At 71.1% G+C, this 56,735-nt stretch carries 47 protein-coding genes, 1 tRNA gene and 3 pseudogenes (1 of these 51 cut by a window edge); 24 read left to right on the top strand and 27 right to left on the bottom strand.

Going from position 1 to position 56,735, the window contains the following annotated elements; genetic code table 11:
- Positions 1–314: 314 nt before the first annotated feature.
- Entirely contained in the window at positions 315–2,144 is a 1,830-nt protein-coding gene (locus tag N8I84_RS21215) for an NHL domain-containing thioredoxin family protein (RefSeq protein WP_263230969.1), read from the bottom strand.
- A gap of 149 nt (positions 2,145–2,293) precedes the next feature.
- Between N8I84_RS21215 and N8I84_RS21210 the strand changes: the two genes are divergently transcribed.
- Complete coding sequence (locus N8I84_RS21210; protein ID WP_263230968.1) at positions 2,294–2,527, top strand: hypothetical protein; 234 nt, start codon at positions 2,294–2,296, stop codon at positions 2,525–2,527.
- A 118-nt stretch (positions 2,528–2,645) separates the two neighbouring features.
- On the opposite strand, the gene N8I84_RS21205 is transcribed toward N8I84_RS21210, so the two are convergent.
- Positions 2,646–3,041: a cupin domain-containing protein gene (locus N8I84_RS21205; RefSeq protein WP_263230967.1), complete on the bottom strand. Its 396-nt coding sequence runs from the start codon at positions 3,039–3,041 to the stop codon at positions 2,646–2,648.
- 51 nt (positions 3,042–3,092) lie between these two features.
- Here N8I84_RS21205 and N8I84_RS21200 point away from each other — a divergent pair, with 51 nt between their 5' ends.
- Positions 3,093–4,091 (top strand): GlxA family transcriptional regulator, encoded by a 999-nt coding sequence (locus tag N8I84_RS21200; protein WP_263230966.1) that lies wholly within the window; start codon positions 3,093–3,095, stop codon positions 4,089–4,091.
- Complete coding sequence (locus tag N8I84_RS21195; protein WP_263230965.1) at positions 4,088–4,582, top strand: LURP-one-related/scramblase family protein; 495 nt, start codon at positions 4,088–4,090, stop codon at positions 4,580–4,582. The genes N8I84_RS21200 and N8I84_RS21195 overlap by 4 nt, the downstream gene beginning before the upstream one ends.
- Positions 4,583–4,629: 47 nt before the next feature.
- Here N8I84_RS21195 and N8I84_RS21190 read toward each other — a convergent pair whose 3' ends face one another.
- Positions 4,630–5,454, bottom strand: coding sequence for a maleylpyruvate isomerase family mycothiol-dependent enzyme (locus N8I84_RS21190; RefSeq protein WP_263230964.1), 825 nt, complete (start codon positions 5,452–5,454; stop codon positions 4,630–4,632).
- Positions 5,455–5,645: 191 nt separating this feature from the next.
- Between N8I84_RS21190 and N8I84_RS21185 the strand changes: the two genes are divergently transcribed.
- Positions 5,646–6,446, top strand: coding sequence for a carbon-nitrogen family hydrolase (locus N8I84_RS21185; RefSeq protein WP_263230963.1), 801 nt, complete (start codon positions 5,646–5,648; stop codon positions 6,444–6,446).
- A gap of 8 nt (positions 6,447–6,454) precedes the next feature.
- On the opposite strand, the gene N8I84_RS21180 is transcribed toward N8I84_RS21185, so the two are convergent.
- Together N8I84_RS21180 and N8I84_RS21175 are read right to left on the bottom strand one after the other, a co-directional pair.
- Positions 6,455–7,756 (bottom strand): MFS transporter, encoded by a 1,302-nt coding sequence (locus N8I84_RS21180; protein ID WP_263230962.1) that lies wholly within the window; start codon positions 7,754–7,756, stop codon positions 6,455–6,457.
- A gap of 11 nt (positions 7,757–7,767) precedes the next feature.
- A complete protein-coding gene (locus N8I84_RS21175) occupies positions 7,768–8,451 on the bottom strand; it encodes a GntR family transcriptional regulator (protein ID WP_263230961.1) in 684 nt (227 codons plus the stop codon).
- 208 nt (positions 8,452–8,659) lie between these two features.
- Here N8I84_RS21175 and N8I84_RS21170 point away from each other — a divergent pair, with 208 nt between their 5' ends.
- Positions 8,660–9,562 (top strand): D-alanyl-D-alanine carboxypeptidase family protein, encoded by a 903-nt coding sequence (locus N8I84_RS21170; protein ID WP_263230960.1) that lies wholly within the window; start codon positions 8,660–8,662, stop codon positions 9,560–9,562.
- A 77-nt stretch (positions 9,563–9,639) separates the two neighbouring features.
- On the opposite strand, the gene N8I84_RS21165 is transcribed toward N8I84_RS21170, so the two are convergent.
- The 4 genes from N8I84_RS21165 to N8I84_RS21150 form a co-directional block, all read right to left on the bottom strand.
- The gene (locus tag N8I84_RS21165; protein ID WP_263230959.1) at positions 9,640–11,037 is read right to left on the bottom strand and encodes a dihydrolipoamide acetyltransferase family protein; all 1,398 of its coding nucleotides are present in this window, start codon (positions 11,035–11,037) and stop codon (positions 9,640–9,642) included.
- A gap of 10 nt (positions 11,038–11,047) precedes the next feature.
- Positions 11,048–12,025 carry an alpha-ketoacid dehydrogenase subunit beta gene (locus N8I84_RS21160; protein ID WP_263230958.1) on the bottom strand — a complete coding sequence of 326 codons (978 nt, stop codon included), beginning with the start codon at positions 12,023–12,025 and terminating at the stop codon, positions 11,048–11,050.
- A 1-nt stretch (position 12,026) separates the two neighbouring features.
- Positions 12,027–13,217 (bottom strand): pyruvate dehydrogenase (acetyl-transferring) E1 component subunit alpha, encoded by a 1,191-nt coding sequence (gene pdhA / locus N8I84_RS21155; protein ID WP_263230957.1) that lies wholly within the window; start codon positions 13,215–13,217, stop codon positions 12,027–12,029.
- 561 nt (positions 13,218–13,778) lie between these two features.
- On the bottom strand, positions 13,779–15,350 hold the full coding sequence (locus N8I84_RS21150; protein ID WP_263230956.1) for a protein kinase domain-containing protein: 1,572 nt from the start codon (positions 15,348–15,350) through the stop codon (positions 13,779–13,781).
- Between the two features lie 378 nt (positions 15,351–15,728).
- Here N8I84_RS21150 and N8I84_RS21145 point away from each other — a divergent pair, with 378 nt between their 5' ends.
- Complete coding sequence (locus tag N8I84_RS21145) at positions 15,729–17,345, top strand: protein kinase domain-containing protein (protein WP_263230955.1); 1,617 nt, start codon at positions 15,729–15,731, stop codon at positions 17,343–17,345.
- Positions 17,346–17,411: 66 nt separating this feature from the next.
- Here N8I84_RS21145 and N8I84_RS21140 read toward each other — a convergent pair whose 3' ends face one another.
- Entirely contained in the window at positions 17,412–17,957 is a 546-nt protein-coding gene (locus N8I84_RS21140) for a bacterial proteasome activator family protein (RefSeq protein WP_263230954.1), read from the bottom strand.
- Positions 17,958–18,190: 233 nt separating this feature from the next.
- On the opposite strand from N8I84_RS21140, the gene N8I84_RS21135 reads away from it, so the two are divergent.
- Positions 18,191–19,357: a hypothetical protein gene (locus N8I84_RS21135; RefSeq protein ID WP_263230953.1), complete on the top strand. Its 1,167-nt coding sequence runs from the start codon at positions 18,191–18,193 to the stop codon at positions 19,355–19,357.
- Between the two features lie 70 nt (positions 19,358–19,427).
- Here the strand turns inward: N8I84_RS21135 and N8I84_RS21130 are convergent, their stop codons facing one another.
- The 6 genes and pseudogenes from N8I84_RS21130 to pdhA (N8I84_RS21105) form a co-directional block, all read right to left on the bottom strand.
- Positions 19,428–20,408 (bottom strand): NAD(P)H-quinone oxidoreductase, encoded by a 981-nt coding sequence (locus tag N8I84_RS21130; protein ID WP_263230952.1) that lies wholly within the window; start codon positions 20,406–20,408, stop codon positions 19,428–19,430.
- 135 nt (positions 20,409–20,543) lie between these two features.
- A pseudogene (locus N8I84_RS21125) lies at positions 20,544–22,045 on the bottom strand (molybdopterin molybdotransferase MoeA).
- On the bottom strand, positions 22,042–22,929 hold the full coding sequence (locus N8I84_RS21120; protein ID WP_263230951.1) for a molybdenum cofactor guanylyltransferase: 888 nt from the start codon (positions 22,927–22,929) through the stop codon (positions 22,042–22,044). The pseudogene N8I84_RS21125 and the gene N8I84_RS21120 overlap by 4 nt, the downstream one beginning before the upstream one ends.
- A gap of 152 nt (positions 22,930–23,081) precedes the next feature.
- A complete protein-coding gene (locus tag N8I84_RS21115; RefSeq protein ID WP_263230950.1) occupies positions 23,082–24,476 on the bottom strand; it encodes a dihydrolipoamide acetyltransferase family protein in 1,395 nt (464 codons plus the stop codon).
- Positions 24,476–25,480 carry an alpha-ketoacid dehydrogenase subunit beta gene (locus N8I84_RS21110; protein ID WP_263230949.1) on the bottom strand — a complete coding sequence of 335 codons (1,005 nt, stop codon included), beginning with the start codon at positions 25,478–25,480 and terminating at the stop codon, positions 24,476–24,478. The genes N8I84_RS21115 and N8I84_RS21110 overlap by 1 nt, the downstream gene beginning before the upstream one ends.
- Positions 25,477–26,622 (bottom strand): pyruvate dehydrogenase (acetyl-transferring) E1 component subunit alpha, encoded by a 1,146-nt coding sequence (pdhA, locus tag N8I84_RS21105; protein WP_263230948.1) that lies wholly within the window; start codon positions 26,620–26,622, stop codon positions 25,477–25,479. Before pdhA (N8I84_RS21105) ends, N8I84_RS21110 begins: the two co-directional genes overlap by 4 nt.
- A 189-nt stretch (positions 26,623–26,811) precedes the next feature.
- Here pdhA (N8I84_RS21105) and N8I84_RS21100 point away from each other — a divergent pair, with 189 nt between their 5' ends.
- On the top strand, positions 26,812–27,297 hold the full coding sequence (locus tag N8I84_RS21100; protein WP_263234840.1) for an Lrp/AsnC family transcriptional regulator: 486 nt from the start codon (positions 26,812–26,814) through the stop codon (positions 27,295–27,297).
- A gap of 46 nt (positions 27,298–27,343) precedes the next feature.
- Here the strand turns inward: N8I84_RS21100 and N8I84_RS21095 are convergent, their stop codons facing one another.
- Together N8I84_RS21095 and N8I84_RS21090 are read right to left on the bottom strand one after the other, a co-directional pair.
- Positions 27,344–27,934, bottom strand: a complete 591-nt coding sequence (locus N8I84_RS21095) for a TetR/AcrR family transcriptional regulator (RefSeq protein WP_263230947.1) — start codon at positions 27,932–27,934, stop codon at positions 27,344–27,346.
- Complete coding sequence (locus N8I84_RS21090) at positions 27,931–29,445, bottom strand: 3-hydroxyacyl-CoA dehydrogenase (protein ID WP_263230946.1); 1,515 nt, start codon at positions 29,443–29,445, stop codon at positions 27,931–27,933. The genes N8I84_RS21095 and N8I84_RS21090 overlap by 4 nt, the downstream gene beginning before the upstream one ends.
- Before the next feature lie 173 nt (positions 29,446–29,618).
- On the opposite strand from N8I84_RS21090, the gene paaN reads away from it, so the two are divergent.
- Positions 29,619–31,310, top strand: coding sequence for a phenylacetic acid degradation protein PaaN (gene paaN, locus N8I84_RS21085; protein ID WP_263230945.1), 1,692 nt, complete (start codon positions 29,619–29,621; stop codon positions 31,308–31,310).
- Positions 31,311–31,324: 14 nt separating this feature from the next.
- Here the strand turns inward: paaN and N8I84_RS21080 are convergent, their stop codons facing one another.
- The 3 genes from N8I84_RS21080 to N8I84_RS21070 are packed head-to-tail and all read right to left on the bottom strand — an operon-like array spanning position 31,325 to position 34,209.
- Positions 31,325–32,095, bottom strand: a complete 771-nt coding sequence (locus N8I84_RS21080) for a TrmH family RNA methyltransferase (protein ID WP_263230944.1) — start codon at positions 32,093–32,095, stop codon at positions 31,325–31,327.
- Between the two features lie 21 nt (positions 32,096–32,116).
- The gene (locus N8I84_RS21075; protein ID WP_263230943.1) at positions 32,117–33,340 is read right to left on the bottom strand and encodes an HTTM domain-containing protein; all 1,224 of its coding nucleotides are present in this window, start codon (positions 33,338–33,340) and stop codon (positions 32,117–32,119) included.
- Entirely contained in the window at positions 33,340–34,209 is an 870-nt protein-coding gene (locus N8I84_RS21070; RefSeq protein WP_263230942.1) for a DUF5819 family protein, read from the bottom strand. The genes N8I84_RS21075 and N8I84_RS21070 overlap by 1 nt, the downstream gene beginning before the upstream one ends.
- 296 nt (positions 34,210–34,505) lie before the next feature.
- On the opposite strand from N8I84_RS21070, the gene paaA reads away from it, so the two are divergent.
- The 6 genes from paaA to N8I84_RS21040 all read left to right on the top strand — a co-directional run bounded on the left by paaA (position 34,506) and on the right by N8I84_RS21040 (position 39,364).
- Positions 34,506–35,501, top strand: coding sequence for a 1,2-phenylacetyl-CoA epoxidase subunit PaaA (gene paaA, locus N8I84_RS21065; protein ID WP_263230941.1), 996 nt, complete (start codon positions 34,506–34,508; stop codon positions 35,499–35,501).
- On the top strand, positions 35,498–35,785 hold the full coding sequence (gene paaB, locus N8I84_RS21060) for a 1,2-phenylacetyl-CoA epoxidase subunit PaaB (RefSeq protein ID WP_037614825.1): 288 nt from the start codon (positions 35,498–35,500) through the stop codon (positions 35,783–35,785). Before paaA ends, paaB begins: the two co-directional genes overlap by 4 nt.
- Entirely contained in the window at positions 35,782–36,501 is a 720-nt protein-coding gene (gene paaC, locus N8I84_RS21055; RefSeq protein WP_263230940.1) for a 1,2-phenylacetyl-CoA epoxidase subunit PaaC, read from the top strand. Before paaB ends, paaC begins: the two co-directional genes overlap by 4 nt.
- Positions 36,495–37,037, top strand: coding sequence for a 1,2-phenylacetyl-CoA epoxidase subunit PaaD (gene paaD / locus N8I84_RS21050; protein ID WP_263230939.1), 543 nt, complete (start codon positions 36,495–36,497; stop codon positions 37,035–37,037). The genes paaC and paaD overlap by 7 nt, the downstream gene beginning before the upstream one ends.
- Entirely contained in the window at positions 37,037–38,101 is a 1,065-nt protein-coding gene (locus N8I84_RS21045) for a 2Fe-2S iron-sulfur cluster-binding protein (protein ID WP_263230938.1), read from the top strand. Before paaD ends, N8I84_RS21045 begins: the two co-directional genes overlap by 1 nt.
- Before the next feature lie 126 nt (positions 38,102–38,227).
- Positions 38,228–39,364 carry an acyl-CoA dehydrogenase family protein gene (locus N8I84_RS21040; protein WP_263230937.1) on the top strand — a complete coding sequence of 379 codons (1,137 nt, stop codon included), beginning with the start codon at positions 38,228–38,230 and terminating at the stop codon, positions 39,362–39,364.
- Positions 39,365–39,478: 114 nt separating this feature from the next.
- On the opposite strand, the gene N8I84_RS21035 is transcribed toward N8I84_RS21040, so the two are convergent.
- The 3 genes from N8I84_RS21035 to N8I84_RS21025 form a co-directional block, all read right to left on the bottom strand.
- Positions 39,479–39,808, bottom strand: coding sequence for a rhodanese-like domain-containing protein (locus tag N8I84_RS21035; RefSeq protein WP_103837348.1), 330 nt, complete (start codon positions 39,806–39,808; stop codon positions 39,479–39,481).
- 79 nt (positions 39,809–39,887) lie between these two features.
- Positions 39,888–40,757 carry a J domain-containing protein gene (locus N8I84_RS21030; protein ID WP_263230936.1) on the bottom strand — a complete coding sequence of 290 codons (870 nt, stop codon included), beginning with the start codon at positions 40,755–40,757 and terminating at the stop codon, positions 39,888–39,890.
- A gap of 125 nt (positions 40,758–40,882) precedes the next feature.
- Positions 40,883–42,313 (bottom strand): DUF2252 domain-containing protein, encoded by a 1,431-nt coding sequence (locus tag N8I84_RS21025; RefSeq protein ID WP_263230935.1) that lies wholly within the window; start codon positions 42,311–42,313, stop codon positions 40,883–40,885.
- A 211-nt stretch (positions 42,314–42,524) separates the two neighbouring features.
- Between N8I84_RS21025 and N8I84_RS21020 the strand changes: the two genes are divergently transcribed.
- Positions 42,525–43,520 (top strand): Dyp-type peroxidase, encoded by a 996-nt coding sequence (locus N8I84_RS21020; RefSeq protein WP_263230934.1) that lies wholly within the window; start codon positions 42,525–42,527, stop codon positions 43,518–43,520.
- A gap of 195 nt (positions 43,521–43,715) precedes the next feature.
- Here the strand turns inward: N8I84_RS21020 and N8I84_RS21015 are convergent, their stop codons facing one another.
- Together N8I84_RS21015 and N8I84_RS21010 are read right to left on the bottom strand one after the other, a co-directional pair.
- A complete protein-coding gene (locus N8I84_RS21015) occupies positions 43,716–44,297 on the bottom strand; it encodes a sigma-70 family RNA polymerase sigma factor (protein WP_263230933.1) in 582 nt (193 codons plus the stop codon).
- A gap of 166 nt (positions 44,298–44,463) precedes the next feature.
- Positions 44,464–45,012, bottom strand: coding sequence for a DUF4232 domain-containing protein (locus tag N8I84_RS21010; protein ID WP_263230932.1), 549 nt, complete (start codon positions 45,010–45,012; stop codon positions 44,464–44,466).
- A 302-nt stretch (positions 45,013–45,314) separates the two neighbouring features.
- On the opposite strand from N8I84_RS21010, the gene N8I84_RS21005 reads away from it, so the two are divergent.
- Together N8I84_RS21005 and N8I84_RS21000 are read left to right on the top strand one after the other, a co-directional pair.
- On the top strand, positions 45,315–46,757 hold the full coding sequence (locus tag N8I84_RS21005; protein ID WP_263230931.1) for a helix-turn-helix domain-containing protein: 1,443 nt from the start codon (positions 45,315–45,317) through the stop codon (positions 46,755–46,757).
- A 313-nt stretch (positions 46,758–47,070) separates the two neighbouring features.
- Positions 47,071–47,787, top strand: coding sequence for a DUF4232 domain-containing protein (locus N8I84_RS21000; protein ID WP_263230930.1), 717 nt, complete (start codon positions 47,071–47,073; stop codon positions 47,785–47,787).
- 532 nt (positions 47,788–48,319) lie between these two features.
- On the opposite strand, the gene N8I84_RS20995 is transcribed toward N8I84_RS21000, so the two are convergent.
- Positions 48,320–48,403 (bottom strand) — tRNA-Leu (locus tag N8I84_RS20995).
- A gap of 669 nt (positions 48,404–49,072) precedes the next feature.
- On the opposite strand from N8I84_RS20995, the gene N8I84_RS20990 reads away from it, so the two are divergent.
- The 6 genes and pseudogenes from N8I84_RS20990 to pknB all read left to right on the top strand — a co-directional run.
- The gene (locus N8I84_RS20990) at positions 49,073–49,918 is read left to right on the top strand and encodes an FhaA domain-containing protein (protein WP_263230929.1); all 846 of its coding nucleotides are present in this window, start codon (positions 49,073–49,075) and stop codon (positions 49,916–49,918) included.
- A gap of 10 nt (positions 49,919–49,928) precedes the next feature.
- Positions 49,929–50,440: pseudogene (locus N8I84_RS20985) on the top strand (FHA domain-containing protein FhaB/FipA).
- Positions 50,441–50,560: 120 nt separating this feature from the next.
- Positions 50,561–52,071, top strand: a pseudogene (locus N8I84_RS20980) (Stp1/IreP family PP2C-type Ser/Thr phosphatase).
- Positions 52,072–52,097: 26 nt separating this feature from the next.
- On the top strand, positions 52,098–53,534 hold the full coding sequence (locus N8I84_RS20975) for an FtsW/RodA/SpoVE family cell cycle protein (RefSeq protein ID WP_263230928.1): 1,437 nt from the start codon (positions 52,098–52,100) through the stop codon (positions 53,532–53,534).
- On the top strand, positions 53,531–55,018 hold the full coding sequence (locus N8I84_RS20970) for a peptidoglycan D,D-transpeptidase FtsI family protein (protein WP_263230927.1): 1,488 nt from the start codon (positions 53,531–53,533) through the stop codon (positions 55,016–55,018). Before N8I84_RS20975 ends, N8I84_RS20970 begins: the two co-directional genes overlap by 4 nt.
- Before the next feature lie 170 nt (positions 55,019–55,188).
- Positions 55,189–56,735, top strand: the 5' portion of a protein-coding gene (pknB, locus tag N8I84_RS20965) for a Stk1 family PASTA domain-containing Ser/Thr kinase (RefSeq protein ID WP_263230926.1). 442 nt of this gene lie beyond the right edge of the window; only the first 1,547 of its 1,989 coding nucleotides appear in the window; it begins with the start codon at positions 55,189–55,191; its stop codon lies beyond the right edge, outside the window.

Genomic DNA, 56,735 nt, shown 5'->3' with positions numbered 1-56,735 from the left:
CCCGAAGACGCTCGGCCCGGGGACGCTCAGGTGCCGGGGACGCTCCGGCCCGAAGACGCTCGGCCCGGGAACGCTCAGGTGCCGGGGACGCTCCGGCCCGAAGACGCTCGGCCCGGGAACGCTCAGGTGCCGGGGACGCTCCGGCCCGAAGACGCTCGGCCCGGGAACGCTCAGGTGCCGGGGACGCTCCGGCCCGAAGACGCTCGGCCCGGGAACGCTCAGGTGCCGGGGACGCTCCGGCCCGAAGACGCTCGGCCCGGGGACGCTCAGGTGCCGGGACTCCCGCGCCCGGGGGACGCTCGGGCGGCCCCCGGCTACCGGTTGTCGTCCATCCCCGCCAGGACCAGCGGCAGCCGGTCCGTCCCGCCCTCGGTGAGGCGGACCGGGACGCCCCAGTCCTGCTGGTGGACATGGCACGCCGGGTATTCGTTGGCCGGGTCGTCGTCGCAGGACGCCGCCATCGCCGAGACGTGCAGGACGCCCTCGGATATCGCCGGGTTCAGCTCCAGCTCGCGAGCGAGGTCCGTGCCGGCGCCCTCGCCCTTCAGCAACAGCTCCGGCGGGGTGGAGGAGACCAGCAGGCGGGTCGACGGTCCGTAGCGCGTGTCCAGCTTCTGGCCGGCCGGGGCCTGGAAGATCACGTCGAGTCGGAGCCTCCCGGGCGTCACCTCGGTCGCCGCGCGCTGCGTGCGGTGCGCGACCGCGGCGACCTGCACCGCCTCCTCCGGCAGCCGCAGCCGCGTCAGCCGGTGCCGGGCCGACTCCACCACCACGATGTCCTCGCCGACGAGCACCGCGTCCGACGGCTCCCGCAGATCCGTCGCCAGCGTGCTCACCTCACCCGTCGCCGGGTCGTAACGCCGCAGCGCGTGGTTGTAGGTGTCGCTGACCGCCACCGAGCCGTCCGGCAGCGCCGTCACCCCCAGGGGGTGCTGGAGAAGTGCCTGTTCGGCCGCGCCGTCCCGGTGCCCGAAGTCGAACAGTCCCGTCCCGACCGCCGTGTGCACCGCGCCGTTCCGGTCCACCCAGCGCAGGGCGCTCGTCTCGGAGTCCGCCAGCCACAGCCGCTCCCCGTCGGGCGACACCGCGAGCCCCGACGGCTGCGCGAACCAGGCCTCGGCGCCCGGGCCGTCCACCAGCCCCTCGTTCGTGGTGCCGGCCGCCACCGCGACCGTGGCCGTGGCGGGGTCGTACGTCCACAGCTGGTGCACGCCCGCCATGGCGATCCACACCCGGCCGCCGAAGACCGCCACGTCCCACGGCGAGGAGAGGTCCACCTCCCGGGCCGGGCCCGACGTCGGCGAGCCCTGCCACCACTGCTTGCCGGTGCCCGCCAGCGTGCTGACATCGCCGGTCGCCAGGTCCAGGCGGCGCAGCGCGTGGTTCACGGTGTCCGCGACGACCACCGCTCCCTCATCGAGCAGCGCCAGGCCCTGCGGCTCGCTGAAGCTCGCCGCCCGAGCCGGACCGTCCGCGAAGCCCCGTACACCGGAACCGATGCGCCGCACCACCGTCTCCCCGTCCGCCGCCAGCTCCACCAGCTGGTGCCGGGTGGTGTCGCTGACCAGGAAGGAGCCGGACGGCAGCAGGAGCGCCTTGCCGGGGAAGCGGAGCGTCGTGGGCTCGGGCTCCGGTGCCACGTACGGGCCGTCGCCCCGGCGCAGCGTGCCCTTGGCCGCGTGCTCCTCCTCCAGTTCCTCGACGAGCCGGGCGATCGCATGGGCGTGGCCCTCACCCGCGTGCTGGGCGACCACGTACCCCTCGGGGTCGATGACGACCAGTGTGGGCCAGGCCCGGACGGCGTACTGCTTCCAGGTGGCGAGCTCCGGGTCGTCGAGGACCGGGTGCTCCACCCCGTAGCGCTCCACCGCGTCCATCACCGCCTGGTGCTCCGCCTCGTGGACGAACTTCGGAGAGTGCACGCCGATGATCACCACGGTGTCGCGGTGCTTCTCCTCCAGCTCGCGCAGCTCGTCCAGGACGTGCAGGCAGTTGATGCAGCAGAACGTCCAGAAGTCGAGGATGACGATGCGTCCTCGCAGGTCGGTAAGGCTGTACTGCTCTCCGCCCGTGTTCAGCCAGCCGCCCTTGCCGATCAGCTCGGGGGCACGGACACGGACGCGACGCGAAGTGGAGTCGTTCATGGGTCAAGGGTGCCATCCGGCTTCGTCATGCCGCGGGGCCTGTGGACAACTCGGTGACTGTGCGTACAAGCTCTCCTACGGGATGCGCACATGGCGTGACGGAGAGATGCTCGTCTCACACAGGGGGGTCAGTGCAAGGGAGCAGTTCCATGCCTCGTGACATCGACGACCAGATGCGCCGCCCGAACCGCGACCGCGAGCGCGGTGAGACGAGCGGCGAGGAGATCCGCGACCGGAAGCGCCGCGACCCCGACATGAGCGGCTCCGACTTCTCGGACCAGGACCTGGACAGGTCCGCCGCGCGGAGTGACCGCGAGGACCGGCGCTCCTCCTGGGACGAGGACGAGCTCGACGAGCAGGACAGGCGGGAGGGCTACCGGTAGACCGGTCGGTGGACCGGTCCACCCCTGCGCGGTCCCTCGCGGCCGTCCACGAGTCCCCCGCCGCGCGTGCGGGGGACTCGTCCGTGTCCCGGGCGGCGGATGCCGGGACGGGTCGGGCTCAGGCCAGGGTGTGCCCGGTCGTCGCGTCCACGTGGTCGGGGACCTCTTCATGCCGGTCGCCGACCGTCATCGTGCCGGTGGGTTCGAACATGAGGATCGATGCCCCGCCGGGCGCGGACGGCTTGTGCTCCGTGCCCCGCGGAACCGTGAAGACCGAGCCCTTGGCAAGGGTGACCGTGCGCTCGCCGGCCGGCTCACGCAGCGCGATGTGCAGTTCACCGTCGAGGACGAGGAAGAACTCGTCGGTGTGGTCGTGCGTGTGCCACAGGTGCTCGCCCTCGACCTTCGCGACGCGGACGTCGTAGTCGTTGACGGTGGTGACGATGCGCGGGCTCCACAGTTCGGCGAAGGAGGCGAGGGCCGCGGTGAGGGAGACGGGTTCCTTGGGTTCCATGCCGTCATCGTGCGGGGTGACCTGCCGCCGAACGAGTGCTAGAAATCGCATATGCCGCAAGGATCCTCTCAGGCGTCGCGCCCGCACCGGGTCGTGCTCGTCGTGGACGAGAACTCGAACCCCTTCGAGATGAGCTGCGCCATCGAGGTGTTCGGCCTACCGCGGCCGGAACTCGGCCGTGAGCTGTACGACTTCCGGTTGTGCGCGGTCGGGCCCAGGATCCGGATGCGGGACGGCTTCTTCACGCTCACCGACGTCGCAGGGCTCGAGGCAGCGGACGACGCGGACACGCTGATCGTGCCGAACAGGCCCGACACCGACACCCCGCGCTCCCCGAAGGTCCTGGACGCAGTACGTCGGGCGCACGAGCGGGGCGCACGGTTGGTCGGCTTCTGCTCCGGCGCGTTCACCATCGCGGAGGCCGGGCTGCTGGACGGCCGGCGAGCGGCCTGCCACTGGATGTGGGCGGACTCCTTCCGGGCGCGGTTTCCGCAGGTCAGGCTGGAACCGGACGTACTGTTCGTGGACGATGGCGACATCCTGACCGCCTCCGGCAGCGCTTCCGCACTCGATCTCGGCCTGCATGTCGTACGCCGCGACCACGGCGCCGAGATCGCGAACGCGGTCTCCCGCCGGCTGGTCTTCGCCGCGCACCGCGACGGGGGACAGCGGCAGTTCGTGGAGCGGCCCGTGCCGGACATACCGGGCGAGTCGCTGGCCCCGGTGCTGGCCTGGGCCCAGGAGCGACTGGACGAACCGCTCACCGTCGGCGACCTCGCCACCCGCGCCGCGGTCAGCCCCGCCACCCTGCACCGCCGCTTCCGCGCCCAGCTCGGCACCACACCACTGGCTTGGCTGACGGGGGAGCGAGTAGCCCTGGCCTGCCGGCTGATCGAGCGCGGGGAGGAGCGGCTGGACGTGGTCGCCGCGCGCAGCGGCCTCGGCACGGCCGCCAACCTGCGGACCCGGCTCCGGGCTGAGACCGGGCTCAGTCCGTCGGCCTACCGGCGGCGTTTCGGGCCCGCCCCCGGGGAAGCTCTGACCGTATGAGACTTTTTGTGCGCGACCGGCTCCTCGGCATCGGCGAGGACTACTGGATCGAGGACCAGCACGGCACCAAGGTCTTCCTGGTCGACGGCAAGGCGATGCGGCTGAGGGACACCTTCGAGCTGAAGGACCCGCAGGGGCGCGTCCTGGTCGACATCCACCAGAAGATGTTCGCCCTGCGTGACACGATGATCATCGAACGCGACGGCGAGCGGCTGGCCACGATCAAGCGCAAGCGGCTTTCCCTGCTGCGCAACCACTACCGCGTCTCGCTGGCGGACGGCACGGAGCTCGACGTCAGCGGCAAGATCTTCGACCGCGAGTTCGCCATCGAGTACGACGGCGAGCTGCTCGCCCAGATCTCCCGGCGCTGGCTGCACGTCCGTGAGACGTACGGCGTCGACATCGTGCGCGAGGACGCGGATCCGGCACTGCTGATCGCGGTGGCCGTGTGCGTGATCCACCTGGCGGACAAGGAGCGGGAGGAGGACTGAGCCGGCCCCGAGGGGTGCCAGGACGCTCGAGGGTCCGTCCGCGTCGTCTACTTCGTCACCGCGAACGAGCGCAGGATCGCCGCCGTCAGCTCCGGGTCGCCCTCCGCCTTGATGCGGTCGGCCACGGCGTCCGCGCTCACCCGACCGCAGGCCAGGCGGACGTACGTCTCCCAGTCGAGCGTCAGCGTCACCGCCGGGCCCAGCGAGGGCGTGCCGTCGATCGAGCCGCGACCCTCCGCGTCCACCCGGACCGTGCGCAGGAACTCCACGGGGCCGTGCACGTCGATGACGACCGCCGAGCCGGGCGGCGCGCCGGCGCCCTTGGCGACCACGTCCGGCAGGGCGGCCAGCAGCTGGTCCCGGGTGATGTGCGCGCCCGGGGAGTCGAGGTTCCCCGGCCGGCCGAGCGCCGTGCGCAGATCCTGCTCGTGCACCCAGATGTCGAACGCGCGGTACCGCATGGCCTCTTCGAGGGTCTGCTCGACGCCGAGCGGGCCGCGTACCTTGGTGCCCGGGTCCCGCGACTCGTTCCGCAGCTGGCGGTTGCGGCGGATGATCGTGTACTCCAGTTCGGAGGTCATCTCCGGGGCGGTGTGGTGGCGCCGGACGTCGACCTGCATCTCCATGTAGCGCTGGTGGTCGTTGGTGACGTGGAACAGGTCGCGCGGGAGCGTGTGGATGGGGCGCGGATCGCCGAGCATTTCGCAGTCCATGCCGATGACGTGCGAGACCACGTCGCGCACCGACCAGGCGGGGCACGGTGTGCGCCGGTTCCACTCGCCCTCCACGAGCGGCTGCACCAGCTCGGATATCGCTTCGACGGAGTGGGTCCAGGCATCGGCGTAGGGCTGGAGAGTGGGATGCAGACTCACGGAACGGGACCCCTCGGGCGGTCGGTGCACGGTCGTTGGTCGACGGCTCTGTCGGTGGCTGTACTGCGGGAGGTGGCTGTCGGCGGATGTCCTGGGACGTTAAGTTACGCTGCTGCGAGGCACCCCGGCAGTGCTTTGGTGTGACGATCGTAGGCCCGTTGAGAAGGCTCGATTACCAGGACGGTGGTAGTGTGCGCGCCTCCCTGATCCAGATGCGGGTGGACGAGGACGAATCGGTCGATTCGCGTCGGCGGAGAGCCGCCTCGCTGGTACGAGATCAAGCCGGAGCCGACCTCGTGGTGCTGCCCGAGCTGTGGACCACCGGGGCGTTCGCCTACGAGCGGTTCGGCACCGAGGCCGAGCCGCTTCAAGGGCCGACCCACGAGGCGATGGCGAAGGCGGCGGCCGACGCGGGCGTGTGGCTGCATGCCGGATCGATCCCCGAGCGCGCCCCCGAGGGCACCCTCTACAACACGTCTCTCCTCTTCTCCCCCTCCGGTGAACCGGCCGCGTCCTACCGCAAGATCCACCGCTTCGGCTTCGACAAGGGCGAGGCCGTGCTGATGGGTGCGGGGACCGAGCCGGTGACGGTGCGGCTGCCGGGGACGACCGTCGGCGTGGCGACCTGTTACGACCTCCGCTTCCCCGAGCTGTTCCGCTCGCTCGTGGACGCGGGGGCCGAGACGCTCGTGATCCCGGCGGGCTGGCCGGAGCGCCGCCGGTCCCACTGGACGCTGCTGGCCAAGGCACGGGCGGTCGAGAACCAGGCGTACGTCCTGGCCTGTGGAACGGCCGGAACGCATGCGGGAGTTCCACAAGCGGGTCACTCGATCGTGGTGGATCCGTGGGGGGAGGTACTCGCCGAGGCGGGCGCGGAGGAGGAGATCCTCACCGTGGAGTTCGACCCGGCGAGGGTGGCGACGACGAGGGAGCAGTTCCCGGCGCTGAAGGACCGGGTCCTGGGTCTGGCACCCCCGCGTCGTCCGCTCTAGACGGCACATCACGCAGGGACGTGCACCGTCTCCACCCGGCTGGCGACGAGCCGCTCCCGCTCCCTGCGAGCCGCCCGCTTCCGGAGCCGCAGTATCTGGCTGAGCCCCACCGCCTGGAGCACGAACACGGCGCAGAACGCCACGGTGTAGTCGTCGCCCGTCGCGTCCAGCAGCACGCCGATCGCCAGCAGCGTCGTCATGGAGGCGACGAAACCGCCCATGTTGGTGATCCCGGATGCCGTCCCCTGACGCTCCGGCGGATTCGCCGGCCGGGCGAAGTCGAAGCCGATCATCGAGGCCGGACCGCACGCCCCGAGCACCGTGCACAGCACGACCAGCAGCCACATCGGCGCATGTGCGGCCGGGTAGGCGAGCGTGGCCGCCCACACCGCCGCCGTCGCCCCGACCGTGCCGAGGGCCAGCGGCAGCCGCGCAGCATGATGCCGGGCGACGATCTGGCCGTACACCAGTCCGACCAGCATGTTCGACAGCACGACGAGCGTGAGGAGTTCACCGGCCGCGGCCCGGGACAGGCCCTGCGCCTGCACCAGGAACGGCAGGCCCCACAGCAGCAGGAACACCATCGCCGGGAACTGCGTCGTGAAGTGCACCCACATGCCGAGCCGCGTCCCGGGCTCCTTCCACGACGCCACGATCTGCCGTCGCACGTACGCCGACCCGCGGTGCGGGAACGGCTCCGGCTCGTACCCCTCCGGATGGTCCTTCAGGAAGAGCAGCAGCAGGACGAGGACGATCACCCCGGCGACCGCGCTGCCGCCGAACGCCGCCGTCCAGCCCACTCCGTGCAGCAGCCGGGCGAGCACGAGCGTGGAGACCAGGTTGCCCGCCATGCCCACCAGACCGGCGAGCTGCGCGACCAGCGGACTGCGGCGGGCCGGGAACCAGCGCGTGCCGAGCCGCAGCACACTGATGAACGTCATCGCGTCACCGCAGCCCAGCAGCGCGCGCGAGGCCAGCGCGGTCCCGTACGACGGGGAGAACGCGAACCCCAGCTGACCGGCCGTGAACAGGACGACCCCGAGGGCCAGCACCTTCTTGGTGCCGAGCCGGTCCACGAGCAGGCCGACGGGTATCTGCATGCCCGCGTACACGAGCAGCTGGAGGATGGAGAAGGTGGACAGGGCGGACGCGTTCACATGGAAGCGGTCCGCCGCGTCCAGTCCGGCCACGCCCAGCGACGTACGGAAGATGACGGCGACGAAGTAGACCGAGACACCGATGGCCCACACGGCGACGGCACGCCGGCCGCCCGGCGGATCACCGGGCAGGGACACGGTACGGGAGCCCACCGACCCCGACCTCATCGCACCTCACCCCGCGCAAGGTGGGAGAACCAGCTGACGTGCCGGTGCACGATGTCCACGGCCGCCTCGGCGTCGCCGGACCGCAGCGCCTGGAGGATCTCTTCGTGTTCGGTGAGGGTCTTGGCGATGCGGTCGGGGTGCGAGTGCATGACGGCGACGCCCATCCGCAGCTGGCGGTCGCGGAGTTGGTCGTACAGGCGGGAGAGGATCTCGTTGCCGCCGCTGCGCACGATCTCGGCGTGGAAGGTGCGGTCGGTGAGGGCCGCACCGGCCAGGTCACCGGCGGCGGCCTGCTCCTTCTGGCGGGTGAGCAGTTCCTCGAGCCGCTCGATCAGCCGCGGCGGGGCGGGGACGGCCTTGCGGGCCGCGTGTTCCTCGACGAGCTGGCGCGTCTCGATCACATCCGCGATCTCCTGGGCGGAGACGGCCAGGACGAGAGCGCCCTTCTTCGGGTAGAGCTTGATCAGCCCTTCGACCTCCAGCCGCAGCAGCGCCTCGCGCACCGGCGTCCGCGAGACGCCGACCTCCTCGGCCAGCTCACCTTCGGTCAGCAGCGTCCCGCCCTGGTAACGGCGCTCCAGAACACCCTGTTTGACGTGCGTGTAGACCCGGTCGGCGGCGGGGGGTTGCTTGAGGGGCATCTTCTCGGGGACGTGGGCGACGGACGGTGCTGCAGGCATGAGCACATCATAGATACAACACGTACGCATGCCGATGACCGTCCACCATGTGGACCCGGCACACGGGTCTCGCATTTCACCCGGGCAGCCGCACATCCTTTTGTGCCACCTACGAGTCTCACGAGAAGGCGGCCTCGTCATCTGGCCGCACTCCAGGGGCATTTGGATGCATTCAGAGGCATCAGAGACGCAATCGGAGCGTTCAACTTTGACTACCGGCATTAAGGGCACGCGAGTTCGCAGGGCAGTCGCGGCAGTGGTCACCACCGGAGCCGTGCTCACCACCGGAGCCCTCACCGCGGTGCCCGCTCAGGCCGTCACCACGCCCTCGATCGTGGCCGCGGGCGGCTACGCGATGAACAACGCGAACGGCGCGACGCTGTACACGAAGGCCGCGGACACCAGGCGTTCCACCGGATCCACCACCAAGATCATGACCGCGAAGGTGGTGCTCGCACAGCCGAACCTCAACCTCGACGCCAAGGTGACGATCCAGAAGGCGTACAGCGACTACGTGGTCGCCAACAACGCCTCCCAGGCGCACCTGATCGTCGGCGACAAGGTCACCGTCCGTCAGCTGCTGTACGGGCTGATGCTCCCCTCCGGCTGTGACGCGGCCTACGCGCTCGCCGACAAGTTCGGTTCCGGCACGACGCGTGCGGCGCGCGTGAAGTCGTTCATCGGCAAGATGAACAGCGCCGCCACGAGCCTCGGCCTAAGGAACACGCACTTCGATTCGTTCGACGGCATCGGCAACGGCAACAACTACTCGACGCCGCGCGATCTGACGAAGATCGCGAGCAGCGCGATGAAGAACTCCACGTTCCGCACGATCGTGAAGACCAAGTCGTACACGGCGAAGACCATCACCAAGTACGGCACCGTCCGCACCATGGCGCCGTGGACCAACACCAACACGCTGCTCAGCAGCTACAGCGGCGCGATCGGCGTGAAGACCGGCTCCGGCCCCGAGGCCAAGTACTGCCTCGTCTTCGCCGCCACCCGCAACGGCAAGACGGTCATCGGCACGGTCCTCGCCTCGTCCTCGATCAACCAGCGCGCCACCGACGCCACGAAGCTGCTGAACTACGGCTTCGCCAGGCTCGGCTGACACCCGCCACACGCCGAGGGGGTCTGCCGCTGCTGGTCAGCGGCAGACCCCCTTCGCCATGGGCATGTCGTCCTGCGCTACGCCCAGGTGATCAGCCGCTTCGGCTGTTCCAGGATCGCGGCGACGTCCGCGAGGACCTTCGAGCCCAGTTCGCCGTCGACCAGGCGGTGGTCGAAGCTCAGGGCCAGGGTGGTGACCTGGCGGGGCTTGACCTTGCCCTTGTGGACCCACGGCTGGAGCTTGATCGCGCCGACCGCGAGGATCGCGGACTCGCCCGGGTTGAGGATCGGCGTGCCGGTGTCGACGCCGAAGACGCCGACGTTCGTGATCGTCATCGTGCCGCCCTGCATTGCCGCGGGACTCGTCCTGCCCTCCCGGGCCGTGGCCACCAGCTCGCCCAGGGCCTCGGCCAGTTGGGGGAGGGTCTTGTCGTGCGCGTCCTTGATGTTCGGCACGATCAGACCGCGCGGGGTGGCCGCGGCGATGCCCAGGTTCACGTAGTGCTTGCGCACGATCTCCTGGTTGGCCTCGTCCCAGGACGCGTTGATGTCCGGGTTCCGCTTGATGGCGACCAGCAGGGCTTTGGCGATCAGCAGCAGGGGATTGACACGCAGACCCTGGAAGTCCTTGTCCTGCTTGAGCTCCTCGACCAGCTTCATCGTGCGGGTGACGTCGACGGTCACGAACTCCGTGACGTGCGGGGCGGTGAACGCCGAGCCGACCATCGCCTGCGCGGTGGCCTTGCGGACGCCCTTGACCGGGATACGGGTCTCCCGCCCGCTGTCGTACGTCACCACCGGCGCCGGCGCCTCGACGCGTGCGGGCGTCACCGGGACCACCGGGGCCGCAGGGGCCTCGGGGACCGGTGCGGAGGCCACCGCCGCCTGCACGTCCTCGCGCGTGATGATCCCGTCCGGGCCCGACGGCCGTACCGTCGCCAGGTCGACGCCCAGGTCCTTCGCCAGCTTGCGCACCGGCGGCTTCGCCAGCGGACGGGCCTGCTTGCCGTGCCCGTTCAGGTCGCCCTGGACCACGGAGACGGTCTCCTCGACCGCCGCCGCGGGCGCCTTGCGGGGGCGGCGCCGGGTGGAGGACTCGGCGACGCCGTAACCGACGAGGACCGGCTTGCGGCCCTCCTGCCGGTTCTCCTTCGCCGCGGGCTTCTCCTCCGCCGCCTTCTCGACGGGCGCCTGCGCCTCCTCGGCGGGAGCGCCGCCCGTCACGTCCACCGCGATGATCGGCGTGCCTACGTCCACCGTGGTGCCCTCGGGGAAGTGCAGCTCGCGGACCACCCCGTCGTACGGGATCGGCAGCTCCACGGCCGCCTTCGCCGTCTCAACCTCGCACACGACCTGCCCGTCGGTGACCGTGTCACCCGGCTGGACGTACCACTTGAGGATCTCTGCCTCGGTGAGCCCCTCGCCCACGTCGGGCATCTTGAACTCGCGCACGGACGCGTCTGTCATCGTCGTCACGACCCTCTCCTCAGTACGCCAGGGCGCGGTCGACGGCGTCCAGCACCCGGTCAAGGCCCGGCAGGTACTCCTCCTCCAGCCGCGCCGGCGGATACGGCGCGTGGTAGCCGCCGACCCTCAGCACGGGCGCCTCCAGGTGGTAGAAGCACCGCTCCGTGATGCGAGCGGCGATCTCCGCGCCCGAACCGAAGAACACCGGCGCCTCGTGCACCACGACCAGACGGCGGGTCTTCTCCACCGACGTCTGGATGGAGTCGAAGTCGAGCGGGGAGACCGACCGGAGGTCCAGCACCTCCAGCGACCTGCCCTCCTCCTGCGCGGCCGCGGCGGCCTCCTGGCACACCTTCACCATCGGGCCGTAGGCGGCCAGGGTCAGGTCCGTGCCCTCGCGCACCACGCGCGCCTTGTGCAGCGGACCCGGGATCGCCTCCGTGTTGACCTCGGACTTGTCCCAGTAGCGCCGCTTCGGCTCGAAGAAGATCACCGGGTCGTCGCTCTGGATCGCCTGCTGCATCATCCAGTACGCGTCCGAGGCGCTGGACGGAGAGACGACCTTCAGGCCCGCCACGTGCGCGAACAGCGCCTCCGGGGACTCGCTGTGGTGCTCCACCGCCCCGATGCCGCCGCCGTAGGGGATGCGGATGACGACCGGCAGCTTGACCTTGCCCAGCGAGCGGGCGTGCATCTTCGCCAGCTGGGTGACGATCTGGTCGTAGGCCGGGAAGACGAACCCGTCGAACTGGATCTCCGCCACCGGCCGGTACCCGCGCAGCGCGAGACCGATCGCCGTGCCGACGATGCCCGACTCCGCGAGCGGGGTGTCGATCACCCGCTCCTCGCCGAAGTCCTTCTGCAGGCCGTCCGTCACACGGAAGACACCGCCGAGCTTGCCGACGTCCTCGCCCATCACCAGGACCTTGGGGTCCGACTCCAGGGCCTTGCGCAGCGACTCGTTGATCGCCTTGGCGATCGCCATCTTCTCGGCCATGTCACCGTCCCCCTTCTACGTCCGCGAACGACGCCTGATAGGCGGCGAACTGGGCCCGCTCCTCGTCGACGAGCGCATGCCCGTCCGCGTACGCGTGCTCGAAGATGGCGAAGTGGTCCGGATCCGGCATGGCACGGACCGCTTCACGCACCCGCCTTCCCAACGTCTCGCTCTCCGCCTCGAGTTCCGCGAAGAACCCCTCGTCCGCGTGGTTCGATGCCTCGAGGTAGGCGCGCAGACGGGCGATCGGGTCCTTCGCCTCCCAGGCGGCCCGCTCGTCGTCGAGGCGGTAGCGGGTCGGGTCGTCGGAGGTGGTGTGGGCACCCATGCGGTAGGTGAACGCCTCCACCAGGGTCGGGCCCTCGCCGTTGCGCGCCCGCTCCAGCGCCCACTTGGTCACCGCGAGGCAGCCCAGCACGTCGTTGCCGTCCACCCGCACCCCGGGGAAGCCGAAACCCTGCGCACGCTGGTACAGCGGCACCCGGGTCTGCTTCTCGGTGGGCTCGGAGATCGCCCACTGGTTGTTCTGGCAGAAGAACACCACCGGGGCGTTGTAGACCGCCGCGAACGTGAACGACTCCGCCACGTCGCCCTGGCTGGAGGCGCCGTCACCGAAGTACGCGATCACGGCCGAGTCGGCGCCGTCCTTGGCCACGCCCATGGCGTAGCCGGTGGCGTGCAGCGTCTGCGAGCCGATGACGATCGTGTAGAGGTGGAAGTTGTTGCTGTTCGGGTCCCAGCCGCCGTTGTTCACACCGCGGAACATGCCGAGCAGGTTGGTCGGGTCCACGCCGCGGCACCAGGCGACGCCGTGCTCACGGTAGGTCGGGAAGACGTAGTCGTCGTCGCGCAGGGCCCGGCCGGAACCGATCTGGGCGGCCTCCTGGCCGAGCAGCGAGGCCCACAGGCCCAGCTCGCCCTGGCGCTGCAGGGACGTGGCCTCGGCGTCGAAGCGGCGGGTCAGCACCATGTCCCGGTACAGCCCGCGCAGCTGCTGCGGCGTGATGTCCTCGACGTACCGGTCGTACTCGGGGTTCGCGACCCGCGTGCCCTCGGGCGTCAGCAACTGGACGAGGTCGGGGTCGCTGTCCTTCTTGGGCGTGTTGCTGGTGGTGCGCTTGGTGCCGGTGGTGCCGGCCTTGCTTCCGGCGCTGCGTCGCGGCTTGCGCGCGGCAGTGCTCTCCACGGTCACGTGTGCTCCTCCGTCGGTCCGGCCCCCGGGTTCGCCGGGTGCCTGGGTTCCCCTCGGCCCGTTCGGGCCGGTGGGAGCGGCTCCGCCTGCAACGCACGGACGCACGGGGTGGGTGCGGCTCGTCCGAACAGACGTGGAAGGTGCCCCGGCGAGCACCCTGCAAGGGGCACGTTACCCAGCGCGCCACATTTCTGTGAAACCCCTCCTGACCTGGGATTTTGCTTGGAAATCCAAGTAAATCGAGTCAGTCGGGAACAGGTGCTGGTCACAGCCTTGCAGGGGGCCGGAACAACGGCACGTTATCCCGCCCGCCCGGAGCACGGGAAGACGTCATCTGGAGTGACACGGGTGTCGTACGCGGGTCCACCCCGTGAGCACGACCGGAGGGACATGATCGTGGGCACGCGCCTGGTAACGCATGGAGCACGACCGGTTACAAGCGCCGGAGCGCGAGCTGGCGCAAGCCTTGGGCAACGACCTCGGCACGGCCGGAAAAGGCCACGCGCGCGTGGAGCCCGTCTCCGGGCCACGCGCGCGTGGAGGACGCTTCACCGCGGGGCGTCAGGGCCCCTGGCTCCCACCCGAGGTGTCGCCGCCGTTCGTCGAGCCGGCCGGAGGGGTGGAGCCGCCGCCCCCGCCGTCCGTGGACGTGGAGGACGGCTGCTCCTGCGAAGGTGCCGACTCGGTCGGCTGCTCGCTCGTCTGCGACGGCGTCGCCGAGGGCTCGACCGGCGGCTTCTGGCTGTAGCTCTGTGACGGCCGGGACGAGGGCGACCAGTTCGAGTCGCCGCTCGTGTCCGAGTCGTCGCCCGGAGTGGTGGCGGTCTCCTCGTCCGTCGGCGTCTGGCTGGACTGCGTCTCCTCGTGCGACTTCGTGACGGTCGGCGACGTCGTCGGCCCGGTACCGCCGCCGTCCCCCTTGTGCTGCAGCGCAAGTGCGACGCCCGCCGCGATCGCGATGACCGCGAGCACGGCGAGGACCCACAGCTTGCCGCGCCCGCTGCCCTTGTTGCCGTGTCCCTCGAAACCGCCGTCGTCCCCGGAGCCGTATCCCGTGGGCAGGATCGACTGCGGGATCTGCGCGGTGCCCGACTCGCCCGGATGCGGCAGCACCGCCGTGCCGGCGAGGCCCGCGGCCGGGGTGTGCCGGCCGTCGTGCACACCCACCGGGCCGGTGTTCCAGGTGCCGGTGTGGCCGCCCTGGTCGTAGAGCATCTGCAGCGCGTACTGGACCAGCCCGCGCATCTCCTCGGCGGTCTGGAACCGGTCGTCCGGCTCCTTGGCGAGGGAGCGCATCACGAGCCCGTCCAGCTCCGGCGGCGACGCCCCCTCCGAGACCTGGGAGGGCGGCACCGGGATGTCCTGCACATGCTGGTAGACCACGGACAACGGCGTCTCACCCACGAAGGGCGGCCGCAGGGACAGCAGTTCGTACAGCAGACAGCCCGTCGCGTACAGATCGGAGCGGTGGTCCACGGCCTTGCCGAGCGCCTGCTCCGGGGAGAGGTACTGCGGGGTGCCCATCACCATGCCGGTCTGCGTCATGGTCGTGGACGCCCCGTGCAGGGCGCGCGCGATGCCGAAGTCCATCACCTTCACGGCGCCGTTGTTGGTGATGATGACGTTGGCCGGCTTGATGTCGCGGTGCACGATGCCGTGCTGGTGCGAGTAGGCGAGCGCCTCCAGGACGCCCGAGACGATGATCAGGGCCTGCTCGGGGCCGGGCGCCTCGGCGTTGAGCAGCAGGTCGCGGATCGTACGGCCCTCCACCAGCTCCATCACGATGTACGGCACCGACTGGCCGCCCACGAAGTCCTCGCCGGAGTCGTACACGGCGACGATCGCGTGATGGTTGAGCCCGGCCACCGACTGGGCCTCGCGCGTGAAACGCGCCTTGGAGACCGGGTCCTCGGCGAGGTCGGAACGGAGCAGCTTGACCGCGACCGTGCGGCCGAGGCGCACGTCCTCGGCCGCGAACACCTCGGCCATGCCGCCCCGGCCGAGCCTGCGGGTCAGCCGGTACCGGCCGTCCCCGACAAGTCCGCCGTTGCCCCAGGTTTCCGGCGCGTCCGACATCCCGCCGCCAGTCGCCTCGGGGTCGGACGGGCCCTGGGCGCGCTGCGTCTGTGCCATCGGTCCTCGCCGTCGTTTCTGCCCGCGGTCTGCGCGGTGGTTGTTACGGTCTCCGACGGGCCACGCTACAGGCTCCGCGCAAGGCACCGGTCCGAGATGGATTCGAGATGGACCGGCCATCCAACCCTGTACCGGGTCCCACGTGCAAATTTCGTGTGCCGGCCGGACAACCCCTGTAACGCTTCCGCGACGCTTCTTTCGCGTACGGTCACGGAACGGGCACCGAGCTTGACGTGTCCTTGCCCTGGGGCAGACTTGGCCGGGAATGGACCAGTCGATCACGGAGCAGTAGCTGTCGATCGTCGACAACACGGATATCGATCACGGCCGCGGGAGCACCAGCAGCCGCTGCCGCCGCGCCGATGGGGGACGCAGAACATGAGCCAGGACGGCGCACACGGCCGGTACGCGGGGCGCGCGCTCGCCGGCGGCCGCTACCAGCTGCGCGACTTGCTCGGCGAGGGCGGTATGGCCTCGGTGCACCTGGCGTACGACTCGGTCCTCGACCGCCAGGTCGCGATCAAGACACTCCACACCGAACTGGGACGCGAGCAGGCCTTCCGGGAGCGTTTCCGCCGCGAGGCGCAGGCCGTGGCCAAACTCACGCACACGAACATCGTCTCGGTCTTCGACACCGGCGAGGACGAGCTGGCGGGGACGACGACCCCGTACATCGTCATGGAGTACATCGAGGGCAAGCCGCTCGGCTCGGTCCTCGACGCGGACATCCGGCAGTACGGCGCGATGCCGGCCGACAAGGCGCTGAAGATCACCGCTGATGTGCTGGCCGCCCTGGAGATCAGCCACGAGATGGGGCTGGTCCATCGGGACATCAAGCCGGGCAATGTGATGATGACGAAGCGCAACGTCGTCAAAGTCATGGACTTCGGCATCGCCCGTGCCATGCAGTCCGGCGTCACCTCGATGACCCAGACGGGCATGGTGGTCGGCACTCCGCAGTACCTGTCCCCGGAGCAGGCCCTCGGCCGGGCCGTGGACGCGCGGTCCGACCTGTACTCGGTCGGGATCATGCTGTTCCAACTGGTCACCGGGCGGCTGCCGTTCGAGGCGGATTCACCGCTCGCGATCGCGTACGCGCATGTGCAGGAGGAGCCGGGGGCTCCGTCCTCGATCAACCGTTCACTGCCACCGGCGGTGGACGCGCTGGTCGCCCGCGCGCTCAAGAAGAACCCGAACGAACGCTTCCCGAACGCCGAGGCGATGCGGGACGAGTGCCTTCGGGTGGCCGCGTCGCTCACGGCCGCCGCGCCGAGCATCGTGCCGGGCGCGCAGACCCCGAGCGGCGCCGGCGTCAGCTCCGCGGTCTTCCCGCCGGTCGGCCAGTCGGCGGCGGCCCCCGTGGGGCCCGTGCAGACGCCGTACCAGCCCGGCCCGTACGGCGGTCCGGTCCCGTCGCCCCCCTACGGCTACCCCCAGCAGGGCGGCTACCAGACGCCCCCGCAGAACGCCGGGTTCGCGCCGCAGCAGTCCGCGGCGACCCCGCCGCCGTACCACCTCACCCCGCAGACGCCCGCCACGGGCGGCCAGAAGGGCAACCAGGCCGTGGTCATCGGCTCGGTCGTGGTCGCCCTGGTCGTGATAGTCGGCCTGCTGACCTCACTGTTGCTGCACAACAACAGCAGCGGGGACGAGGCCGACGGGGGTGACGGCGGTACGAGCACGCCCCCGACCGTGGTCGCGGGCCACAGGGGCCCGGACACGACGAAGACGATCGAGACGACGAGGTGCACGGAGCCGGAGACGTCCTACGTCGATCCGAAGAAGATCCGGGTGCCCGACTTCTCCTTCAAGAATTTCACGTCGGTCGAAGCGTGCTTCCAGGCAGCGGGCTGGAAGTACGAGATCACGCACGAGGACGAGAACACCTACGGCCAGGACACGGTCATGAGCCAGTCCCCGACGGCCGGTACGGACGCCAACCCGAAGAAGATGCCCGTGATCGAACTCACGGTGTCGACGGGCGACCCGGCGTGAGCCGCTTCTGATGCGACGGCAGGGGCCCGGCACCCTCACGGTGCCGGGCCCCTCGCACGGTCCGCGTCACAGGTACGGGCCGCCCGACCGGCCGCCGGCGCGGCGGTCCTCCTCGCCGTCGGGGGAGCCCACTCCCGGGGGAAGGGCGCGGCGCATCTGTTCCAGCTGGGCGCGTGCCGCCATCTGCTGGGCGAACAGGGTGGTCTGGATCCCGTGGAAGAGGCCCTCCAGCCAGCCCACCAACTGCGCCTGCGCGATGCGCAGTTCCGCGTCGCTCGGGATCACCTCGTCCGTGAAGGGCAGGGAGAGCCGCTCGAGCTCCTCGACGAGTTCGGGGGCGAGACCGTCCTCCAGCTCCTTCACCGAGCTGGCGTGGATCTCCTTCAGACGCTGCCGGCTGGCCTCGTCCAGAGGAGCGGCGCGCACCTCCTCCAGCAGCTGCTTGATCATGCTGCCGATGCGCATGACCTTCGCGGGCTGCTCCACCTGTTCGGTCACCGGGACCTCGCGGGAGTCGTCGTCTCCGGTGCCGCCGAGAGCCATCCCGTCCTGGCCCACGACCAAGATCTTCTGGGCGTTCTCCGACGACCGTTCGTTCCTCGGCATCTCCATGCCGCCATTCTCTCGCACCGACACACCTCATCAGCCAGGTTGCCCGGTACGGGGAGTGATCCACCCCACAACCGACAGTTCGGCCTCCGTGCCTCGCGTCAGTGCAGCGGGGGCGCGCCGGGCGACGTATGGCGTACGGCGTAGGGCGCACGGCCGAGATGCCGGACACCGGGGTCCGTGTGACGCTGGTGCCGTTGATCTTGCCACCCGAGTAACGGGAGGGGGTCACTCGCGTGACTCCATGGCCTCGTCCGCCGTCCAGGTTCCGCACGCTCCGCGCGGCCGTCCTGCCACCGGTGCTCACCACCACGGCCGTCTGCGGTCTGTACGGCATATCCGCCTGCGCCCTCGCGTCCGCGGAGGGGCTCCGGCCCGCGTACGGCATACGTGCCGCCTCGCACACCACGGGCGCCGTGCGTCAGGCCGGGGCCAGGAGCCCCTTCCACCGCACGTACGTCACCCGAATCGCCTATCCGGCCCACGAGTCCATAGCCCCGCCCACGGACACCGCGCACACCGCCTCGGCTCCGCCGACCCGCGCCTCCGCCCCGGAGGACACCCCCTCGGCTCCGCCGACCCGCGCATCCGCCGCCACGCACACCCTCTCGGCACCGCGGGCCCACACCGCCTCCCCTGGGCGCACAGCCACCGCCGTCCCCGCCAGGTCCGACCCGGCGGCCGACGCCCCCGCAGCGAAGGGCCCGGCGTTCGGCACGGCGGCCGACGACACTGCCGCTCCCCTGCACACGGCATCCGCGATACCGACGCGCGGGCCCACGCCCGCGCCCACCGCGTCCACCCCACCCGCCCGCACAACCCAGTCCGGACCCGAGAAGCCCCACGGTTACGATCGGTCCCACGACGAAGACACACCGCAGAGCCACGAGAAGCCACAGGACCACACCGGGCCGGAGGGACACGCCTCGCCGCAGCGCCACGACAATCCCCACCGCCCCCACCGGCGCCAGGACCCCGCGCAGTCATCCACCGCCGGACGCCCCGCCGACGATCCGGACTCCGCCGATCCCTCGCCCGACTCCTCCCGGGCCGGCAATTGGGCCGGCGAGGGAAGGGTGCGGCCCGGACGGCCGGATCCGGAACCGCCGGACGAGGACGACGAGCCGACCTACACGGACCAGGACCCGCCGTCACCGCCGGAGCAGACACCGGACCCGACAGACCGCGACACCGCAGACCCGACCACCGGCACGGAGCCGTCCCTCGATGCGGCCGACCCCGCGGAAGCCTCGCCCAGCCCCTCGCACGGCGCCGCCGGCTCCGCCCGGGAGACCTCCGCCTCGCAGCCCGTGTCCCAGATCCTTCCACTCGGCAGCGGCCTGGTCCTCATGGGCCTCGGCCTGGCGCTCGCCCTCCTCGCCCTGCGCCTGCGTCGCGAATGACCCCGGGGCCGCCCCCACCCCCACACGACCGGGGCCCCCACGGCGCCACCATCGCCCCGGACGACCACGCCTACGGCGCCACCAGCAGTACCTTCCCGATGTGCCCGCTCTCCTCTAGCACCCGGTGGGCTTCGGCCGCGTCGCTCATCGGGACCTCACGGTCGACGATCGGGCGCACGTCCCCTGAGGTGATCAGCGGCCACACGTGCTCCCGCACCGCCGCCACGATCGCCGCCTTCTCCCCGAGCGGCCTCGCCCGCAGAGAGGTCGCGGTGATCGCCGCCTGCTTGCGCAGCAGGGTGTTGATGTTCAGCTCGCCCTTCACCCCGCCCTGCAGACCGATGATCGCGAGACGCCCGTTCACCGCGAGCGCTTGAACGTTGCGGTCCAGGTACTTCGCACCCATGTTGTCGAGGATGACGTCGGCACCCGCCCCCGCCGTGGCCTGCCGGATCTCCTCCACGAAGTCCTGTTCGCGGTAGTTGATCAGCACGTCCGCGCCCAGCTCGGCGCAGTAGTCCAGCTTCGCCTTGGTGCCTGCCGTGACCGCGACCCGCGCGCCCACCGCCTTGGCCAGCTGGATCGCCATCGTGCCGATGCCGCTGGAGCCGCCGTGCACGAGCAGCGTCTCGCCCGGGCGCAGATGGGCGACCATGAACACGTTCGACCAGACCGTGCAGGTCACCTCGGGCAGCGCGGCGGCGTTCCGCAGATCGAGCCCCTCGGGCACGGGCAGCAGCTGACCGGCCGGCACGGCCACCTTCTCGGCGTATCCGCCGCCCGCGAGCAGCGCGCACACCTCGTCGCCGACGGCCCACCCGGAGACACCGGGGCCGAGCGCGGCGATCCGCCCGGAGCACTCGAGCCCGGGGTACGGGGATGCCCCGGGCGGCGGGTTGTAGAAGCCCTGCCGCTGGAGGAGATCGGCCCGGTTGACGGCGCCGGCCACCACGTCGACCAGCACTTCGCCCTCGGCGGGTACGGGATCGGGGACCTGGGCCCACACCAACGCCTCGGGCCCACCGGGTTCAGGAATCGTGATCGCGTACATGAGGGGGACGCTACTCCTCACGGATGGGCCCCGCCGACTCCCCGCGCGGGCGCCCGACGGCATCCCGGCCTCAATGTTTCACGTGAAACACTCCCCGCTCTGGATCAGCCCGAGGTGAGCTCACCCAGAGCGAGCTCACCCCGCCAACGCCCAGGGCAGGTCGAGCAGTTCCACTTCCTGGCCGGGTTCCGCGCCACCGGGCGGCACCACCGCGAGGGCGTCCGCGGCGGCGATGCCGCGCAGCATGGCGGGGCCGTGGTAGTGCAGCGGCACGGCCTGGTCGGCACGTAGGACGACGGGGATGAGCCGCGTGTCGTGCGGGTGACCGTGAGCGGAGTCCTTCAGGGGCAGCGTGTACGGCTCCGGTGCCATGCGGCCGGAGAGGGTTCGCAGCAGCGGCTCGGCGAGTGTGAGCAGGCCGGAGACGGCTGCGAGGGGGTTTCCGGGCAGACCGACGAGGTGCCGGCCGTCCTGGATCCGCGCGAGGAGCATGGGGTGACCCGGGCGGACCTGTACGCCGTCGACGAGGAGTTCGGCGCCGACACGTCGCAGGGTGGGGTGGACGTGGTCGACGGGGCCCGCAGCGGTGCCGCCCGTGGTGACGATCAGGTCTGCCGTCGAGGACGTCACGGCCTCATGCAGGGCATCGGCGTCGTCGCCGAGCCTGCGGACGGCCGTCACATCGGCGCCGAGTGCGCGCAGCCACGGCGGCAGCATCGGCCCGAGCGCGTCCCGGATCAGCCCGTCCCTGGGCAGGCCCTCGGTGAGCAGCTCGTCGCCCAGCACCAGGACTTCGGCGCGCGGCCGGGGCAGCGTGCACAGGGTGTCGTAACCGGCGGCGGCTGCGAGTCCGAGGACGGCGGGGGTGACGTGGGTGCCCGGGGGGAGCAGGTGCTCGCCGACGCGGCACTCCTGGCCGCGCGGCCGGATGTCCTGACCCTGCTCGAGTTCTCGGGTGGCGTGCAGCCGTCCCTTGTCGTCGGTGCGGCCGTGCTCGGTGCGCAGGACGGCGGTGGTGTCCGGCGGGATGCGGGCACCGGTGGCGATCCGCACGGCCTCGCCGTCGCCGAGGGGCGCCGGCTCGGCGTGCCCGGCAAGGACCCCGTGCTCCCGCACGTCCCAGGGGCCGGGACCGGCGACCGCCCAGCCGTCCATGGCGGAGGTGTCGAAGGAGGGGAGGTCGGTGAGGGCGGTGAGCGGCGCGGCGAGAACCAGGCCGAGTGCCGCGTCGAGGGGCACGTCCAGGGCTGGGCGGCGCGGAGCGGAGCGGGCGGCGCGCTCGGCGACGGCACGGGCCTCGGGCCACGGCTTGGCGTGGTGCCGGGAGGGGGTGGGGCGGAGGCGTCGGTGCCCGCCGGGCGGTCCTGGGTGCCGGGGTGCCGCGTTGTGCGCGGACCGGGCTCGGACGTACGCGCCTCGGGACCGGCAGCGGGCGGCCCGGGCTCTGGGGCGCGCGGATCCGGGTCCCGGACGAGGGCGAGGGCCTCTTCGAGGTCCCGGTCGTGCTGGTCCTGCGGTGAACGGGCGGGGCGTGCCTGCGGACGGCTCGGCTCGCCGCTCTCGTTGGCCACGGCCAGCGCCTCCTCCACGTCGCGTTCCTCGGTGTCCAGGTGTCCCTCGGCGCCCCGCCCGGTCATCCGGCGCCCGGCCTGTCCTCGGCGGTGTCCTCGTCGGCCCACCGCAGGGCCAGCGCGGCGGCCTTTCGGGCGGCTTCGGCGACCGCCTCGGGGCCGCCCTTCGCCTGCGCGGCGGCGTAGCCGACGAGGAACGTCGTCAGCGGGGCCGCGGGGCGGGCGACCCCGTGCGCGGCGTCTCGGGCCAGGTCGAGGAGGACGCCGGTGTCGACGTCGAGGTCGATGCCCAGTTCGTCCTTGACTGCGGAAATCCATTCATCCAACACGTGCCCATGCTCCCTGATCCGTGATCGGGCGGTGGCGATGTCGTCCCAGGTGTCGCAGTCGAAGGACGCGACGGGGTCGGAGATACGGGTGAGGTCCAGCCCGGCGACCAGGCGCCGCAGCGGAAGGCCGGTGAGACCGGTGTGCTCGGTGGTGAGCCGTGCCAGCTCGCGGCGCAGTGCCGCTGTGCGGTAGGCGGCGACAAGGGGCTGATCACGCCCCTCGGGGTCGGTGAGCACCGCCCCTTCGGCGCCGCTCGCCCGGAGGGCGTCCAGCAGCCGTCGTACCGTCCGCTCGGTGAGGAACGGCAGGTCGGCGGAGAGTACGACGGCGTCCGCGGCGGTGGTCCGCTTCAGGCCCGCTTCGAGCGCGGCCACAGGTCCGGCGCCGGGCGGCTCCTCCCGGGCCCAGACCACGGGGCGCGCGGTGGGCCGGGCACCGGCGACGACCACGGTGGTGGCCGCGTCGGCGCACGCCGCCAGTACCCGGTCCAGCAGCGCCCGTCCGCCGACGAGCACACCGGGCTTGTCGGCGCCGCCGAGCCGCCGGGCCGCACCGCCCGCGAGCACGACGGCGTCGTAGCCGTCGCGGCGTGGGTCACCCGGGGGCCGGTACGCGGTCATGCCCCCGAGTATGGGCGCCGCATGGATCAATGCCACCCTCGGGGACCTCGGCCGTGCGCGACGGATCACTGACACGGCGCCGACCGGCCCGTCTCGGGGGCGAGGCGGCCGGGCCCGTTTCCCCAGGGCGTGCGCCCGGGCCCGGCCGTCACTCAGAGGGTGCGCAGCAGCACCGCGGGCTGTTCCACACAGTCCGCCACGTACCGCAGGAAGCCGCCTGCCGTGCCGCCGTCGCACACCCGGTGGTCGAAGGTGAGCGAGAGCTGCACGACCTGCCGCACCGCGAGCTCCCCGTCGTGCACCCAGGGCTTGGGGACGACACGGCCGACACCGAGCATGGCCGCCTCGGGGTGGTTGATGATCGGTGTCGAGCCGTCGACGCCGAACACCCCGTAGTTGTTCAGCGTGAACGTCCCGCCGGTGAGGTCCGCGGGGGTGAGGGTCCCGGCTCGCGCGGCCTCGGTGAGCCGTGCGAACTCCGCGGTCAGCGACTCGGCGTCCCGCGAGTGCGCGTCGCGTACGACGGGGACGACGAGCCCCCGCTCGGTCTGTGCGGCGAACCCGAGGTGCACCTGGTCGAGCCGGACGATCTCCCGGGCCTCCGTGTCGACGGTGGCGTTGAGTTCCGGGAACCGGGCGAGCGCCGCGGTGCAGATGCGGGCCAGCAGCGCGAGCAGGGAGATCTTCGGGCCGCCGGCCGCGTTCATCGCCGCCCGCGCGCGCATCAGCTCGGTCGCGTCGGCGTCCACCCAGCAGGTCGCGTCGGGGATCTCGCGTCGGCTACGGGAGAGCTTGTCGGCCACGGCACCGCGCACGCCCTTGAGGGGGATACGGGTACCGGCACGGGGCTCGGGGCGTTCGAGGAGAGCCGTCTGGGGTGCCGGAGCGGTCACCGTGGTCTTCGGCGCCTCCTCGTGGGCCGCCGTGGTCCTCAGGGCACCCTCCACGTCCGCCCGCAGGATCAGTCCGTCGGGTCCGGACCCCGTCAACCGCCGCAGGTCCAGGCCGTTCTGGCGGGCGAGCCTGCGGACCAGCGGGGAGATGACCGGGACGGGGCCGTCAGGGCGCTCCGGGACGGCGGGACGGCGCGTTCGCGGTGGAGAGGCGGACACGGGGGGCTGGGCGGCGGGCACCTGGCGCGCGGTGGCGGGCTCAGCCGTGCGACGGCCTTCGGACGGTTCGCCGTCCGTGGGCCGTGCTCCGGGCCGCGGCGGTCGCACCCTGCGGCGGCGCGCCGGGGCCGCCGACGTGCCGTATCCGACCAGCACGTTCCCGGACGACTCCGCCGCGGGCTCCGCTGGGGCGCCTACGGCGACCGTCAACAGCGGTGCCCCGACCGGCAGTTCCGTACCCTCCTCGCCATAGCGGGCCGTGACCACACCGCCGTAGGGGCAGGGCACCTCGACCATCGCCTTGGCCGTCTCCACCTCGACGACCGGCTGGTCGACCGCGACGACGTCCCCGACCTGCACCAGCCAGCGGACGATCTCCGCCTCGGTCAGGCCCTCCCCGAGGTCCGGCAGCCTGAACTCCAGCACCTGGGCCATCAGCTCCCCGCCTCCCACTGCAGGCGCCCCACGGCGTCCAGGATCCGGTCGACGCCCGGCAGGTGGTGCCGCTCCAGCATCGGCGGCGGATAGGGGATGTCGAAACCGGCCACCCGTAGCACCGGCGCCTCCAGATAGTGGAAGCAGCGCTCCGTCACGCGCGCGGCGATCTCCCCTCCGGGACCGCCGAACCCGTTCGACTCGTGCACCACCACGGCCCGGCCCGTGCGGCGCACGGACGCGGTCACCGTCGCGTCGTCGAACGGCACCAGGGACCGCAGGTCCACGACTTCGAGGTCCCAGCCCTCGGCGCGCGCCGCCTCGGCCGCCTCCAGGCACACCGGCAACGACGGACCGTACGTGATCAGCGTGGCGCTCCGGCCCGGGCGCCGCACCACCGCACGGCCTATCGGCTCGACGGCCTCGGGCTCCTCGGGGTTCCAGGTGTCCTTGGACCAGTACAGCCGCTTGGGTTCCAGGAAGACGACCGGGTCGTCCGAGGCGATCGCGGCCCGCAGCAGCCCGTAGGCGTCGGCGACGGTCGCCGGCGTGACGACGTGGAGGCCCGGAGTCGCCATGTAGTACGCCTCGGAGGAGTCACTGTGGTGCTCCACACCGCCGATGCCTCCCCCGTAGGGAACACGGACGGTGATCGGCAGCGGCATCGCGCCACGGGTCCGGTTGCGCATACGCGCGACATGGCTGACCAGTTGCTCGAACGCGGGGTACGCGAACGCGTCGAACTGCATCTCGACGACCGGCCTGAGGCCGTACATCGCCATGCCGACGGCCGTGCCGAGGATGCCCGCCTCGGCGAGCGGCGTGTCCGTGCAGCGGTCGTCGCCGAACTCCTTGGCGAGCCCGTCGGTGACGCGGAAGACACCGCCGAGTGTGCCGACGTCCTCGCCCATGACGTGCACGGACGCATCGGCCGCCATGGCGTCGCGGAGCGCCCGCGTCAGGGCCTGGGCCATGGTGGCCGGCTTGAGGGCCACGGTCGTCATCGCCCGGCTCCTTCCGGTCCCGCGGCCTCCGCGTCCAGCTCAGCCCGCAACTGGGCTTCCTGCTCCATCAGTTGGGAGGTGGGCTCGGCGTACACGTTGGCGAAGAGCTCCCTCGGGTCGAGCGCCGGGTCCTGGTTCATGCGCGTGCGCAGGTCGGCGGCCATGGCCTCGGCGTCCTCGCGCGCGGCCCGCATCCCGTCCTGGTCGAGCAGTCCGCGGTCCGTCAACTCCCGTTCCAGCAGCACGATCGGGTCGTGGTCGCGCCAGGCCTCGACCTCGGCGTCGGCGCGGTAGCGGGTCGCGTCGTCGGCGTTCGTGTGCGCGTCGAGGCGGTACGTCACCGCCTCGACGAGCGTGGGGCCGCCACCCTCGCGCGCGTGCGCCACGGCGTCGGCCAGCACCTCGTGCACCGCGGCGGCGTCGTTGCCGTCGACCAGGCGGCCCGGCATGCCGTAGCCGACCGCCTTGTGGGCGAGGGAGGGCGCGGCGGTCTGTTTGGCGAGCGGCACGGAGATCGCGAAGCCGTTGTTCTGGACCAGGAAGACGACCGGTGCCTGCCAGACCGCGGCGAAGTTCAGGGCCTCGTGGAAGTCGCCCTCGCTGGTGCCGCCGTCGCCGACCAGGGCGAGCGCCACCACGTCGTCGCCCTTCAGGCGTGCGGCGTGGGCGAGGCCCACGGCGTGCGGCAACTGGGTGGCGAGCGGGGTGCACAGGGGCGCCACGCGGTGCTCGTAGGGGTCGTAGCCGGTGTGCCAGTCGCCGCGCAGCAGGGTCAGGGCCTGGACGGGGTCGACGCCGCGGGCGACGGCGGCGAGCGTGTCGCGGTAGCTGGGGAAGAGCCAGTCGCGTTCCTGCAGGACGAGCGCCGCGGCGACCTGGCAGGCCTCCTGCCCGGTGCTGGAGGGGTAGACGGCCAGGCGGCCCTGCTTGGTCAGCGCCGTCGCCTGCGTGTTGTACCGGCGTCCGCGCACCAGCTCGGCGTACAGCCGGCGCAGCAGCTCGGGGTCGGCCTTTGCGGCGGCCTCGGTGCCGAGGACGCGGTACGGCCGCGCGTCGGGCAGCAGCGGTGCGGGATCGGTACGGGGCTGCCAGGCGGGCGGCGGGGTCGGCCGGTAGGCACCCCGCTGCTCCATGACCGTCATGACGGCACCTCCTCGTGGGAGCGGCTTCAGGCGCGCCACGGGAGTGATGCGCCTCACCTACCGATTGTTCGGTCGACAGCACATTTTGGCTACAGGCCCCTCCAGGCTGTGGACAAACGGTTCTCCACACCCTGAGATGGACGCAGTACGTCCATGGTAGAGAGGCGGGGGTACATGGCATCTGAACAAATGGCCGAGCCCGCGGAGCACAGTCCCGTTCCGCCGTCCCCGCGCCCTCTCGACGCCATCGACCGGGACATCCTGCAACTGCTCCAGGCGGACGGCCGTGCCTCCATACGGGCGGTCGCCGAGCGCGTCCACGTCTCACGCGCCAACGCCTACGCGCGGATCAACCGGCTCATCGAGGACGGGGTGATCCGCGGCTTCGGGGCCCGCGTCAACCACGAGCGCGCCGGTCACGGCACATCGGCCTACATCACCCTGAAAATCGTCCAGAACTCCTGGCGCACCGTCCACGAACAGCTGCGCAGGCTTCCCGGCGCCGCCCACATCGCCCTGGTGGGCGGCGATTTCGACGTCCTGCTGCTGGTGCACACACCGGACAACCGGGCGCTGCGCGAGCTGGTCCTCACCCGGCTCCAGGCGATCCCCGAAGTGCTCAGCACGCGCACGCTGCTGGTGTTCGAGGAGGAGGACGTGGAGCCGGAGGGCTAGGGGCCTCTCTTTCGGATCAGGTCGCCGTCAAGCCGCCAAGGCGCGTTCAGGACTCCTTGCGGAGCCCGCCGAAGGCCAGCCGCGCGACCGCGTCGGCCACTTCCCGCTCGCCCATGCCGCGCCCGTCGGGCCGGTACCACTCCACGATCGAGTTGATCATCCCGAAGACGAGCCGCGTGGCGAGCCGCACCTCCACGTCGCCGCGCACGTCCCCGTCGGCGGCGGCCGCCTTGAGCAGCTCGGCGACCCGGTGGTCGAACTCGCGGCGCCGCTCCAGCGCCCACCGCTCGGTGCCGGTGTTGCCGCGCACCCGCAGCAGCAGCGTCACATACGGCAGTTCGGCGGTGAGCACCTCGACCATGCGCCTGACGACGTACTCCAGCCGCTCCACCGGGCGCCCCTCGCGCGCGTGCTCCTCGTCGAGGATCCCGAACAGGCCGTCCAGGGCGCGGCTGACGGCGCGGCGCAGCAGCTCCTCCTTGCCGGCGACGTGGTGGTAGATCGACGACTTGGAGATGCCCGCCGCCTTGGACAGGTGCTCCATGGAGGTGCCGTCGTAGCCGCGCTCGTTGAAGACCTGCACCGCGACGGAGAGCAGGCTCTCCGGGGTGTACGTGTCGCGCTTGGCGGTGGTCATGAGGTGCCCTCCCGCTTCTCGGAGGCGTACGCGTGGCGGTAGAGCGCGAGGGACGGGGCGTACCGTCCGGAGGGGTCGCGCAGATGCAGGTCGTCCAGGACGTCGTAGGCCCAGCCGCGGCCGAGCCTGCGGCTCCACTCGAAGGGACCGAGGGGGTAGTTGACGCCGAGACGCATCGCGGTGTCGATGTCCTCCTCGGTGGCCACGCCCTTGGCGACGGCGTCGTGCGCGAGGTCGATGATGCGGGCCACCGTGCGGGCGACGATCATGCCGGGCACGTCCCCGATGACGCTGACGTCCTTGCCGAGCGCCTGGAAGAGCCCGGTCGCCTCGGCCAGGGTCTGCGCGGAGGTGTCCTGGGAGGCGGACAGGGCGATGCGGGTCGCCCTGCGGTAGTCGAGCGCCAGGTCGAAGTAGACGACGTCGCGGAACTCCACGGAGGTCTGGCCGTCGGCGAGGACGAGCTGGCCGCCGCTCGGCAGTACCAGGCGCGTGCCGTGGTCCTCGTCCTCCTCACGGACCCCGATACCCGCCTCCCGGATCAGCGCGAGCAGCTCCGAGGCGGGGCCGAGGTCGCCCTCGGCGACCACGTACGAGGGTGCCTGCGCCTTCTCCGCGGTGTGCGGTTCGGGCCGCTCGGCGCCGTCCGCGTAGTCGTACCAGCCGCGTCCGCTCTTGCGGCCGAGCCGGCCCGACTCGACCAGCCGCCGCTGCGCGAGCGAGGGCGTGAAGCGCACGTCCTGGAAGAAGGAGTCCCAGACGGAGCGGGTGACGGATTCGTTGACGTCCTGCCCGATCAGGTCGGTCAGCTCGAAGGCGCCCATCCGGAAGCCGCCCGACTCGCGCAGCACGGCGTCGATCGTGGCCGGGTCGGCGGCCTGCGCCTCGTACACCGCGAACGCCTCGGCGTAGAACGGCCGCGCGATGCGGTTGACGATGAAGCCGGGGGTGTCCGCGCAGGCGACGGGGGTCTTGCCCCAGGCGCGGGCCGTCTCGTACGCGCGCGTGGCCGACGTCACGTCGGTGGCGAACCCGGAGACGACCTCGACCAGCGGCAGCAGCGGCGCCGGGTTGAAGAAGTGCAGCCCGACGAAGCGGCCCGGGCCCCTGAGGGCACCGCCGATCGCGGTCACGGACAGGGAGGAGGTGTTGGTGGCGAGCAGGCAGTCCTCGCCGACGATGTCCTCCAGCTCCCGGAACAGCTGCTGTTTCACCTCGAGGCGTTCCAGGACCGCCTCCAGCACGAGCGCGCAGTCCGCGAGCTCGGCCAGGCTCTCGGCGGGCAGGAGGCGGGCCAGTGCCGCGTCGCGCTCGGCGCCCGTGAGCCGGTCCTTCTCGACGAGCCGGTCGAGGCGCGCGCCGATCGCCGCGGCCGCCTCGCGGGCGCGGGCGGGGACGGCGTCGTACAGCCGCACCGGGTGGCCTGCGACCAGCGCGACCTGGGCTATGCCCTGGCCCATGGTGCCGGTGCCCACAACGGCCACGGGACTGCTGAGGTCGAGTGCTGTCATGTGCGCGATCCTCCCGCACGGGGTTGTCCACGGATGCGGCGGACCCCCTTGTCCACAGATACGCCGGACACCCTTGTCCCGACCGATCGTTCGGTTACTCTAACCCTGTCCGGCTGTTCCTGCCCAGGTCACGAGCTCAAGGAAGAGCTCTCAAGACGAGGAGTTGGTCCCGCATGGCCGCCGAACTCACCGCGCACCAGCTGATCACCCAGCACCGGCCCACCCTCGACCAGGCGCTGGAAGCGATCCGTACGCGCGCGTACTGGTCCCCCCACCCCGAGCACCCCAAGGCCTACGGTGAGAACGGCAGCCTGGACGCGGCCGCCGGCAAGGCCGCCTTCGAGGCGCTCCTCGGCTCCCGCCTCGACCTCGGCCAGCCCGGCACGGACGACTTCACGGGCGGCGAGGTCTCCCCGTACGGCATCGAGCTGGGCATCACCTATCCGCACGCTGACATCGACGTACTGCTGCCCGCCATGCGCGCGGGTCAGAAGGCGTGGCGCGACGCGGGCGCGGAGATGCGCGCGATGGTGTGCCTGGAGATCCTCAAGCGCATCAGCGACCGGACGCACGAGTTCGCGCACGCGGTCATGCACACCAGCGGCCAGGCCTTCATGATGGCGTTCCAGGCGGGCGGCCCGCACGCACAGGACCGCGCCCTGGAGGCGGTGGCGTACGCGTACGCGGAGCAGGCCCGCACACCCGACACCGCGGAGTGGACCAAGCCCCAGGGCAAGCGCGACCCGCTGGCGCTGACCAAGACCTTCAAGGCCGTGCCGCGCGGTATCGCGCTGGTCATCGGCTGCAACACCTTCCCGACGTGGAACGGCTACCCGGGCCTGTTCGCCTCCCTCGCGACCGGCAACGCGGTGCTGGTCAAGCCACACCCGCGCGCGGTGCTGCCTCTCGCGCTCACGGTGCAGGCGGCCCGCCAGGTGCTCGCCGAGGCCGGCTTCGACCCGAACCTGGTGGCGCTGGCCGCCGAGCGCCCCGGGGAAGGCATCGCCAAGGCACTGGCCGTCCGCCCGGAGATCCGGATCATCGACTACACGGGCTCCACGGCATTCGGCGACTGGCTGGAGGCCAACGCCCGCCAGGCCCAGGTCTACACGGAGAAGGCCGGCGTCAACACGGTGATCGTGGAGTCGACCGACAACTACAAGGGGATGCTGTCCAACCTGGCGTTCTCCCTCTCGCTGTACAGCGGCCAGATGTGCACCACCCCGCAGAACCTGCTGATCCCCCGGGACGGCATCACCACCGACGACGGCCCGAAGTCGTACGACGAAGTGGTCGCCGACCTGGCGAAGGCGGTCGACGGCCTGCTGGGCGACGACGCGCGGGCGAACGCGCTGCTCGGCGCGATCGTGAACCCGGACGTCAAGGCGCGCCTGGAGGCGGCGGCCGGGCTCGGCGAGGTCGCCCTGGCCTCACGCGAGATCTCCAATGCGGAGTTCCCGAAGGCCGTCGTCCGCACACCGGTCGTCGTCAAGCTCGACGGCGCCAAGCCGGACGCCGAGGCCGCCTACATGAGCGAGTGCTTCGGCCCCGTCGCCTTCGCCGTCGCGGTGGACTCGGCGACGGACGCGGTGGAGCTGCTGCGGCGCACGATCAGGGACAAGGGCGCGATGACCGTGGGTGCGTACACCACCTCCGAGGAGGTCGAGCAGGCCGTCGAGGAGGTCTGCCTGGAGGAGTCCGCCCAGCTCTCGCTCAACCTGACCGGCGGGGTGTACGTCAACCAGACGGCCGCCTTCTCCGACTTCCACGGCTCGGGCGGCAACCCGGCGGCCAACGCGACCCTGTGCGACGGGGCGTTCGTGGCGAACCGCTTCCGGGTGGTGGAGGTGCGCCGGGAGTCGTAGGCCCTGGCGACGGCTCAGGCGGATGCGCCCCCGGTCGCGCTCCAGTGGTACAGCGTCATGGCCACGCTGGTCGCGAGGTTGTAGCTGGAGACCTGGGGGCGCATCGGCAGGGACACCAGGTGGTCGGTGCGGGCGCGCAGCTCGGCGGAGAGGCCGGTGCGCTCGGAGCCGAACGCGAGCACGGCGTCGTCGGGGAGTTTCAGCCCGCGGATGTCGTCGCCCTCCGGGTCCAGCGCGAAGACCGGGCCGGGCGGCAGCTCGGCCACGGTCAGCCGCTCCACGGCGGTCGCGAAGTGCAGCCCCGCCCCGCCGCGGACCACCGTGGGGTGCCAGGGGTCGAGTGTTCCGGTCGTGACCACCCCGGTCGCGCCGAAGCCGGCCGCCAGCCGGATCACGGCGCCCGCGTTGCCCAGGTTGCGGGGGTTGTCGAGGACGACGACGGGGGCGGTGCGGGGCGTGCGCCGCAGCGTCTCCAGGTTGGTCTCGCGCGAGGGGCGCTCGGCGAGGGCCGCGACCCCGGTGGGGTGCGGGCGCGGTACGAGGGCCCGGTACGCGTCGTCGGGGACCTCCGTCAGCAGCGTGTCCAGGGTGTCCCGTACGTCAGGGGCGAGCTCGTCGGCCAGGGCGAGTGCCGCACCCCGGTCGGTGGTGACGGCGACCGGCACCCGGGCGTGGAAGCGGACCGCGTGCTTGAGCGCGTGGAAACCGTCGAGCAGCACGCAGGAGGCGGCGAGCCTGTGCCAGGTGGTCAGCGGGTCGGTGGCGCCGCGGGACGGGTCGGTCATGCTGTGCAGCCTACGTGCGGCTCAGGCCGACGAGCCTGCCTGTGCGGGCTCGGTCGGCTCCTCGGTGGGCGGCCGGTGCGGGCGCGGGCGAGGCAGCGCCGGGGCGACACGGCCCGCGGCCAGGCGCTCGCGCGCGCGTGACGCCCAGCCGCCCAGTCTGAGCAGGAAGGACGTGGGCAGGAACACGGCGTCGGCGGCGATCATCGCCAGGGAGAAGAACGGCAGCCCGAGGACCACGGCGATCACCGCGTGCTCGGTCATCATGCACGCCAGCAGGACGTTCTTCACACGCCGGTTGAAGAGGGTGAACGGGAACGCGACCTGCGCCGCGACCGTCCCGTACGTCACCAGCAGCACCAGCGTGCCCTGCGAGGACAGCAGGTCGGACAGGGCGGGCCAGGGCGAGAAGGAGCTCAGGTGCAGCGGGTAGTAGACAGCGGTGCCGTCCTGCCAACGCGAGCCCTGGATCTTGTACCAGCCGGCCGTCGAGTAGATCAGACACGCCTCGGCCATGATCACGAGCAGGGCGGCGTTGTGCACGAGGTTGGCGACGACGTCCAGCAGGATGCGGGGCTCGCCGTGCGGGGCGCGCCGGACGACGCACCACCACAGGCCCTGCACGCCCCACAGCCCCCAGTACACGGCAAGCCAGCCGGCGCCGAGCCGGCCCGCACCCGTCGCCAGGGCCAGCACGAGGCCGAGCACACCCCACAGCACGGGCCCCGCCCGGTCGGGCCGGGGCCGCTCCCCACGCGCGCGTACCGCACGGGCGCGCCGTTCGCGTCGCTCGTCCAGCGACCACACCTGTCCGCAGCGCGTGAAGACCAGGTAGATCGCCATCAGGTGGATGACGTTGTCACCGCCGTCACCCATGAACACGCTGCGGTTCTGCAGCGACAGCACGCCCACCATGAACAGCACGGACATCGCGCGGGTGCGCCATCCGACGAGGAAGAGGGCGCTCGACAGCACGGCGAGGGCGTACACGGCCTCGAACCAGACCTGGCTGCCTGACCACGTCAGGATCGTGAAGGCGTGGTTGTCCGCGATGAGCTGCCGGGCCAGGTCCCAGCTCCACGGGCCGTCGGGTCCGTACATCTCCTGGCGGTGGGGGAACTCCCGCAGCAGGAACAGCAGCCAGGTGGCCGCGAAGCCGATGCGTACGACCGCGGTCTGGTACGGGCCGAGGGCGGCGTCGGCGACTCGGGCGATGCCGCGCGCGACGGACAGGGCGACACGGTTCATCAGACGCTCGCCCCCGTCCGCTCGCCGTCCGGAAGCGACCACCACGGCAGCCGGCGGTACACGGGCGTGCTGGGCACCTGTTCGTCGCTCCACTTGGGCGGCGGCACGTCGGTGGTGCGGGAGCGGACCTGGACGCTTTCGAGGGTCTCGCCGCGGCCTGCCGCGTGCTCCCGGTCGAGACGCACGACCACCACGCGGCGCAGATAGTTCTCGGACAGGGCGCCGCGCAGGCCCGCGGGGCGGTTCTCGCCGTCGTGCGAGGCGACGTAGAAGTCCCAGGCGCGACGCAGTTCGTTCTGCTGGGTGTGGCTCGGCAGAAGATTGCCGTGGATGGCGTCGCCGTCGAGCGCCGACAGGTCGTACCAGCCGGTCGTGCGCTCTGAGCCGTCCCGGGTGCGCACCTCGGCGCGGACCTGGACGTCGATGTTCTGCTGCAGCGGGTTGGGAGCGAACAGCTTCCAGTTCTGTTCGAACTCCGGGTAGATCCAGTCGTCGATCGCCTTGCCGTGCTTTTTCGTGAGTGTGTTCGGGGGCGCGACGTGCAGGAACACCATGCCCAGATGCACACAGGCGGCGACCGCGACGACCGCGAGCACCAGAGCGGCGGCGACCTGGTAGCGGAGCGAGAGGGCGGCTATGCCCGTGCGGGGTGCGGGAGCCGGGAAGGCGGATTCCGGGGAGGGGCCTTCCGGGGAGGGGCCTTCCGATGAGGCGGCGGGTTCGGGGGGAGGGGCACCCCCGGCGTCCCTCTGTCCCTCGTGCTCCTCTGTGATGTCCGTCATGGCGCCCTCGGGCAGGGGGGACACCGGGTCGGCGCAGTCGCCCGGCCGACCCCGCCGGGCGTCCGGTCCCTTGTCGTACGCGTCCATCCCGCCCCGTCTCCCGAGCTCTCCGGCCGTGGTTCCGCCGCCGTACCGCCGGCCGGGCACCACCTGCCTTTTCCGCGGCGGCCCGCCGGCTCGCCTCACCCGTTCGCAGCACACCGGGGATGCGCACCCGGAACGGTACTCAGCCCCGCCCGCCCCGCACAGCCCGATCGGCACAGCGGACGGACGGTCGCCGCAGGTCGTCCACAGCGGTTGACACCCTACGGCGCCCCGCCTCACCATTGAATCGACCGGACCGAACGATCGGTCGGGAATAGGCGAGTGGTCAGGGGGACCGCATGGCGACAGCAGCAGCGCACCGGCCGGCCCGCGCGGACGGCACAGCGGCGGACGCGACGGCGTACGAGGCCGTGTTCGACGCCGCCGTGGCCGCCGACGAGCGCATCGAGCCCCGCGACTGGATGCCCGACGCCTACCGCGCCACCCTCGTCCGGCAGATCGCCCAGCACGCGCACTCCGAGATCATCGGCATGCAGCCGGAGGCCAACTGGATCACGCGCGCTCCCTCGCTGCGCCGCAAGGCGATCCTGATGGCCAAGGTCCAGGACGAGGCGGGCCACGGACTGTACCTGTACGGCGCGGCGGAAACGCTCGGCACCAGCCGCGACGAACTGCTCGACAAGCTGCACACCGGCCGCCAGAAGTATTCATCGATCTTCAACTACCCGACGCTGACCTGGGCGGACGTCGGCGCCATCGGCTGGCTCGTGGACGGCGCCGCGATCACCAACCAGGTGCCCCTGTGCCGCTGCTCCTACGGGCCGTACGCGCGCGCGATGGTCCGCATCTGCAAGGAGGAGTCCTTCCACCAGCGCCAGGGCTACGAACTGCTTCTGGCCCTGAGCCGAGGCACACCGGAGCAGCACGCGATGGCACAGGACGCGGTGAACCGCTGGTGGTGGCCGTCCCTGATGATGTTCGGCCCGCCCGACGACGAGTCCGCCCACTCCGCGCAGTCGATGGCCTGGAAGATCAAGCGGCACTCGAACGACGAACTGCGCCAGCGCTTCGTCGACATCTGCGTCCCCCAGGCGCAGTCCCTGGGCCTGACCCTCCCCGACCCGGACCTGAAGTGGAACGAGGAGCGCGGGCACCACGACTTCGGGCCCATCGACTGGACGGAGTTCTGGGAGGTCCTCAAGGGCAACGGCCCCTGCAACGAGCAGCGGCTGACCCAGCGCAAGCAGGCCCACGAGGAAGGCGCCTGGGTACGGGAGGCAGCCGCGGCGTACGCGGCGAAGCACAACGGCGGAACGGGAGCGCAGCACGCATGACGAACACCGACTGGCCCCTGTGGGAGGTCTTCGTGCGCTCACGCCGCGGCCTTTCACACACCCACGCCGGCAGCCTGCACGCCCCGGACGCCGAGCTGGCCCTGCGCAACGCGCGCGACCTGTACACCCGGCGCGGCGAGGGTGTCTCGATCTGGGTCGTGCCCTCCGCCGCGATCACCGCGTCCTCGCCGGACGAGAAGGACCCGTTCTTCGAACCGGCCGCCGACAAGCCGTACCGCCACCCGACGTTCTACGAGATCCCGGAAGGGGTGAAGCACCTGTGACCGTCACCGCGCACACCGCGGCCGCCCTGGCCCTCGGCGACGACGCCCTGGTGCTCTCGCACCGCCTGGGGGAGTGGGCGAGCCACGCGCCGGTACTGGAGGAGGAGGTCGCCCTCGCCAACATCGCCCTCGACCTGCTGGGCCAGGCCCGGGTGCTGCTGTCCATGGTGGGCGACGAGGACGAGCTGGCGTACCTGCGCGAGGAGCGCGCCTTCCGCAACCTGCAGCTGGTGGAACAGCCGAACGGCGACTTCTCGCACACCATCGCCCGCCAGCTGTACTTCTCGACCTATCAGCGGCTCCTGTACAGCGAACTCGCCGCCGGGGACAGCGAGTTCGCCGGCCTCGCCGCCAAGGCGGTCAAGGAGGTCGCCTACCACCAGGACCACGCCGAGCAGTGGACGCTGCGGCTCGGCGACGGCACCGACATGAGCCATGAGCGGATGCGTCGCGCGTGCGAGGCGCTGTGGCGGTACACGGGAGAGATGTTCCAGCCGGTGGAGGGTGTGGACGTCGACTGGACCGGCATGGAGCGGGCCTGGCTGGACTCGGTCGGCGACATCCTGCGCCGGGCCACCCTCGAAGTCCCCCAGGGGCCGCGTACCGGGGCGTGGACCGCGGGCGCGGGACGGCAGGGCCTGCACACCGAACCGTTCGGGCGGATGCTCGCCGAGATGCAGCATCTGCACCGCAGTCACCCGGGAGCATCATGGTGACCGCGACGGCCCTCGAAGAGGAACTGCGCCGGCTCGCCGGCTCCGTCCCCGACCCCGAGCTGCCCGTGCTCACCCTGGAGGAGCTGGGCGTTCTACGGTCCGTCCATGTGCGCGGCACGGACGCGGTGGAGGTCGAGCTGACCCCGACGTACACGGGATGCCCCGCGCTCGAAGCGATGTCCATGGACATAGAGCGGGTGCTGCGCGAGCACGGCGTACGGGAAGTCCTCGTACGCACGGTCCTCAGCCCCGCCTGGTCGACGGACGACATCTCCGAGGAGGGCCGCCGCAAACTGAAGGAGTTCGGGATAGCACCCCCACGCGTCCGCGGACGGCACGCGTCGGGCCCGGTGCCCGTGGACCTCGGTCCCACCCGTACCGTCGCCGACTCCGCCCAGGCGGACGCCCCCGTGCACTGCCCGTTCTGCGGGTCCGCCGAGACCGAGCTGCTCAGCCGTTTCTCGTCCACCGCATGCAAGGCGCTGCGCCGCTGCCTCGCCTGCCGTGAGCCGTTCGACCACTTCAAGGAGTTGTGATGGCCCGGTTCCACCCGCTCCCGGTGGCCTCGGTGGAGCGGCTCACCGACGACTCCGTGGCCCTGACCTTCGCCGTGCCGCCCGCACTGCGCGAGGAGTACCGGCACACGCCCGGCCAGCACCTGGCGCTGCGCCGGACCGCCGACGGCGCGGAGATACGGCGTACGTACTCGATCTGCTCCCCCGCGCCGGCACCGGACGAAGAGGGCCCGCGCACGCTGCGGGTCGGCGTGCGGCTGGTCGAAAGCGGAGCCTTCTCCACCTACGCGCTCAAGGAGATCGCCGAGGGCGACGAACTGGAGGTGATGACACCGGCAGGACGGTTCACGCTCGAGCCGGCACCCGGGCTGTACGCGGCCGTGGTGGGCGGAAGCGGCATCACCCCCGTGCTGTCGATCGTGACGACACTCCTGGAGCGGGAACCCGGCGCGCGGTTCTGCCTCATACGCAGCGACCGCACGACGGCCTCGACGATGTTCCTGGAGGAGGTCGCCGACCTCAAGGACCGCTACCCCGAGCGGTTCCAGCTGGTCACGGTGCTCTCCCGGGAGGAACAGCAGGCGGGACTGCCCTCCGGGCGGCTCGACCGGGAGCGGCTGGCCCGACTGGTGCCGGCGCTGCTGCCGGTGGAGGAGGTCGCCGGCTGGTTCCTGTGCGGACCGTTCGGGCTGGTGCAGTCGGCGGAGCGGGCGCTGCGCGGGCTGGGAGTGCCGCGGACGCGGATCCACGAGGAGATCTTCCATGTGGACGACGGACCCGTGGCCACGCCGTCCGCTCCGGCCCCCGCACACAGCAGGGTGACCGCGCGGCTCGACGGACGCGGCGGCACCTGGCCGGTCCAGGACGGCGAGTCGCTGCTGGAGACGGTGCTGCGCAACCGTCCCGACGCGCCCTACGCCTGCAAGGGCGGAGTGTGCGGCACCTGCCGGGCCTTCCTGGTCTCCGGCGAGGTACGGATGGACCGCAACTTCGCGCTCGAGCCGGAGGAGACGGAGGCCGGATATGTGCTGGCGTGCCAGTCGCATCCGGTCACGGAGACGGTGGAGCTGGACTTCGACCGGTGAGCGTTCCCCCGCGGAGACGTTTGCCAGGCGTTCCCGGGAGGGCCTGTCCGCTGACCGTTCCCTTCTTCTAGAACCTGTTCTATCTTGACGGACCGTCAGATCAGCGGACCGCCAGGAGGACAGGCCGTGGACTTCACCTTCAGCGAGGAGCAGCAGGCGGCAGTCGAAGCGGCGAAGGCCGTGTTCGCCGGGGTCGCCCCGGACGGGGTGCCCAGCCCCGCACTGACCGCCGGCGCCGTCGCCGACGACTTCGACCGGACGCTGTGGACGCGGCTCGCCGACGCGGACCTGCTCAGCCTGCTGCTGGACGAGGAGTACGGCGGCGCGGGTCTCGACCCGATCGCCCTCTGCCTGGTGCTGCGGGAGTCGGCCAAAGTGCTCGCACGGGTGCCGCTGCTGGAGAACACGACGGCGGCGGTCGCCGTACAGACCTACGGCAGCGCCGAGTTGAAGGAGGAACTACTCGCACGGACCGGCCGGGGAGAGACGGTCCTCACCATCGCCGCACACGGCCGGACCGGGCACGACCCCGCCGACCTGGCGGTGGTGGCACGGCAGGAGGGCGGCACCTGGGTGCTGGAGGGGACACAGACGGCGGTGCCCTGGGCATACAACGCCGACCTCATCCTCGTACCGGCCCACACCGACGATTCCGGCCGCGCCGTCCTCGCCCTGGTGCCGCGCACGCACGAGGGTGCCGTTCTGGCCGAGCAGCTCTCCACGACCGGGGAACGGCTCGCCGAGCTGCGGCTGGACTCGGCACGGATCGCCGGCCGGTATGTGCTCGACACCGAGGGGGCCTGGGAGTGGCTGCGCCTGCTGCTCACCACTGGTACGTGCGCGCTCGCGCTCGGTCTCGCCGAGGCCGCGCTGAGGATGACCAGCGAGTACGCCGGCAAGCGGGAACAGTTCGGCCACCCCATCGCCACATTCCAGGCGGTCGCAGTGCAGGCCGCCGACCGATACATGGACCTGCGCGCCATGGAGGCCACACTCTGGCAGGCCGCGTGGCGCATCACGTCCGGCACGACGGGAACGCTGCCGACGGCCGGGGACGTCGCGGTGGCGAAGATCTGGGCTTCGGAGGGCGTACGGCGGGTGGTGCAGACCGCGCAGCATCTGCACGGCGGCTTCGGCGCCGACACCGACTACCCCCTGCACCGGTACCACGCCTGGGCCAAGCACCTGGAGCTGTCACTCGGCCCGGCGGCGGCACACGAGGAGAGCCTGGGCGACCTGCTGGCGGCGCACCCGCTGGGTTGAACGGGGGACGCCCCCGCTCGCAAAAGTCCCGGCCGGACTACAGCACGACGTCCGGGGGACGCACTGCGCCCCACGCCCCAGGGCCGGCCTGCGGCACGACCTCCCGGCGCCGGACTACAGCACGATGCCGGGCTCGCCCTTGGCGTCCACGACCGGCCGGCCCTCGGCGGCCCACACCTGCATGCCGCCGTCGACGTTCACCGCGTCGATGCCCTGCTGGACCAGGTACATCGCCACCTGAGCCGAACGGCCCCCGGAGCGGCAGATCACATGCACCCGTCCGTCCTGCGGCGCCGCCTCGGTGAACTCTCCGTAGCGCGCGACGAACTCGCTGAGGGGGATGTGCAGCGCCCCCTCCGCGTGACCCGCCCGCCACTCGTCGTCCTCGCGGACGTCCAGCAGGAAGTCGTCGTCCTTGAGGTCCGCGACCTCGACCGTGGGCACACCAGCTCCGAAATGCATACCCCGACGCTACCCGACGCCGACGCGGACGTGCCCGCCATCGTCGACCGCCGCGGCGGGCTCAGCCGCGCAGCGCCTCCAGCTCGGCTTCCTTCTGCGCGACCTGGGCCAGCAGCTGCTCCGCGATCTCCTCGAGGAGAGCATCGGGGTCGTCTGGGGCCAGCCGCAGCATCGAGCCGATCGCACCCTCCTCCAGCTCCCGGGCCACCAGCGTGAGCAGTTCCTTGCGCCGGGAAAGCCACTCGAGACGGGCGTAGAGCTCCTCGCTGTGACTCGGCCGGCGCTCCTCGGGGACGGGGCCGGCGGCCCACTCCTCGGACAGCTCCCGCAGCAGGGCCTCGTCGCCGCGGGCGTAGGCGGCGTTGACCCGGGCGATGAACTCGTCCCGCCGTTTGCGCTCGTCCTCGCCCTGAGCGAGGTCGGGGTGGGCCTTGCGGGCCAGCTCGCGGTACAGCTTGCGGGCCTCCTCGCTGGGCCGCACGCGCTGCGGAGGCCGCACGGGCTGGTCCGTCAGCATGGCCTGCGCCTCCGGGAACAGCCCGCCGGAGTCCATCCAGCCGTGGAACAGCTCCTCCACACCCGGCATCGGAAGGACCCGGGCACGTGCCTCATGGGCACGCCGTATGTCCTCCGGATCCTGGGTGCGGGCGGCCCGTGCCTCGGCGATCTCCGCGTCCAGCTCCTCCAGGCGCGCGTACACGGGGCCGAGCTTCTGGTGGTGCAACCGGGAGAAGTTCTCGACCTCCACGCGGAAGGTCTCCACGGCGATCTCGTACTCGATCAACGCCTGCTCGGCGGCCCGCACGGCCCGCTCCAGCCGCTCCTCGGGCCGCGCCCCGGCACCCCCGGCCCCGCCCGAACCGGTGCCCTCGGCAACCGGCTCCTCGGCCTCGGACACGGTCTGGCTCTGCTCGGCATCGGGCGTCGTCACCGCACCAGCGTAAGACACGGTCGCGGGGGCTCTGCCGTGGTCCGGTGAGGTCGGGCGCCCGGCAGATCGACACCCTTGGGGGGGCCTCCCTCCCCCTCCCCCTCCCTCCCCCTCCCCCCAGCCCCTCAGACCCCCATCTCCCCCGCGATCCGCCCACTCCGCACAGCCGCCACCAGTTCCGCGTGATCCGCCTCCGTGCGGTCCGCGTATGCCACGGCGAAGGCCGCTGTCGCCTCGTCCAGTTCCTCGTTCTTGCCGCAGTAGCCCGAGATAAGGCGCGGGTCGGCGCTGTGGCTGTGGGCGCGGGCCAGCAGCGCCCCGGTCATGCGGGCGTAGTCGTCTATCTGGTCGGCGGCCAGGGCCGCCGGGTCGACGCTGCCCTTGCGGTTACGGAACTGCCGTACCTGGTAGGGGCGTCCGTCGACCGTCGTCCAGCCCAGCAGGATGTCGCTGACGACCTGCATGCGCTTCTGCCCCTGGACGACCCGGCGGCCCTCGTGGTCCACCTCCGGCACCGGATGCCCGGACGTGGCCAGGTGGGGCAGCAGGGCCGACGGGCGGGCCTCCTTGACCTGGAGGATCAGCGGTTCGCCTCGGTGGTCGAGAAGCAGCACCACATAGGAGCGGGTGCCCACACTTCCCGTGCCGACGACGCGGAACGCCACGTCGTGCACCGCGTACCGGGCGAGGAGCGGGAGACGGTCCTCGGGCAGCGTCGTCAGATACTCCTCCAGCGCCGCCGCGACCGACTCGGCCTCCGCGTCCGGTATGCGGCGCAGCACCGGCGGCGCGTCCACGAAGCGTCGGCCGCCGTCCTCGACCTGCTCCGTCGCCTTCGCCGCGAACCGCCCGCTCGTGTTGGCCCGCGCCTTCTCCGAGACCCGTTCCAGCGTGCCGAGCAGATCGTGGGCGTCCGTGTGCGAGACGAGCTCCTCGTCCGCGATCGCGTTCCAGGCGTCCAGGACCGGGAGCCTGGCCAGCAGGCGCATGGTGCGCCGGTAGGCGCCGACCGCGTCCTGCGCCGCCTGGCGGCACCGGTCCTCATCGGCCCCGGCCTCACGGCCGGCGAGCACCAGCGAGGCGGCGAGCCGCTTGAGATCCCACTCCCAGGGGCCGTGCACCGTCTCGTCGAAGTCGTTCAGGTCGATGACCAGGCCGCCGCGGGCGTCCCCGTACAGGCCGAAGTTCGCCGCGTGGGCGTCGCCGCAGATCTGGGCGCGGATGCCGGTCATCGGGGTGCGTGCGAGGTCGTAGGCCATGAGGCCCGCCGAGCCGCGCAGGAACGCGAACGGTGTGGCCGCCATCCTGCCGACGCGTATGGGCGTGAGCTCGGGGAGGCGACCGCGGTTGGACTCCTCGACGGCGGTGACCGCGTCCGGGCGGTCGGGGTCCAGCACCAGTTCGGCGTGGGCCTGGCGCCGCACCCGTGCGCGCAGTGCCTTGCCGTCCTCCTTCGGCGAGCCATCGACCGGCCACCGCGCGAAGCCGCGCACCGCGGAAATCCGGGCCTCCTGCCGCGGCTTCGCCGTCCCCGCCTCGGCCTCGACTTCGGTCACACCGATCGCCTCCCCCGCTGTCCATGCAGCCGTGTGAACATCAACTGCGGATGACCGTACAGGTCGGCCGTCGAGGCGCGTCAGAGCCTGTGGACAACTCCGGGGCTGTGGAAAACGTCCGGCGTCGGCATCCGCCCGCTGCGCGGTGGCACACCCGTTGGGGCCGCCCTAGAGTGAAAACCCGCCCGTGCCCTGGGAAAGGGGTGTGGCCGTGACCCAGTCCTCCGCGGAGCCGGTTCCCCAGTCTGTGCTCTCCCCGTTGACGGATGCCGCGATCTTCCTGGTGGTGACGGTGGACCCGGGAAGCGAACCGGTTGTCCGCGGGTTGCTGGCCGACCTGAACGGGTTGCAGCGGGCCGTCGGCTTCCGTGCCACGCCCAGTGGAAGGCTCAGCTGTGTCACGGGCATCGGATCCGACGTGTGGGACCGTCTGTTCTCCGGGCCGCGTCCCGCGGAGCTGCATCCCTTCCGTGAGCTGGCCGGCCCCGTGCACCGCGCGGTGTCCACGCCCGGTGACCTGCTCTTCCACATCCGTGCCGCCCGCATCGACCTGTGCTTCGCGCTGGCGGGCGAAATCATGGAACGTCTCCGCGGTGCCGTGACGGTGTGCGACGAGGTGCACGGGTTCAAGTACTTCGACGTGCGGGACCTGCTCGGCTTCGTCGACGGGACGGAGAACCCGGTCGGCCCGGCGGCGGGCGAGGCGGTGCTGGTCGGCGACGAGGACCCCCGCTTCGCGGGCGGAAGCTATGTGATGGTGCAGAAGTACCTCCACGATCTGCGGGCCTGGAACGCCCTTCCGGTGGAGGCCCAGGAGAGGGTGATCGGGCGTCGGAAGCTGTCCGATGTCGAACTCGACGACGAGGTGAAACCGGCCGACTCGCATGTCGCCCTGACCACGATCGTCGACCGCGACGGTACGAAGCACGAGATCCTGCGTGACAACATGCCCTTCGGCACCCTCGGCAAGGGCGAGTTCGGCACGTACTTCATCGGGTACGCCCGCACCCCGACGGTGCTGGAGACGATGTTGCAGCGCATGTTCCTGGGCGCGCCGCCGGCGTCCCACGACCGGATCCTGGACTTCTCCACACCGGTCACCGGATCGCTGTTCCATGTGCCCACCAGCGACTTCCTGGACAACCTGCCCGACCCGCCGGACCCGCCCGACCCGCCGGACCCGCCCGGCCCGGCTCCACGGGCATGAGAGGCCCTCGTATGCGGCCGACGCCAGGCGGTGGCACCGTTGCGGCGTCCGCCGTGCCGAGCCGAGCCGTGCCGAGCCGTGCCGTCACCAACCGCTGTGGCCCCTGAACGGTGCAGTCCGGGCCAGGCACCGACATGACGGTGTGGGGCGTCGAACGCCGCTGTCCCGATCAGCTTCCGCCGCGCCCCCAGGGCATCAGCCGTGGAAGCCTCGGGCTGCCAGCACCCTCTTCAGTGCCCGCAGTGCGTTGTGGGTGCGGGACTTGACCGTGCCCTGCGGGATGCCGAGGCGTTCCGACACTTCCGCAACGCTTGTGCCGTTGAAGTACATGAGCCGGAGGATCTCCCGCTGCTGTTCCGTGAGATCTCCGAGCGCGTCCGCCACCATGTGGGTCGTCAGCAGCCGGTCCACCTCGTCGGCGACAGCGATGACGGTGTCCTCCAGCGGATCCGGTGTCGCGGGTCGCAGGATCCGCGCACGATGGCTGTCTATCAGCAGGTTGCGTACGACCGTGAACAGCCAGGGCCGCATCGCCTGGGGGGCACCTCCCCGCTTCGCGGAGTAATGCCAGGCCCGGATGGCGGCCTCCTGGAGCACGTCCTGCGCGCGGTGCCAGTCCCCCTCCAGCAGCCGGGCCGCGTACCAGAGCACAGGCTTCCCGTGCTGCAGGTACAAGGCTCGGATGAACGTCTCGGCGTCCGCGTCGCTCCATTCCCGGCACAACGCTTCGTTCCTGGTCGGCGCCCCGGCCGGGCGGACCTCTGCGACGATCGTCACGGCGTCACACTTCCTCGGGTGAGATCTCTCGTGGGTGACAGACGGCGGAGAGCCTGTGTGGCGTCCGCGGCACCGGCGCCGACGCACTGCGTCCCCCGGCGTGCCCCGGTGAAGGTGGGACGTCGGTTGCGCAGGGTGGCGGCTGCGCCATGGGACGCCGGGGCGGCTACCAGGACAGGGCGTCCTTGGCGGTGCTCTGCCAGTAAGTGACGGTGGCGGCGCTGTTGAAGAAGACGCCGCCGTTCGGCAGCTTCAGGGTCTTCTCCTTGCCGGTCGCCTCGGCCTTCTTGTCGGCGAAGAACACGCCCAGGGTCTTCACCTTGCTGCCGCCTTCGCCGTCGGGGGAGTACGTGGTGATGCCGGCGTACGCGGACTGGCCGGGCTCGAGCGTCACCACGGCCTGCGGCGTGGTCTCCTTCGCCCACGGCAGTGGTGCCTGGGCGTCGGCGCCGGCCCTCAGGTAGGGGGCGATGTAGGCGTAGCAGGGCCTGGTACCGGTGTTGGTGGCCTTGAGCAGCAGGTGGTTGATCGGGCGGGACTCCCGGGTGACGGTCAGCTTGGTGTTCGCCGTGGTGCAAGTGACGACCGAGGGGGCCTTTTTGGTGGCGGCGGAGGCGGTCTGCCCGGCGGCCTGGAAGCCGACGAGCGCGAGGGCCGCGGCGACGACCACGGAGGAGGCGGTTGCGCGGGAGGCAAGGCGGGTGGCGATACGCATGATCAAGGACTGCTTTCTCTGAATATCCGGAAAATGAGCTTCCGATTGCGGACTGTGCCGGTCGGCTCGGTCTTCTGGTGCTGCGTGAGGTGTGAGCGGCCGCGCCCGACGAGCGGGCCGTTAAGGGGAATCAAGCGCGATCACCGTGTCCGGCGATGCGGCGTGCTTGGATGGCCCAAGCCTGTGCCAGGCCGCGTCCCATCCGCCATTCCATCGGGGTTTTCGGGATGCTGGGATGCTCGCACCGGCTCTGACCTGGTGAAACGTGACCTTCCTGGGATGCCGGACGGAATGGAGGAGTCGTGGGGGCGGCTGAGGAGATAGCTGATTTCGCGGCGCTGCTGCGCGAGTTGAAGCAGCGTTCAGGGCTGAGTTACGAGGCCCTGGCGAAGCGGGCGCACATGAGCACCTCGACGCTGCACCGCTACTGCAAGGGGGAAGGAGTCCCGGCCGACAACGCTGTCGTCGCCCGCTTCGCCCGGGTGTGCAAGGCGACTCCTGAGGAAGTGATCGAGCTGCACCGCCGTTGGGCCCTCGCGGATGCAGCACGGGAACGCGCCCGGCGGCCCGCAGGGAATGCGGAGCCGGCCTCTGCGGACCAGGCCGTAGCGCCTACGTCGGGTCCGTCGTCGGAGCCCCGTTCCCTGCAGTCGGGTCCCGACCGACCCCACCCGGACGCCGCGCCCGACACCCCGGCACCGTCCGCGCCGGCGCCCGTGCCGCCGACCGTGTCCGCAACCGCGCCCACAACCATGAGCGAGCCCGCAGACTTTCCCGGGTCCGTCGCCGAACCGTCGCCTGACGAAGTGGTCCTCGCCCACCGCCCACCGTTGTTCATCCGGACCGCCCGCAAGCGGTGGGTTCTGATCGCGGCGAGCACCGCCGCTGTCGTCGCCCTGTCCACGGCGATCACGGTCAATCTGAGGGGCGGAGGGTCGGGCCTGGCGGGGGACGGCGTGCCGACCGGCACCGTGGCCGCCTCCGGACAGCAGTCCCCGGCTTCCTCAACGACGCACCCCTCGGCGTCCGTGTCCCCCTTCGCGCGTCCGAGCCGCTCCCCGGCCCCCAGCACTCCTGGCGCGAAGTCCTCGGCATCGGCTCCGGCGTTGAGCACCGCCACGGGCCGCGCCCAGCACAGCCTCGGCGCGCTTCTGACGGTGGCCACCCGCACCTACGCCTGGGACGACCCTCAGTGCGAGGGGAAGTACCTGATCAACCGGCCGCCCAGCGAAGTCTCACCGCCGGTGATGGGACAGGACGTGCCGGGCTGGGTGAAGGCGCACGGCGCCGTCGCCGCCGACAGGCAACGGGTGGCGCTCACCGTCCAGGGCACCGGGGACGAAACCGTCGTCATCGAGTCCATACACGTCCGTGTGGTCAGCTCGGGACCGCCCCCGGCCTGGAACGCATATCTGGGGGCGTCGGGCTGCGGCGGAGGCGTGGAGACGCGGTCGTTCGACACGGACCTCGACGCCGGTCACCCCACCATCGTGCCGAAGGCCGGCCAGCGCGGATTCCCGTACAAGGTCAGCCAGTCCGACCCCGAGGTGCTGTACATCACCGCCCATGCCACTGCCCACGACGTGAACTGGTACGTGGAACTGGAGTGGTCCAGTGGTGGCCGCCAGGGGACGACACGGATCGACGACCACGGAAAACCGTTCCGCACGAGCGGCAGTCAGGGCCGTCCCGTCTACGAGTACCCGGTCGGCGGCACCGAGTGGGTCGGCGTGACGGAGAACTGATTCCCTCCGTCTCCGGACACCGGAAGGACGGCGCAACCGAGGGGTTGCGTGTGCCTGCTCGACGGTCTCGGTGCTCCGGCACAAAGCAGAACTGATGGTGCTTCAGGTGTGGGAAGGACGGTGTGATTCACAGCTGGAGCGGGACCGGTTCGTGCCCGGCCGTCGGAGCTGTGTCACAGGGGTGTGACAGCGACGTCATGGACGTGAGACAGCACCGAACCGACGGCCGGGAGCGCTCGTGATGGTGATCGTCAACGCGCGGCACCGCGCCACCTGGTGCCCCGCACCTGCCGCCCTGGAAGGGAAAACCGTCATGAACCGTAGCCTGCGCACCGCCCTTGCCGTCACCGCCGCCCTCGGCGCGGGCCTTCTGATGACAGCGTGTGGGGGCGGCAACACGTCGTCGGCGCCGTCCACGTCGTCCAACACGACCGCCACCGCGGACTCCTCGGCGGAACCCGGACAGGCAAGCCCTGCGGCGTCCACCGCCGGCAACACCAGGGGCACCAGCACCAGCGGCAGCGGTTCCGGTGCTTCGAAGTCCTCCGGCGGCACGGCCGCGGGAAGCGGCTCGTCGGGCAAGTCCGGTACGAACAGCAACAGCACGGGCTCGGACAAGAGCGGCTACGGGCAGACCTGCGGGACCGACGACATCTCCTGGAGCGTGACCTCTCAGACCCAGGCCGGCGGCTACTTCCTGATCAAGGGCAAGGCCAGGCCCGGCATCACCTGCGTCATGCCCGCCGCACTGCCGGTCGTGGCCTTCGGATCGGACGGAACGGCGGCCAAGCCCGCGGAACAGTCCGTGGGGCAGGAGATCACGCTGCGCGCCGGGGTCACTGTCTACGCGGGTGTGAACCCGAAGACCACCAACCAGGGCGGTGGCAAGGAACTGAACAGCCTCATCGTCTCCGTCACCAACGGTGACCCGAACCCGGTGTCCTTGGACGTCCGCTCGTTCGTCGTCGACAAGCCGATCGTCACCAACTGGCACACGTCCGCCGCTGACGCAGTCCCCTTCTCGAGCTGAGGCGGCACCGAGCGAGGACAGTCCTCCATCCGAGCCGCGTTCCGCCGAGTACCCGGGCCCTGACAGTGGCGGTCAGCCCCGGCCGCTCCAAGCCGCCGGTTCCCGCCGCGTCCGGGGCATCGCCGCCCGGACGATCCTGCTCGCCTTCCAGTCGGCCCACGCCAACCGCCGCAAGATCAAAAAGTGGCTCGGCACCGTCGCCTCGGCGGCGAACGCTCACGGCGCCGCTCCCACCACTGCCACCCGCCCCGAGAACCGAAGGCCTGGACACCGACGGCACCCACGGCACCGACGGCACCGACGGGCCGCCTGACACCGGCGGCATGGCCGAGCCCAGCCGATCCGGCCTTGGCAGCCGCAGCACGCAGCACACCAAAGACGGGCCCTGACATGTGAGATAGCTCACGCGTCGGGGCCCCGTCGTCTGTCTTGACCAAGTTGTGCGATGTCTCACACCGTCGACCACAACGAGAAACGGGCCCCTGCCGGTGACTTCCGTCACCGGCAGAGACCCGTTTCGTCGGTATCTCTGTGCGCGAGGGGGGAGTTGAACCCCCACGCCCTTGCGGGCACTGGAACCTGAATCCAGCGCGTCTGCCTATTCCGCCACCCGCGCATTGGGTGTGTCCTCCGGCTCCGGCCCTTTCGGCCCGGCGCCTTCCGACACCCAGAACATTAGCACGCTGGAGAGGGTCGGTTCACATCCCTTTCCCCCGGGGCCCCCGGCCCCGGCCCGGAAATCCCCTCCCGACCAGCGACGTCCCCCGAGCCCTCGGCTCCCGGCCCGGCCCATCCCGCGCACCTGCCCCACCGACCACCACCCACGGATCCGATCCCGTCACCGAGCACCGGACACCCGACACTCCACATCCCACACCGAATTCCGGACACCGAACATCCGTCACCCCCACCCCACCCCGGCCTCGCGCCGCCCCGCCCCGCCGCCCCCAACGTCTCAAGGCGTGTCTGTTCACGTATCAACCTCGTACCGGTCCCGCCCATCTCTCCAGGAGGCGGCGGGGTCCACAGCCGGGTGCGGGACACTGGTCTGCGGCCGCCTCTACGATCCATGGCGGGAGTACCACCGCGGAGTGCTCCGAGGAGTACGTCAAGGAGTACGCCCGGAAGGTGTTCGAAGGGGCCGTCCGGAGGGAAACCCGGAGGCGTCGACACCCGTCGACTGGGCCGATGGGGGGAACCAGCCGATTTTCCGGCGCGTGGATACGATCAGTAAGCAGTACCAGGTAAGCAGTACACAGGACGGCAACGACGGAGGAGGTGCCCCATGGGAGTCCTGAAGAAGTTCGAGCAACGTCTCGAAGGTCTGGTCAACGGCACCTTCGCCAAGGTCTTCAAGTCCGAGGTCCAGCCCGTGGAGATCGCCGGCGCGCTCCAGCGCGAGTGCGACAACAACGCGACCATCTGGAACCGCGACCGTACCGTCGTCCCCAACGACTTCATCGTGGAGCTGAGCGCGCCGGACTACGAGCGCCTCAGCCCGTACTCGGGCCAGCTCGGCGACGAGCTCGCCGGCATGGTGCGCGACTACGCCAAGCAGCAGCGCTACACCTTCATGGGCCCCATCAAGGTCCACCTGGAGAAGGCCGACGACCTCGACACCGGTCTGTACCGGGTGCGCAGCCGTACGCTCGCCTCCTCCACCGACCAGCAGGCCCCCGCGCAGGGCGGCGCCTCCGGGCGCCCCGGCGGCTACGGCTACCCGCCCTCCGCCCAGCCGACGGGCGCTCCGCCCATGCCGTCCGCTCCGCCGCCCGGCGCACGCCCCGGCGGATACGGCTACCCGCAGCCCGCCGGGCAGCGCCCCGGTGCCGCTGCGGCGTCCGGCGGGCGCACCCGCTACTGGATCGAGATCAACGGCACCCGCCATCAGATCTCCCGCCCGACGCTGGTGCTGGGGCGCAGCACCGACGCCGACGTGCGGATCGACGACCCCGGCGTCTCCCGCCGGCACTGTGAGATCCGGACCGGAACGCCCTCGACGATCCAGGATCTCGGCTCCACCAACGGCATCGTGGTGGACGGGCAGCACACCACCCGCGCTACGCTCCGCGACGGCTCGCGGATCGTCGTGGGCAGCACCACCGTTATCTATAGGCAAGCCGAAGGGTGAAGCGGGGGCAATGTCAGAGCTGACCCTCACGGTCATGCGGCTGGGTTTCCTGGCCGTACTGTGGCTGTTCGTGATCGTGGCCGTGCAGGTCATCAGGAGCGACCTGTTCGGTACGCGGGTCACCCAGCGCGGCGCGCGTCGCGAGGCCGCACGGCCGCAGCCGACCGCCCGCCAGGCGGCGCCCCGCCGCAGCGACAGCAGCCGGGCGGCGGGCGGCAGCGCCGCGGGGCGCCCACCAAGCTGGTCGTCTCCGAGGGCTCGCTGACCGGGACCACGGTCGCGCTGCAGGGCCAGACCATCACGCTCGGACGTGCCCATGACAGCACCATCGTGCTGGACGACGACTACGCCTCCAGCCGGCACGCCAGGATCTACCCCGACCGCGACGGCCAGTGGATCGTCGAGGACCTCGGGTCCACCAACGGCACGTACCTCGACCGGACCCGGCTGACGTCCCCCACACCGATTCCGCTGGGCGCGCCGATCCGCATCGGCAAGACCGTCATCGAGCTGCGGAAGTAGTACGACAATGAGCGAGCGGAGCGAGCACGCAGCGGTGGTCCCCACCCAGGGCCCCGGCGCGCTCCCGACCGGAGGGTGGGCACCGTGCGGATGTACCCGGAGCCGACGGGCGAGGTGCGCATGAGTCTCTCACTGCGCTTCGCCGCCGGATCGCACAAAGGCATGATCCGCGAGGGCAACGAGGACTCCGGTTACGCCGGTCCGCGCCTGCTCGCGATCGCCGACGGGATGGGCGGCCAGGCCGCCGGCGAGGTCGCCTCGTCCGAGGTGATCTCCACCATCGTCGCGCTCGACGACGACATCCCCGGCTCCGACATCCTCACCTCGCTCGGCACCGCGGTGCAGCGCGCCAACGACCAGCTGCGGGCGATGGTCGAGGAGGACCCCCAGCTCGAGGGCATGGGGACCACGCTCACCGCGCTGCTGTGGACCGGTCAGCGGCTCGGCCTCGTCCACGTCGGCGACTCCCGCGCGTACCTGCTGCGGGACGGCGTCCTCACTCAGATCACCCAGGACCACACCTGGGTGCAGCGGCTCGTCGACGAGGGCCGCATCACCGAGGAGGAGGCCACCACCCACCCGCAGCGGTCCCTGCTGATGCGTGCGCTGGGCAGCGGCGACCACGTAGACCCGGACCTGTCCATCCGTGAGGTGCGCGCCGGCGACCGGTACCTGATCTGTTCCGACGGGCTGTCGGGGGTGGTCTCCCACCAGACGCTGGAGGAGACCCTCGCCAGCTACCACGGCCCCGAGGAGACCGTGCAGGCGCTGATCGAGCTGGCGCTGCGCGGTGGCGGCCCCGACAACATCACGGTCATCGTGGCCGACGTACTCGACCTGGACACCGGGGACACCCTCGCCGGGCACCTGTCCGACACCCCGGTCGTGGTGGGCGCGGTCGCCGAGAACCAGAACCACCTGCACGACAACGGCATCATGCAGACGCCCGCGGGCCGCGCCGCCGCCTGGGCCGCCACGCGGCCCGGCAGGGCGGCGGGGGCGAGTTCGGGCCGCCCGGCAGCGGCGACACCACCGGGTACATCCCGGCGGGCAGCTTCGGCGACTACACCGACGAGGACTTCGTCAAGCCGAGGAAGGGCCGCAGGTGGCTTAAGAGATCGTTCTACACGGTCCTCGCGCTCGCCGTCATCGGCGGCGGCTGCTACGGCGCCTACCGGTGGACGCAGACGCAGTACTACGTCGGTGCCAACGGCGAGCACGTCGCGCTGTACCGCGGCATCAGCCAGGACCTGGCGTGGGTGTCGCTGTCCGAGGTGGAGAAGGACCACCCGGAGATCGAACTCAAGTACCTGCCGCCGTACCAGCAGAAGCAGGTCAAGGCGACCATCGCCGAGGGCGGTCTCCAGGAGGCCCAGTCGAAGATCTCCGAGCTGGCCGTGCAGGCGTCCGCGTGCAGGAAGGACGTCGAACGCCGCACCGCGGAGTCCAAGAACACCCCCAAGCCCGGCAGCACCACGGGAACCGCGAGCAACTCCCCGACGTCCAAGGCCTCGCCGACTCCGAACCCCTCGGCGTCGGCGTCCAAGAACCAGACCGCACCCACTCCCACACCCGGCCCCAGCCTCTCGGAGGAAGAGCAGAAGGTCGTCTCACTGTGCGGTAAGCAGTAAGCAGCCGTGAGGGGCCCTGTCACACCATGAGCAGCAGTACGAACACGTCGACGCACCACACGTCCACGATCGGCGCGATCGGCACACCGAGCCGCCGCAACACCGAGCTGGCACTGCTGGTGTTCGCCGTCGTCATCCCGGTGTTCGCCTACGCCAACGTGGGCCTCGCCATCAACAGCAAGGTGCCGCCCGGCCTGCTGAGCTACGGCGTCGGCCTCGGCCTGCTGGCCGGCGTCGGCCATCTCGTCGTACGGAAGTTCGCCCCGTATGCCGACCCGTTGCTGCTTCCGCTGGCGACCCTGCTCAACGGCCTGGGTCTGGTGGTGATCTGGCGGCTCGACCAGTCCAAGCTGTTGCAGGCGATCGGCCAGGCCGGCAGCGCGGCGCCGAAGCAGCTGCTCTACACCGCGCTGGGCATCGCGCTGTTCGTCGCCGTGCTGGTCTTCCTCAAGGACCACCGGGTCCTGCAGCGCTACACCTACATCTCCATGGTCGCGGCGCTGGTCCTGCTGATCCTGCCGCTCATCCCGGGCCTCGGCGCCAACATCTACGGCGCGAAGATCTGGATCCACGTCGGCAGCTTCTCCATCCAGCCCGGCGAGTTCGCGAAGATCGTCCTCGCGGTGTTCTTCGCCGGCTACCTGATGGTGAAGCGCGACGCGCTCGCCCTGGCCAGCCGCCGCTTCATGGGCCTGTACCTGCCGCGCGGCCGCGACCTCGGACCGATCCTCGTCGTCTGGGCGATCTCGATCCTCATCCTGGTCTTCGAGACGGACCTCGGTACGTCGCTGCTGTTCTTCGGAATGTTCGTCATCATGCTGTACGTCGCCACCGAGCGGACCAGCTGGATCGTCTTCGGTCTGCTGATGTCCGCGGCCGGCGCCGTCGGCGTGGCCAGCATCGAGCCGCACGTGAAGTCACGTGTGCAGGCGTGGCTCAACCCGATGCACGAATACCTGCTCAGCCGACAGGGCGTCGGCGGCCACTCCGAGCAGCTCCAGCAGGCCCTGTGGGCGTTCGGCTCCGGCGGCACCCTCGGCACCGGCCTCGGCCAGGGCCACTCCGACCTGATCCGGTTCGCCGCCAACTCCGACTTCATCCTCGCCACCTTCGGCGAGGAGCTGGGCCTGGCCGGCATCATGGCGCTTCTCCTGATCTACGGCCTGATCGTGGAGCGCGGCGTGCGCACCGCCCTCGCCGCCCGCGACCCGTTCGGCAAGCTGCTGGCCGTCGGCCTGTCCGGCGCGTTCGCGCTGCAGGTCTTCGTGGTCGCCGGCGGTGTGATGGGGCTCATCCCGCTGACCGGTATGACGATGCCCTTCCTGGCGTACGGCGGTTCCTCCGTCATCGCCAACTGGGCCCTGATCGGCATCCTGCTGCGCATCAGCGACACCGCGCGCCGCCCGGCCCCGACCCCCGCCCCCAACCCCGACGCCGAGATGACCCAGGTGGTCCGACCGTGAACAAGCCCCTGCGCCGGATCGCGATCTTCTGCGGGCTCCTCGTCCTCGCGCTGCTCGTCCGCGACAACTGGCTCCAGTACCTGCAGGCCGACAACCTGCGCACCGACCCGGACAACCGCCGTGTGCTGATCGCCCGGTATTCCACTCCGCGCGGCGACATCATCGTCGACGGCAGCCCGATCACGGGGTCCAAGGAGACGCCCACCAACAGCCTCAACGACTTCAAGTACAAGCGCACCTACAAGGACGGCGCGATGTGGGCGCCGGTCACCGGCTTCGCCTCCCAGGCCTTCGGCGCCACGCAGCTCGAGTCCATCGAGGACGGCATCCTCACCGGCACCGACGACCGGCTGTTCTTCCGCAACACGCTGAACATGCTGACCGGCAAGCAGCAGCAGGGCGGCAACGTCGTCACCACGCTCAACGCGGCCGCGCAGAAAGCCGCGTACAACGGGCTGAAGCAGGTCGGCGGCAAGGGCGCGGCCGTGGCGCTCGACCCGCAGACCGGCGCGATCCTCGCGCTGGCCTCCTACCCGTCGTACGACCCGTCGACGTTCGCGGGCAACTCCCTCTCGACCGACAGCAAGGCCTGGTCGTCGCTGCAGAAGAAGAACAACCCGGCCGATCCGATGCAGAACCGGGCGCTGCGCGAGACCTACCCGCCGGGCTCCACCTTCAAGGTGGTCACCGCGGCGGCGGCGCTGGAGAACGGGCTGTACACCAGCGCGGACGACCCGACCAGGTCACCGCTGCCCTACACCCTCCCGGACACCACGACGCAGCTGAAGAACGAGGGGAACATCCCCTGCGAGAACGCGACCCTGCGGACCGCGCTGCAGTACTCCTGCAACACCGTCTTCGGCAAGATCGGCGCCGACCTCGGCAAGGACAAGATGCTCGAGGAGGCGAAGAAGTTCGGGTTCGACTCCGAGCAGTTCACGCCTGTGCGCTCGGCCGCCTCCAACTTCCCCGAGAAGATGGACCGGCCGCAGACCGCGCTCAGTTCCATCGGCCAGTTCGAGACTGCCGCGACCCCGCTGCAGATGGCCATGGTCGCCTCCGCCGTCGCCAACGACGGCAAGCTGATGAAGCCGTACATGGTGGACAAGCTGCAGGCGCCCAGCCTGGACGTGATCACGCAGACCCAGCCGCAGGAGCTGAGCCGGCCGCTGTCGGAGAAGAACGCACAGATCCTGCAGTCGATGATGCAGACCGTCGTCGAGAAGGGAACCGGCACCAACGCGCAGATCCCCGGCGTCACCGTGGGCGGCAAGACCGGTACCGCCCAGCACGGTCTGAACAACAGCGAGAAGCCGTACGCCTGGTTCATCTCGTTCGCCAAGCTCAAGGACGGCAGCTCGCCTGTCGCCGTGGCCGTGGTGGTCGAGGACGACAAGGCCAATCGCGAGGACATCTCCGGTGGCGGCCTCGCCGCCCCCATCGCGAAGAACGTCATGGAAGCGGTCATCAACAGCAAGAAGTGACCCCCGTCACGTCCCCTTCACATCGGTGCACGTTGCGATACCGGTCCTGTATCGGGTGGCGGATGTGGCCAGGTCACGCACAGCGAGCCGGGTACCGTATGCCCGGACAGCACACCGCCGGACCACACGCGGGTGTGGTCGGGACCGACGGAGAGGGCTGGTAGGAAGCTATGGAAGAGCCGCGTCGCCTCGGCGGCCGGTACGAGCTGGGCCAGGTGCTCGGCCGTGGTGGCATGGCCGAGGTCTACCTCGCGCACGACACCCGTCTCGGCCGCACCGTGGCGGTGAAGACGCTGCGCGCCGACCTGGCGCGCGATCCTTCCTTCCAGGCCCGGTTCCGCCGGGAGGCCCAGTCGGCCGCCTCACTCAACCACCCCGCGATCGTCGCGGTGTACGACACGGGCGAGGACTACATCGACGGGGTCTCGATCCCGTACATCGTCATGGAGTACGTCGACGGCTCAACTCTCCGTGAGCTCCTTCACAGCGGCCGCAAGCTGCTGCCGGAGCGCGCCATGGAGATGACCATCGGCATCCTCCAGGGCCTGGAGTACGCCCACCGCAACGGCATCGTCCACCGCGACATCAAGCCCGCGAACGTCATGCTGACGCGCAACGGCCAGGTCAAGGTGATGGACTTCGGCATCGCCCGCGCCATGGGCGACGCCGGCATGACGATGACGCAGACCGCGGCGGTCATCGGCACCGCCCAGTACCTCTCGCCCGAGCAGGCGAAGGGCGAGCAGGTCGACTCGCGTTCGGACCTGTACTCGACGGGCTGCCTGCTCTACGAGCTGCTGACGGTCCGCCCGCCCTTCGTCGGCGACTCCCCGGTCGCGGTGGCCTACCAGCACGTCCGCGAGGAGCCGCAGCCGCCGAGCGTCTTCGACCCCGAGATCACGCCCGAGATGGACGCGATCGTGCTGAGGGCGCTGGTCAAGGACCCCGACTACCGCTACCAGTCCGCCGACGAGATGCGCGCCGACATCGAGGCGTGCCTCGACGGGCAGCCGGTCGCGGCGACGGCGGCGATGGGCTCGGTCGGCTACGGCGGCTACCCCGACCAGCCCACGACGGCCCTGCGCGCGGACGCCGGTGCCGGCGCGACGACGATGATGCCGCCGATGAACCCGGACGACGGCGGCTACGGCTACGACGACCGCCCGGACCGCCGCCGCCAGCCGAAGAAGTCCAATGCCTCCACGATCCTCCTGGTCGTCGCGGGCATCCTGGTCCTGGTCGGCGCGATCCTCATCGGCAAGTGGATCTTCAACGGCAACGGCGGGGTCGGCAACGACACCGTCCCGGCGCCGAACTTCGTCGGCCAGTCCCAGAAGGACGCGCGAACGCTCGCGGACAACTCGGACCTGAAGCTGTCCATCTCCAGGCAGCCCTGCGACGACCAGCAGAAGGGCAACGTCTGCTCCCAGGACCCGAAGGCGAACACCGAGGTCAAGAAGGGCAGCACCGTCAATCTGGTGGTGTCGACCGGGGCACCCAAGGTGGCTGTGCCCAATGTCATAAACAAGGACATCAACACGGCGACTCAGCAGCTCGAGGACAAGGGCTTCCAGGTCAAGACCAAGCAGACGGAGTCTTCTCAGCAGGCAGGCACGGTCCTCAGCCAGAACCCCGATCCCGGTACGGAACTGGAAAAGGGATCGCCTGTGACTCTCGAGGTCGCCAAGGCCGTTCAAACGGTGACCGTGCCGGATGT

It is taken from the genome of Streptomyces cynarae, assembly GCF_025642135.1.
GTDB classification, from domain to species: domain Bacteria; phylum Actinomycetota; class Actinomycetes; order Streptomycetales; family Streptomycetaceae; genus Streptomyces; species Streptomyces cynarae.
Note: the sequence above shows the minus strand (reverse complement) of the source record. Positions and strands in the feature narration are given on the sequence as shown.

What these genes read in the sequence shown, in the direction of transcription:
- N8I84_RS21120 (WP_263230951.1), bottom strand. Translation starts at nt 22,929, where the DNA reads ATGACCGCGTACCGGCCCCCGGGTGACCCACGCCGCGACGGCTACGAC.
- paaD (WP_263230939.1), top strand. Translation starts at nt 36,495, where the DNA reads ATGGTGACCGCGACGGCCCTCGAAGAGGAACTGCGCCGGCTCGCCGGC.
- N8I84_RS21145 (WP_263230955.1), top strand. Translation starts at nt 15,729, where the DNA reads ATGAGCCAGGACGGCGCACACGGCCGGTACGCGGGGCGCGCGCTCGCC.
- N8I84_RS21045 (WP_263230938.1), top strand. Translation starts at nt 37,037, where the DNA reads ATGGCCCGGTTCCACCCGCTCCCGGTGGCCTCGGTGGAGCGGCTCACC.
- N8I84_RS21070 (WP_263230942.1), bottom strand. Translation starts at nt 34,209, where the DNA reads ATGGACGCGTACGACAAGGGACCGGACGCCCGGCGGGGTCGGCCGGGC.
- N8I84_RS20990 (WP_263230929.1), top strand. Translation starts at nt 49,073, where the DNA reads ATGGGAGTCCTGAAGAAGTTCGAGCAACGTCTCGAAGGTCTGGTCAAC.
- N8I84_RS21000 (WP_263230930.1), top strand. Translation starts at nt 47,071, where the DNA reads ATGAACCGTAGCCTGCGCACCGCCCTTGCCGTCACCGCCGCCCTCGGC.
- N8I84_RS21215 (WP_263230969.1), bottom strand. Translation starts at nt 2,144, where the DNA reads ATGAACGACTCCACTTCGCGTCGCGTCCGTGTCCGTGCCCCCGAGCTG.
- paaN (WP_263230945.1), top strand. Translation starts at nt 29,619, where the DNA reads ATGGCCGCCGAACTCACCGCGCACCAGCTGATCACCCAGCACCGGCCC.
- N8I84_RS21100 (WP_263234840.1), top strand. Translation starts at nt 26,812, where the DNA reads ATGGCCGAGCCCGCGGAGCACAGTCCCGTTCCGCCGTCCCCGCGCCCT.
- N8I84_RS21110 (WP_263230949.1), bottom strand. Translation starts at nt 25,480, where the DNA reads ATGACGACCGTGGCCCTCAAGCCGGCCACCATGGCCCAGGCCCTGACG.
- N8I84_RS21200 (WP_263230966.1), top strand. Translation starts at nt 3,093, where the DNA reads ATGCCGCAAGGATCCTCTCAGGCGTCGCGCCCGCACCGGGTCGTGCTC.
- N8I84_RS21010 (WP_263230932.1), bottom strand. Translation starts at nt 45,012, where the DNA reads ATGCGTATCGCCACCCGCCTTGCCTCCCGCGCAACCGCCTCCTCCGTG.
- N8I84_RS21090 (WP_263230946.1), bottom strand. Translation starts at nt 29,445, where the DNA reads ATGACAGCACTCGACCTCAGCAGTCCCGTGGCCGTTGTGGGCACCGGC.
- N8I84_RS21205 (WP_263230967.1), bottom strand. Translation starts at nt 3,041, where the DNA reads ATGGAACCCAAGGAACCCGTCTCCCTCACCGCGGCCCTCGCCTCCTTC.
- paaB (WP_037614825.1), top strand. Translation starts at nt 35,498, where the DNA reads ATGACGAACACCGACTGGCCCCTGTGGGAGGTCTTCGTGCGCTCACGC.
- N8I84_RS21160 (WP_263230958.1), bottom strand. Translation starts at nt 12,025, where the DNA reads ATGGCCGAGAAGATGGCGATCGCCAAGGCGATCAACGAGTCGCTGCGC.
- N8I84_RS21115 (WP_263230950.1), bottom strand. Translation starts at nt 24,476, where the DNA reads ATGGCCCAGGTGCTGGAGTTCAGGCTGCCGGACCTCGGGGAGGGCCTG.
- N8I84_RS21075 (WP_263230943.1), bottom strand. Translation starts at nt 33,340, where the DNA reads ATGAACCGTGTCGCCCTGTCCGTCGCGCGCGGCATCGCCCGAGTCGCC.
- paaA (WP_263230941.1), top strand. Translation starts at nt 34,506, where the DNA reads ATGGCGACAGCAGCAGCGCACCGGCCGGCCCGCGCGGACGGCACAGCG.
- N8I84_RS21095 (WP_263230947.1), bottom strand. Translation starts at nt 27,934, where the DNA reads ATGACCACCGCCAAGCGCGACACGTACACCCCGGAGAGCCTGCTCTCC.
- N8I84_RS21210 (WP_263230968.1), top strand. Translation starts at nt 2,294, where the DNA reads ATGCCTCGTGACATCGACGACCAGATGCGCCGCCCGAACCGCGACCGC.
- N8I84_RS21130 (WP_263230952.1), bottom strand. Translation starts at nt 20,408, where the DNA reads ATGTACGCGATCACGATTCCTGAACCCGGTGGGCCCGAGGCGTTGGTG.
- N8I84_RS20975 (WP_263230928.1), top strand. Translation starts at nt 52,098, where the DNA reads ATGAGCAGCAGTACGAACACGTCGACGCACCACACGTCCACGATCGGC.
- N8I84_RS21150 (WP_263230956.1), bottom strand. Translation starts at nt 15,350, where the DNA reads ATGGCACAGACGCAGCGCGCCCAGGGCCCGTCCGACCCCGAGGCGACT.
- N8I84_RS21175 (WP_263230961.1), bottom strand. Translation starts at nt 8,451, where the DNA reads ATGCCTGCAGCACCGTCCGTCGCCCACGTCCCCGAGAAGATGCCCCTC.
- N8I84_RS21140 (WP_263230954.1), bottom strand. Translation starts at nt 17,957, where the DNA reads ATGGAGATGCCGAGGAACGAACGGTCGTCGGAGAACGCCCAGAAGATC.
- pdhA (WP_263230948.1), bottom strand. Translation starts at nt 26,622, where the DNA reads ATGACGGTCATGGAGCAGCGGGGTGCCTACCGGCCGACCCCGCCGCCC.
- N8I84_RS21195 (WP_263230965.1), top strand. Translation starts at nt 4,088, where the DNA reads ATGAGACTTTTTGTGCGCGACCGGCTCCTCGGCATCGGCGAGGACTAC.
- N8I84_RS21080 (WP_263230944.1), bottom strand. Translation starts at nt 32,095, where the DNA reads ATGACCGACCCGTCCCGCGGCGCCACCGACCCGCTGACCACCTGGCAC.